The organism is Paractinoplanes ovalisporus, from assembly GCF_016834655.1.
Classification (GTDB): Bacteria; Actinomycetota; Actinomycetes; order Mycobacteriales; family Micromonosporaceae; genus Actinoplanes; species Actinoplanes ovalisporus.
Window position 1 is genome coordinate 166,493 of sequence record NZ_JAENHP010000018.1, and the last position, 55,636, is coordinate 222,128.

57 protein-coding genes and 1 pseudogene (1 of these 58 only partly in view) are annotated in these 55,636 nt (G+C 70.8%); 34 read left to right on the plus strand and 24 right to left on the minus strand.

The window, feature by feature from the left end:
* A protein-coding gene (gene rho, locus JIG36_RS37715; protein WP_203381228.1) for a transcription termination factor Rho crosses the window boundary here: on the plus strand, positions 1-1,398 show its 3' portion. The gene continues 609 nt to the left of window position 1, outside the view; only the last 1,398 of its 2,007 coding nucleotides appear in the window; the start codon falls outside the window, past its left edge; the stop codon is at positions 1,396-1,398.
* Positions 1,399-1,532: 134 nt separating this feature from the next.
* On the plus strand, positions 1,533-2,699 hold the full coding sequence (locus JIG36_RS37720; protein WP_203381229.1) for a nitric oxide synthase oxygenase: 1,167 nt from the start codon (positions 1,533-1,535) through the stop codon (positions 2,697-2,699).
* On the opposite strand, the gene JIG36_RS37725 is transcribed toward JIG36_RS37720, so the two are convergent.
* Entirely contained in the window at positions 2,683-3,300 is a 618-nt protein-coding gene (locus tag JIG36_RS37725) for an RNA ligase family protein (protein WP_203381230.1), read from the minus strand. The two genes, JIG36_RS37720 and JIG36_RS37725, sit on opposite strands and share 17 nt — an antisense overlap.
* Before the next feature lie 3 nt (positions 3,301-3,303).
* On the minus strand, positions 3,304-4,200 hold the full coding sequence (locus JIG36_RS37730) for a phosphatase domain-containing protein (RefSeq protein WP_203381231.1): 897 nt from the start codon (positions 4,198-4,200) through the stop codon (positions 3,304-3,306).
* Between the two features lie 196 nt (positions 4,201-4,396).
* Between JIG36_RS37730 and rpmE the strand changes: the two genes are divergently transcribed.
* Both rpmE and prfA read left to right on the plus strand, forming a co-directional pair.
* Positions 4,397-4,621, plus strand: coding sequence for a 50S ribosomal protein L31 (gene rpmE / locus JIG36_RS37735; protein WP_133874661.1), 225 nt, complete (start codon positions 4,397-4,399; stop codon positions 4,619-4,621).
* A gap of 82 nt (positions 4,622-4,703) precedes the next feature.
* Positions 4,704-5,795: a peptide chain release factor 1 gene (gene prfA / locus JIG36_RS37740; protein WP_203381232.1), complete on the plus strand. Its 1,092-nt coding sequence runs from the start codon at positions 4,704-4,706 to the stop codon at positions 5,793-5,795.
* Between the two features lie 10 nt (positions 5,796-5,805).
* On the opposite strand, the gene JIG36_RS37745 is transcribed toward prfA, so the two are convergent.
* Positions 5,806-7,143 (minus strand): outer membrane protein assembly factor BamB family protein, encoded by a 1,338-nt coding sequence (locus JIG36_RS37745; RefSeq protein ID WP_203381233.1) that lies wholly within the window; start codon positions 7,141-7,143, stop codon positions 5,806-5,808.
* A gap of 8 nt (positions 7,144-7,151) precedes the next feature.
* Positions 7,152-8,675: a GGDEF domain-containing protein gene (locus JIG36_RS37750; protein WP_203381234.1), complete on the minus strand. Its 1,524-nt coding sequence runs from the start codon at positions 8,673-8,675 to the stop codon at positions 7,152-7,154.
* 77 nt (positions 8,676-8,752) lie between these two features.
* Here JIG36_RS37750 and prmC point away from each other — a divergent pair, with 77 nt between their 5' ends.
* From prmC to JIG36_RS54410, 4 genes are read left to right on the plus strand one after another with little or no spacing between them, the layout of a single operon-like run.
* On the plus strand, positions 8,753-9,628 hold the full coding sequence (gene prmC, locus JIG36_RS37755) for a peptide chain release factor N(5)-glutamine methyltransferase (protein WP_203381235.1): 876 nt from the start codon (positions 8,753-8,755) through the stop codon (positions 9,626-9,628).
* A 37-nt stretch (positions 9,629-9,665) separates the two neighbouring features.
* The gene (locus tag JIG36_RS37760) at positions 9,666-10,310 is read left to right on the plus strand and encodes an L-threonylcarbamoyladenylate synthase (RefSeq protein ID WP_203381293.1); all 645 of its coding nucleotides are present in this window, start codon (positions 9,666-9,668) and stop codon (positions 10,308-10,310) included.
* A 1-nt stretch (position 10,311) separates the two neighbouring features.
* The gene (locus tag JIG36_RS37765) at positions 10,312-10,905 is read left to right on the plus strand and encodes an arsenate reductase/protein-tyrosine-phosphatase family protein (RefSeq protein WP_203381236.1); all 594 of its coding nucleotides are present in this window, start codon (positions 10,312-10,314) and stop codon (positions 10,903-10,905) included.
* Entirely contained in the window at positions 10,902-11,852 is a 951-nt protein-coding gene (locus JIG36_RS54410; RefSeq protein ID WP_203381237.1) for an L-threonylcarbamoyladenylate synthase, read from the plus strand. The genes JIG36_RS37765 and JIG36_RS54410 overlap by 4 nt, the downstream gene beginning before the upstream one ends.
* Here the strand turns inward: JIG36_RS54410 and JIG36_RS37775 are convergent.
* Positions 11,849-13,294 carry an SDR family oxidoreductase gene (locus JIG36_RS37775; protein WP_203381238.1) on the minus strand — a complete coding sequence of 482 codons (1,446 nt, stop codon included), beginning with the start codon at positions 13,292-13,294 and terminating at the stop codon, positions 11,849-11,851. The two genes, JIG36_RS54410 and JIG36_RS37775, sit on opposite strands and share 4 nt — an antisense overlap.
* Before the next feature lie 80 nt (positions 13,295-13,374).
* Between JIG36_RS37775 and glyA the strand changes: the two genes are divergently transcribed.
* The 14 genes from glyA (at position 13,375) to JIG36_RS37845 (ending at position 25,274) form a co-directional block, all read left to right on the plus strand.
* A complete protein-coding gene (glyA, locus tag JIG36_RS37780; RefSeq protein ID WP_203381239.1) occupies positions 13,375-14,664 on the plus strand; it encodes a serine hydroxymethyltransferase in 1,290 nt (429 codons plus the stop codon).
* Positions 14,661-15,170, plus strand: coding sequence for a hypothetical protein (locus JIG36_RS37785; protein WP_236049005.1), 510 nt, complete (start codon positions 14,661-14,663; stop codon positions 15,168-15,170). Before glyA ends, JIG36_RS37785 begins: the two co-directional genes overlap by 4 nt.
* Positions 15,171-15,379: 209 nt before the next feature.
* Positions 15,380-15,613 (plus strand): hypothetical protein, encoded by a 234-nt coding sequence (locus tag JIG36_RS37790; RefSeq protein WP_203381240.1) that lies wholly within the window; start codon positions 15,380-15,382, stop codon positions 15,611-15,613.
* Positions 15,614-15,628: 15 nt separating this feature from the next.
* The gene (gene atpB / locus JIG36_RS37795) at positions 15,629-16,423 is read left to right on the plus strand and encodes a F0F1 ATP synthase subunit A (RefSeq protein ID WP_203381241.1); all 795 of its coding nucleotides are present in this window, start codon (positions 15,629-15,631) and stop codon (positions 16,421-16,423) included.
* 77 nt (positions 16,424-16,500) lie between these two features.
* Positions 16,501-16,737, plus strand: a complete 237-nt coding sequence (locus JIG36_RS37800) for an ATP synthase F0 subunit C (RefSeq protein WP_133874671.1) — start codon at positions 16,501-16,503, stop codon at positions 16,735-16,737.
* A gap of 27 nt (positions 16,738-16,764) precedes the next feature.
* Positions 16,765-17,337 carry a F0F1 ATP synthase subunit B gene (locus JIG36_RS37805; RefSeq protein WP_133874672.1) on the plus strand — a complete coding sequence of 191 codons (573 nt, stop codon included), beginning with the start codon at positions 16,765-16,767 and terminating at the stop codon, positions 17,335-17,337.
* Entirely contained in the window at positions 17,337-18,158 is an 822-nt protein-coding gene (locus JIG36_RS37810) for a F0F1 ATP synthase subunit delta (RefSeq protein ID WP_203381242.1), read from the plus strand. The genes JIG36_RS37805 and JIG36_RS37810 overlap by 1 nt, the downstream gene beginning before the upstream one ends.
* A gap of 85 nt (positions 18,159-18,243) precedes the next feature.
* Entirely contained in the window at positions 18,244-19,893 is a 1,650-nt protein-coding gene (gene atpA / locus JIG36_RS37815) for a F0F1 ATP synthase subunit alpha (RefSeq protein ID WP_203381243.1), read from the plus strand.
* Between the two features lie 2 nt (positions 19,894-19,895).
* Positions 19,896-20,825 (plus strand): F0F1 ATP synthase subunit gamma, encoded by a 930-nt coding sequence (locus JIG36_RS37820; protein WP_203381244.1) that lies wholly within the window; start codon positions 19,896-19,898, stop codon positions 20,823-20,825.
* Positions 20,825-22,267, plus strand: coding sequence for a F0F1 ATP synthase subunit beta (atpD, locus tag JIG36_RS37825; protein ID WP_203381245.1), 1,443 nt, complete (start codon positions 20,825-20,827; stop codon positions 22,265-22,267). The genes JIG36_RS37820 and atpD overlap by 1 nt, the downstream gene beginning before the upstream one ends.
* Before the next feature lie 158 nt (positions 22,268-22,425).
* Positions 22,426-23,547, plus strand: coding sequence for an LCP family protein (locus JIG36_RS37830; RefSeq protein WP_438870786.1), 1,122 nt, complete (start codon positions 22,426-22,428; stop codon positions 23,545-23,547).
* Positions 23,548-23,655: 108 nt separating this feature from the next.
* Complete coding sequence (locus JIG36_RS37835; protein WP_203381246.1) at positions 23,656-23,937, plus strand: F0F1 ATP synthase subunit epsilon; 282 nt, start codon at positions 23,656-23,658, stop codon at positions 23,935-23,937.
* A gap of 8 nt (positions 23,938-23,945) precedes the next feature.
* Positions 23,946-24,413 carry a DUF2550 domain-containing protein gene (locus JIG36_RS37840; protein WP_203381247.1) on the plus strand — a complete coding sequence of 156 codons (468 nt, stop codon included), beginning with the start codon at positions 23,946-23,948 and terminating at the stop codon, positions 24,411-24,413.
* 60 nt (positions 24,414-24,473) lie between these two features.
* A complete protein-coding gene (locus tag JIG36_RS37845) occupies positions 24,474-25,274 on the plus strand; it encodes a PhzF family phenazine biosynthesis protein (RefSeq protein WP_203381248.1) in 801 nt (266 codons plus the stop codon).
* Here the strand turns inward: JIG36_RS37845 and srmL are convergent.
* From srmL to JIG36_RS37860, 3 genes are all read right to left on the minus strand, one after another.
* Entirely contained in the window at positions 25,206-26,306 is a 1,101-nt protein-coding gene (gene srmL, locus JIG36_RS37850) for a PheS-related mystery ligase SrmL (RefSeq protein ID WP_203381249.1), read from the minus strand. The genes JIG36_RS37845 and srmL overlap by 69 nt on opposite strands.
* 169 nt (positions 26,307-26,475) lie before the next feature.
* A complete protein-coding gene (locus JIG36_RS37855) occupies positions 26,476-26,871 on the minus strand; it encodes a VOC family protein (protein WP_203381250.1) in 396 nt (131 codons plus the stop codon).
* Complete coding sequence (locus tag JIG36_RS37860; RefSeq protein ID WP_203381251.1) at positions 26,871-27,446, minus strand: cob(I)yrinic acid a,c-diamide adenosyltransferase; 576 nt, start codon at positions 27,444-27,446, stop codon at positions 26,871-26,873. The genes JIG36_RS37855 and JIG36_RS37860 overlap by 1 nt, the downstream gene beginning before the upstream one ends.
* Before the next feature lie 42 nt (positions 27,447-27,488).
* Here JIG36_RS37860 and murA point away from each other — a divergent pair, with 42 nt between their 5' ends.
* Positions 27,489-28,775, plus strand: coding sequence for a UDP-N-acetylglucosamine 1-carboxyvinyltransferase (gene murA, locus JIG36_RS37865; protein WP_203381252.1), 1,287 nt, complete (start codon positions 27,489-27,491; stop codon positions 28,773-28,775).
* Positions 28,776-28,786: 11 nt separating this feature from the next.
* Here murA and JIG36_RS37870 read toward each other — a convergent pair whose 3' ends face one another.
* Positions 28,787-29,134: a hypothetical protein gene (locus JIG36_RS37870; protein WP_203381253.1), complete on the minus strand. Its 348-nt coding sequence runs from the start codon at positions 29,132-29,134 to the stop codon at positions 28,787-28,789.
* 188 nt (positions 29,135-29,322) lie between these two features.
* Between JIG36_RS37870 and JIG36_RS37875 the strand changes: the two genes are divergently transcribed.
* Positions 29,323-30,171, plus strand: a complete 849-nt coding sequence (locus JIG36_RS37875; protein WP_203381254.1) for a 3-hydroxyacyl-CoA dehydrogenase family protein — start codon at positions 29,323-29,325, stop codon at positions 30,169-30,171.
* An 18-nt stretch (positions 30,172-30,189) separates the two neighbouring features.
* Positions 30,190-30,510 (plus strand): hypothetical protein, encoded by a 321-nt coding sequence (locus JIG36_RS37880; protein ID WP_203381255.1) that lies wholly within the window; start codon positions 30,190-30,192, stop codon positions 30,508-30,510.
* A 4-nt stretch (positions 30,511-30,514) separates the two neighbouring features.
* On the opposite strand, the gene JIG36_RS37885 is transcribed toward JIG36_RS37880, so the two are convergent.
* Positions 30,515-31,804 (minus strand): hemolysin family protein, encoded by a 1,290-nt coding sequence (locus JIG36_RS37885; RefSeq protein WP_203381256.1) that lies wholly within the window; start codon positions 31,802-31,804, stop codon positions 30,515-30,517.
* Positions 31,805-32,093: 289 nt separating this feature from the next.
* Here JIG36_RS37885 and JIG36_RS37890 point away from each other — a divergent pair, with 289 nt between their 5' ends.
* Complete coding sequence (locus JIG36_RS37890; protein WP_203381257.1) at positions 32,094-32,288, plus strand: hypothetical protein; 195 nt, start codon at positions 32,094-32,096, stop codon at positions 32,286-32,288.
* On the plus strand, positions 32,285-32,779 hold the full coding sequence (locus JIG36_RS37895) for a recombinase family protein (protein ID WP_203381258.1): 495 nt from the start codon (positions 32,285-32,287) through the stop codon (positions 32,777-32,779). The genes JIG36_RS37890 and JIG36_RS37895 overlap by 4 nt, the downstream gene beginning before the upstream one ends.
* Positions 32,780-32,902: 123 nt before the next feature.
* Here JIG36_RS37895 and JIG36_RS37900 read toward each other — a convergent pair whose 3' ends face one another.
* The 4 genes from JIG36_RS37900 to JIG36_RS37915 are packed head-to-tail and all read right to left on the minus strand — an operon-like array spanning position 32,903 to position 38,279.
* Positions 32,903-33,664 (minus strand): hypothetical protein, encoded by a 762-nt coding sequence (locus JIG36_RS37900; RefSeq protein ID WP_203381259.1) that lies wholly within the window; start codon positions 33,662-33,664, stop codon positions 32,903-32,905.
* Positions 33,651-36,251: an FtsK/SpoIIIE domain-containing protein gene (locus JIG36_RS37905; protein ID WP_203381260.1), complete on the minus strand. Its 2,601-nt coding sequence runs from the start codon at positions 36,249-36,251 to the stop codon at positions 33,651-33,653. The genes JIG36_RS37900 and JIG36_RS37905 overlap by 14 nt, the downstream gene beginning before the upstream one ends.
* A gap of 57 nt (positions 36,252-36,308) precedes the next feature.
* Positions 36,309-37,655 carry a hypothetical protein gene (locus tag JIG36_RS37910; RefSeq protein WP_203381261.1) on the minus strand — a complete coding sequence of 449 codons (1,347 nt, stop codon included), beginning with the start codon at positions 37,653-37,655 and terminating at the stop codon, positions 36,309-36,311.
* Between the two features lie 9 nt (positions 37,656-37,664).
* A complete protein-coding gene (locus JIG36_RS37915) occupies positions 37,665-38,279 on the minus strand; it encodes a DUF4126 domain-containing protein (protein WP_203381262.1) in 615 nt (204 codons plus the stop codon).
* 68 nt (positions 38,280-38,347) lie between these two features.
* Between JIG36_RS37915 and nucS the strand changes: the two genes are divergently transcribed.
* Positions 38,348-39,007, plus strand: a complete 660-nt coding sequence (gene nucS / locus JIG36_RS37920) for an endonuclease NucS (RefSeq protein WP_203381263.1) — start codon at positions 38,348-38,350, stop codon at positions 39,005-39,007.
* Positions 39,008-39,052: 45 nt separating this feature from the next.
* Here nucS and JIG36_RS54695 read toward each other — a convergent pair.
* From JIG36_RS54695 to JIG36_RS37945, 5 genes and pseudogenes are all read right to left on the minus strand, one after another.
* Positions 39,053-39,220: pseudogene (locus JIG36_RS54695) on the minus strand (recombinase family protein); the annotation flags it as partial.
* Complete coding sequence (locus tag JIG36_RS37930) at positions 39,217-39,468, minus strand: hypothetical protein (protein ID WP_203381264.1); 252 nt, start codon at positions 39,466-39,468, stop codon at positions 39,217-39,219. The gene JIG36_RS37930 and the pseudogene JIG36_RS54695, both read right to left, overlap by 4 nt.
* 1,014 nt (positions 39,469-40,482) lie before the next feature.
* A complete protein-coding gene (locus tag JIG36_RS37935; protein WP_203381265.1) occupies positions 40,483-41,976 on the minus strand; it encodes a DUF6297 family protein in 1,494 nt (497 codons plus the stop codon).
* Positions 41,973-42,620, minus strand: coding sequence for an ABC transporter ATP-binding protein (locus JIG36_RS37940; protein ID WP_203381266.1), 648 nt, complete (start codon positions 42,618-42,620; stop codon positions 41,973-41,975). The genes JIG36_RS37935 and JIG36_RS37940 overlap by 4 nt, the downstream gene beginning before the upstream one ends.
* Positions 42,621-42,651: 31 nt before the next feature.
* Positions 42,652-44,142 carry an aldehyde dehydrogenase family protein gene (locus tag JIG36_RS37945; RefSeq protein ID WP_203381267.1) on the minus strand — a complete coding sequence of 497 codons (1,491 nt, stop codon included), beginning with the start codon at positions 44,140-44,142 and terminating at the stop codon, positions 42,652-42,654.
* 173 nt (positions 44,143-44,315) lie between these two features.
* On the opposite strand from JIG36_RS37945, the gene JIG36_RS37950 reads away from it, so the two are divergent.
* Entirely contained in the window at positions 44,316-44,612 is a 297-nt protein-coding gene (locus JIG36_RS37950) for an Rv1322 family protein (RefSeq protein WP_203381296.1), read from the plus strand.
* Positions 44,613-44,626: 14 nt separating this feature from the next.
* Positions 44,627-45,421 (plus strand): alpha/beta hydrolase, encoded by a 795-nt coding sequence (locus JIG36_RS37955; RefSeq protein WP_203381268.1) that lies wholly within the window; start codon positions 44,627-44,629, stop codon positions 45,419-45,421.
* Between the two features lie 11 nt (positions 45,422-45,432).
* On the opposite strand, the gene JIG36_RS37960 is transcribed toward JIG36_RS37955, so the two are convergent.
* The 4 genes from JIG36_RS37960 to mce all read right to left on the minus strand — a co-directional run bounded on the left by JIG36_RS37960 (position 45,433) and on the right by mce (position 50,444).
* Positions 45,433-46,554 (minus strand): AI-2E family transporter, encoded by a 1,122-nt coding sequence (locus JIG36_RS37960; protein WP_203381269.1) that lies wholly within the window; start codon positions 46,552-46,554, stop codon positions 45,433-45,435.
* Between the two features lie 123 nt (positions 46,555-46,677).
* Positions 46,678-48,159 (minus strand): Laminin subunit beta-1, encoded by a 1,482-nt coding sequence (locus tag JIG36_RS37965; protein WP_203381270.1) that lies wholly within the window; start codon positions 48,157-48,159, stop codon positions 46,678-46,680.
* Positions 48,160-48,394: 235 nt separating this feature from the next.
* Positions 48,395-49,696, minus strand: coding sequence for a DivIVA domain-containing protein (locus tag JIG36_RS37970; protein ID WP_203381271.1), 1,302 nt, complete (start codon positions 49,694-49,696; stop codon positions 48,395-48,397).
* Positions 49,697-49,961: 265 nt separating this feature from the next.
* Positions 49,962-50,444: a methylmalonyl-CoA epimerase gene (gene mce / locus JIG36_RS37975; RefSeq protein ID WP_203381272.1), complete on the minus strand. Its 483-nt coding sequence runs from the start codon at positions 50,442-50,444 to the stop codon at positions 49,962-49,964.
* A 79-nt stretch (positions 50,445-50,523) separates the two neighbouring features.
* On the opposite strand from mce, the gene JIG36_RS37980 reads away from it, so the two are divergent.
* Positions 50,524-51,708, plus strand: a complete 1,185-nt coding sequence (locus JIG36_RS37980; protein WP_203381273.1) for an acetyl-CoA C-acetyltransferase — start codon at positions 50,524-50,526, stop codon at positions 51,706-51,708.
* Positions 51,705-52,682, plus strand: coding sequence for a methylmalonyl Co-A mutase-associated GTPase MeaB (gene meaB, locus JIG36_RS37985; RefSeq protein WP_307873067.1), 978 nt, complete (start codon positions 51,705-51,707; stop codon positions 52,680-52,682). The genes JIG36_RS37980 and meaB overlap by 4 nt, the downstream gene beginning before the upstream one ends.
* 85 nt (positions 52,683-52,767) lie before the next feature.
* On the opposite strand, the gene JIG36_RS37990 is transcribed toward meaB, so the two are convergent.
* Positions 52,768-53,364, minus strand: a complete 597-nt coding sequence (locus JIG36_RS37990; RefSeq protein ID WP_307873068.1) for a PadR family transcriptional regulator — start codon at positions 53,362-53,364, stop codon at positions 52,768-52,770.
* 53 nt (positions 53,365-53,417) lie between these two features.
* Here JIG36_RS37990 and JIG36_RS37995 point away from each other — a divergent pair, with 53 nt between their 5' ends.
* Entirely contained in the window at positions 53,418-54,704 is a 1,287-nt protein-coding gene (locus JIG36_RS37995) for an FAD-dependent oxidoreductase (protein WP_203381274.1), read from the plus strand.
* Positions 54,705-54,839: 135 nt separating this feature from the next.
* Positions 54,840-55,307, plus strand: coding sequence for a hypothetical protein (locus JIG36_RS38000; RefSeq protein ID WP_203381275.1), 468 nt, complete (start codon positions 54,840-54,842; stop codon positions 55,305-55,307).
* Positions 55,308-55,636: the final 329 nt, after the last annotated feature.

Consider the following 55,636-nt stretch of genomic DNA (forward strand, 5'->3'; position numbering starts at 1 on the left):
AACGACCGGCAGCGCGACGACCGTCCCCGTGAGGACCGTCAGCGCGAGGACCGCTCGCGCAACGACGGCCGGAACGAGGGTCGCAACGACCAGGGCCGCAACAACAACGACGACGACGATGACAACGACGGCGGCGAGGGCGGCCGGCGGAGTCGTCGCAGCCGGTTCCGTGACCGTCGCCGTGGCCGCGGCGACCGTGACGGCAACGAGGGCGGTCAGCGCGACGGTGGCGGCCGCGAGCCGCACGTCAGCGAGGACGACGTTCTCGTCCCGGTGGCCGGCATCCTCGACGTGCTCGACAACTACGCGTTCGTCCGCACGACCGGTTACCTCTCCGGCCCGAACGACGTCTACGTGTCGATGTCGCAGGTCAAGAAGCACGGCCTGCGCCGCGGCGACGCGGTCACCGGCGCCGTGCGGGCCACGCCCCGCGAGGGCGGCGGCGACCAGCGCCGCGACAAGTACAACCCGCTGGTCCGGCTCGACACGATCAACGGGATGGAGCCCGAGGAAGCCCGGCGCCGTCCGGAGTTCTACAAGCTCACCCCGCTCTACCCGCAGGAGCGTCTGCGCCTCGAGACCGAGCCGCACATCCTGACCACCCGCGTCATCGACCTGGTCATGCCGATCGGCAAGGGCCAGCGCGCGCTCATCGTGTCGCCGCCCAAGGCCGGCAAGACGATGGTGTTGCAGGCGATCGCCAACGCGATCACCCACAACAACCCCGAGTGCCACCTGATGGTCGTGCTGGTCGACGAGCGGCCCGAAGAGGTCACCGACATGCAGCGCTCGGTCAAGGGCGAGGTCGTCGCGGCCACGTTCGACCGGCCGCCGCAGGACCACACCACGGTCGCCGAGCTGGCGATCGAGCGGGCCAAGCGCCTGGTCGAGCTCGGCCACGACGTGGTCGTCCTGCTCGACTCGGTGACGCGGCTCGGCCGGTCGTACAACCTGGCGGCGCCGGCCTCCGGCCGCATCATGTCGGGTGGTATCGATTCGACGGCGCTCTATCCGCCGAAGCGGTTCCTGGGCGCGGCGCGCAACATCGAGAACGGTGGCTCGCTCACCATCCTCGCGACCGCGCTGGTCGAGACCGGCTCGATGATGGACACGGTGATCTTCGAGGAGTTCAAGGGCACGGGTAACGCCGAGCTCAAGCTCGACCGCAAGATCGCCGACAAGCGGGTCTTCCCGGCCATCGACATCGACCCGTCCGGAACGCGTAAGGAAGAGATCCTGCTCGGCAAGGAAGAGCTGGCGATCATCCACAAGCTCCGGAAGGTGCTGCACTCGCTCGACTCGGGTGCCGCGCTCGACCTGCTGCTCGACCGGCTCAAGCAGACCCGCACGAACGTCGAGTTCCTGATGCAGATCGCGAAATCGACGCCCGGCGAGTAAAAGTCGCAATTGGGGCGCGGCCCTCCCTCGTACGGGAGAGGTCGCGCCCCTTTTGTCGCACAAGGAGTGTGTGCGACACCGGTCAGGGTCATGCGAACCTCCCATTCCAAATGTAAGAACGGTGGGAGGCGCCGATGAACGTGCCAGGCTACCGGGACGTACCGACGGAGCCGTGGGACCCGGCCGCGCCCGCCGACCCGGGCGAGGCCGAGGACTTTCTCCGGCAGTGCTACACCGAGAACCCCCGGCTCGGCCCGGTCGAACCGCGGCTGGCCATCGTCCGGGCCCAGATCGCCGCCACCGGCACCTATGTGCACACCACGGAGGAACTCGCGTACGGCGCGAAGCTGGCCTGGCGCAACGCGAGCCGGTGCATCGGGCGCCTCTACTGGCGCAGCCTCGTCGTGCTCGACCGGCGCCGGGCCCGTACCGCCGATGAGATCTTCTCGCTGCTGGTCAACCACCTGCAGACGGCGGGGGCCGGCCAGATCCGCCCGGTGATCAGCGTCTTCGCCGCCGCCCAGCCCGGCCAGCCCTTCGCACGGGTCTGGAACGAGCAGCTGATCCGGTACGCCGGATACCGCGGCTCCGACGGGTGCCCGGTCGGCGACGGGCGGCTGGAGGAGTTCACCGCCGCGATGCGGGGGTTCGGGTGGCGCGGCAAGAACGACCAGTTCGACGTGCTCCCCCTCGCGATCGAGACCCCGTCCGAGGGCGTCCGCCTCTACGAGCTGCCCGAACGTGCCATCCGGGAGGTTCCGCTGACCCACCCCGAGTACGGCTGGTTCGCCGAACTGGGCCTACGCTGGCACGCCGTCCCGGCCATCTCGAACATGCGCCTCACCATCGGCGGCGTGCACTACCCGCTGGCGCCGTTCAACGGCTGGTACCTCGGCACCGAGATCGGCGCCCGCAACCTGGCCGACACCGACCGCTACGACATGCTGCCGGTGGTCGCGGATCGGATGGGCCTGGACACCAGCCGCGAGTCGACCCTGTGGCGCGATCGGGCGCTGGTCGAGCTCAACCGGGCCGTGCTGCACTCGTTCGAGCTGGCCGGGGTGAAGATGAGCGACCACCACACCGAGTCCCAGCGGTTCCTCAAGCACATCGCCAACGAGGAGAAGGCCGGCCGCCGGGTGCCCGCCGACTGGACGTGGATCGTGCCGCCGATGTCGGGCGGGATCACCCCGGTCTTCCACCGCTACTACGACGAGGCGGACCTGCGGCCGGCGTTCTACCTCGACGAGGAGGCGTCCGAGCGGGCCCGTGGGGGGTGCCCGGTCAGGCGAACTCATTGACCGCGAAGTCGTCGCGGTGGCGCCAGCTGTCGGGGGTGCGTACGTGGTCGGACCGCACCCATTTGAGCACCCGGACCGCGAACTGGTCGGCCGGGATGCGCCCGGCCGCCCGTACGACGAAGCCCTCCGAGGTCTCCGGCTCGCGCTGGGCCGCCCACGCCGCCCGGGCCTCGGACAGGCTGCCGCCCCGGTAGAGCACCGGCACCACGGGCAGCTCCAGGCGCTGCGCCCAGTCGACCGTGTCGTCCCAGCCCAGCAGCGTGTCGGTCTCGTCCCAGATGCCGAAGACGATGAAGACGCCGGGCAGGTCGGAGTAGGGGATGCTGCGCCGGGCCCACATCGACTCGCCGCAGACCCGCCAGTCGTCCGGGATCCGGTACGACGTCATGGCCCACAGCGCCTTGGCCGGGCGGTCCCAGGGCTGGGTGCCGGAGTCGGGCGAACGCCCGTACATCGCGTCCCGGGTGAAGGTCAGATTGCCGCCGTCGAGTTTCTCGGTGACCACCAGTTCGCCGTCGAGCCAGGTCAGGTCGTGCTGCACCTTGTCGTCGTCCGTGGCCCCGGGCGAGTCGGGCAGGTGGAACGTACGCGGGTACTTCACCGTTCAGAAGTCCCCCTCCGCCACCTGGAACACGGTCAGCCCCAGCTCACGCCACATGCGCACCACCTGCTGCCGGTCGTCGAAGACCCCGGCGATGCGCCAGCGCTCACTGATCTCGTTCTCGAAGATCTCGCGTTTGACCACCGCGTCCTTGCGGTTGTCGCCCGCGGGCCGCATGAATAGTGCTTCGTACGGCACGTCCACGTAAAGGTCCAGCCACGCCTCGGTCTCCGAGCGGGCCGCCTCGTCGCGCCCCGAGCAGAAGACGATCGCGTTGCCGGCCGCGTGCATGGCCCGCACCGCGGCGATCACGGCCGGGTTGGGGGAGTCCTCACCGACCCGGTCCCAGTCGTACGGGCGGCGCCCGTTCATCAGCGCGACGGTGCCGTCGATGTCGACCAGGATCGCCGGAGGCAACTCCTCGGGCGGGTCGTAGATCACACCCGGGCCGCCCGTCTCGGCGTACGGAATGGGAAGGGGAAGGTTCTTGCCGGCCAGGTAGCGGTCGTACATGCGCCGGATGCCGTCCTCGCCGACCCGCTCCTCGGAATCGCGCCCGGCGTCACGCCGGATGCACTCCTCCAGCGGCACGTCGGTGAAGTCGTGCACCTCGAAGCTGGCCTGGTGCCGGGCGGCCATCTCGGCCCACCGCCGTACGGTCTCGGTGCGCAGGTTGGTGTCGTCGACGATCACACTGGCGCCCTTGCGCAGCAGCCCCTCGACCGTGGTCCGCTGGGCCAGGGTGACCTGAGCCTCGGCCCATTCGGTGTAGAGCAGGCTCCCGTGCAGCATGCGGCGCAGGTCGTCGCGGTTGACCCGGACGACGCGGGGCTGGAGCAGGCGGGCGAAGCTGGTCTTGCCGGACCCCGGCAGCCCCCGAGTGATCAGAAGTCGTGTCATCAACTCGCTCCGGACAAAGCAGGGCAAAAACGCCGGGAATAGCCCGCCCGCAGCTTATGTTGAAGCCCAGGTCACGCCGATTTCGCCAAGACGCGGCGACATGGCAGACTAGTACATCGGCCAGTAAAGGTTCCGGTTCACGCCTCAGCACAGTCGGCGACCCGGCGACCGATTCCATTGAGGGAGACCGAGTTACATGAAGAGCGGCATCCACCCGGAGTACACGACCACCGAGGTCATCTGCTCCTGCGGCAGCACCTTCACCACCCGTAGCACCGCCAAGGGCGGCGAGATCCGCGTCGAGACCTGCAGCGCCTGCCACCCGTTCTACACCGGCAAGCAGCGCGTCCTCGACACCGCGGGCCGGGTCGCGAAGTTCCAGGCCAAGTACGCCAAGGTCAACGCCGCGAAGAAGAAGTAACTGCTTCAACGGCGCCCGTTCCCGGTTCCCCGGGGCGGGCGCCGTTCGCATGTCAGCTTTTTTCACCAGCCGGGAGACGAAGATGAGCACGGATCGGCTGACCACCCTTCTCGCCGAGTACGCCGAGCTCGAGAAGCGGATGGAGGACCCCTCCATCCACTCGGACCAGGCCCTCGTGCGCCGGGTCGGCCGACGCTTCGCCGAGCTGGCCCCGCTCTATGCCGCCAACGCCGAGCTCGAGGCGGCCCGGGCCGACCTGGCCGCGGCCAAGGAGCTCGCGGCCGAGGACCCGGGCTTCGCGGCCGAGGTCGACGCGGTCGCGGCCACGCTCCCGCCGCTCGAGGAGAAGCTCGGCGAGATGCTGATCCCGCGCGACCCCAACGACGCCAAAGACGTGATCATCGAGATCAAGGCGGGCGAGGGCGGCCAGGAGTCGGCGCTGTTCGCGGGCGATCTGCTGCGCATGTACACCCGCTACGCGGAGCGCCACGGCTGGGTCGTCGAGGTGATCGACTCGCAGGAGTCGGACCTGGGCGGGGTCAAGGACATCTCGGTCGGCGTACGGACCAAGGGTGTGCCCGACGGTGGCCACGGTGTCTGGTCCCGCATGAAGTGGGAGGGCGGCGTGCACCGGGTGCAGCGCGTCCCGGTCACCGAGTCGCAGGGCCGCATCCACACCTCGGCCGCCGGCGTGCTCGTGCTGCCCGAGGCCGAAGAGGTCGACGTCGAGATCGCGCCGAACGACCTGCGCATCGACGTGTTCCGCTCGTCCGGGCCGGGCGGTCAGTCGGTCAACACCACCGACTCGGCCGTGCGCATCACCCACATCCCCACCGGCACCGTGGTGAGCTGCCAGAACGAGAAGAGCCAGCTGCAGAACAAGGAGTCGGCGCTGCGCATCCTGCGGTCCCGGCTGCTGGCCATCGCCCAGGAGGAGGCCGACGCGGCCGCCTCCGACTCGCGCAAGGCCCAGGTGCGCACGGTCGACCGTTCGGAGCGGATCCGCACCTACAACTTCCCGCAGAACCGCATCACCGACCACCGGATCGGCTACACCGCCTACAACCTCGACCTGGTGCTCGGCGGGGAGCTCGACGCCGTGCTCGACGCGCTGGCCGAGGCCGACCGGGCGGCGCGGCTGGCCGGCGAGTCCGAAATCGGCCGGCGGCCGTGAGCGGCCGGCCTCACATCACGGCGATGATCTCGTAGCGGTCGCCGATCGTGCAGGCCAGATAGCCGGGCACGGTCGAGCACGGGCGGCCCGCCATGGCGCCGAGCGTGCCGATCGTGGTCTGCTCGCCCGTCCCGAGGTCCCAGCGGACCACCGCCGTACGGTCGGGGGGCGAGACGGTCGAGCGCAGCAGCAGCACCGACCGCTCCCGCGGGTCGTTCCAGGCCAGGGTGCCGTTCACCGGACCGCCCACCGGACGGCCCGACTCGGCGTCGACCAGCAGGTTGCGGCCGTCGTCGAGACCCTCGCCGAGCACCAGCCGGTCGGGGCTCACCTGGAACGCGTTGACCGCGCCGTCGAGCCGCCAGCGGCGGGCGCCGGTCATCGGGTCGTGCGCCACGAGACCGCCCCCGTCGTTGAGGCAGAGCGCCGAGCCGCACGGGAACGCGTAACCGTTGGTGTCGCGCGAGCGCCACAACTCGGTCATCGTGTCGGTGCGGTAGACGCTCATCTCGAACACCTCGCGGCGTGACCGGTTGACCACCAGCACCTCGCCGTTGCCGCTGAGGTCGTTGAAATAACCCTCGTCGGGGCTGCCCTTGACCCAGGGCACGCGGGCCGAGCTGACCAGCATTCCGGTGCCGTACGCATAGACCCTGATCTGCCCGGCGTCGGTGGCCGTGACGATCTTGTCGGGGCGTTCGTACGGAATGACGGTGTGATTGCTGACCCCGGGGGTGTCGTGGCTCCAGACCGTGCTGTGGTCGCGCAGCCGGATCAGCCGCATGCGGGCGAGATCGGCCCGATCCGTGTACTCGGTGAGCAGCGCGGTCTCGCCGCCGACGGTGTACGGCTCGCCGGCCGTGCGCCACAGCTCGGCGCCGGTCGCGGTCGAGATCGCGATCGTCTGCCGGTGGAACTCGGCCTGGAAGGCCGACCCGTCGTTGACCGAGGGCAGCTGGACGACGTGCCCCTCGGTGGGCACCAGCAGCATGCCCGCGGACTCGGCGGCCTGCAGATAGCCGATCGTGCCGTCGAAGCCGCGCCGCCAGCGCACCGCGCCGGTGGACAGGTCGTAGGCCGTGACCGTGGTCGAGCCGCCATAGGAACTGTGCACGAACAGCCCGTCGCGGGTCAGCGTCGTGCCCTGCGCCTGCTCGATCGAGACGCTCCACACCGGACGAACACCACGCGGCTCGGGCACCTCGGAACCGGCGAGCCCGGCCACGGCGAGAACCGCGACGAGCCCGAAGCTCACCTTCCGGACGAGCCGGCGGTCGAACCCCGGCGAGCCGGCGGGCTCCGGGCCGTCACGGGCCGAGGAGATCTCGCCGAGCTCGATCGTGCTCATGACCGTGGCTACGTCATCTCGGAAAGGGGCCTGGTGGGAAGCCTGTTCGCCGCGGCCGCGGCGAGCGCCGCACTCAGCGTACGCCCGTTGGTGCCCACCTCGGACCATCCCGCGGCCAGGCTGATCGGCGTTCCCGGAACCAGGATCTGCCAGTTCTCGGCGTTGGTGGCCGCGGTGATGCGGCGCGACACCTCGGCCGCCTGGGCCGTGCCCGCGCCCGGCAGCACCACCACGAACTCGTCGCCGGCGAACCGGGCCACGAAGTCGCCCCGGCGCATCACGCGGTTGAGCACCCCGGCGATGCGCTGCAGAACCAGGTCGCCGCAGTGCCGGCCGTGCCGGGCGTTGACCTCGGTGAAGCCGATCAGGTCGCAGACCCCGATCGCCGCGCGCTCGCCGCGGGTCAGCATGGTGGCGACGTAACGCTCCAGCTGGCGCCGGTTGGGCAGGCCGGTCAGCGGGTCGGTGAGGGTCTCGTCGCCGTAGCGGCTGGGGTCGCGCTGGGTCTCCTGGGCGTCGAGGCGGGCCGCGACGCCGTCGAGATAACCGTCGCGGAGCCGGTCGATGCGCTGGGCGGCGAGGCGGAACGCGTAACGGTCGGCGGCGTGCGCGGCCGCGTGGTCGCCGGCCGCGGCGTGGCAGATGCTGCGCAGCCGGGCCGGTTCGGCCGCGCCCAGGATCTCGGCCGAGACCGGCACCGAGTCGAGCATGGACAGTGCCTGCTGGGGGCGGCCGGCGGCCATGGTCAGGCAGACGTGGCCCAGATGTTGCAGGTCGCGGGTGCGGACACTGTCACCGCCGCCGGTCAGCCACTGGGCCGCGTCGGCCTCGGTCTCCTCGCCCAGGGCGGCCCGGCGGGCCAGCGAATAGCCGTAGGCCGCGCGGCTTCCGGGGCGCATCTGGTCGGCGCCGATCGCCACGTAGCGGGTCAGCTCGGCGTCGATGTCGCGCAGCACCCGCAGGCAGCCGTCGGTGTCGCCCTGGTGGTCGAGCGAGACCGCGTTGCGCAGCCGGATGCCGGGCGCCGCGAAGATCTCGGAGGCCAGCCCGGCCGCGGCGCCGACCTGACGGGCCTGCTCGATCGCGGTCAGCGCGTGGCCGTGGAACCCGAGATAGGAATAGGCCATCGCGAGGTCGTGCCAGCCCCACGCGGTCTCGGAGTCTTTCTCCTGCACCGCCGCCAGCGATCGGGACGCCTGCACGAGGTGGGTCACGCCGCGGTCCAGGTTGCGTTCGAGGTGCGCGCCGAGCGCCGCGAAGGCGTGCATCTGGCCGCGCAGGAAGGCGTCGGGGATCTCGCGGACGGCGTTGTCGGCGATCGTCATGGCGGTCGCGAGCTCGGCTATCCGGCCCAGGTTGATGAGCGCGCCGAACCGCTGCACCAGCGCGTACGCCCGCGTGGTCGGATCGGTGGCGACGGCGAGCACCCCGTCGAGGATCGGTAACGCCTCGGCCGAGCGCCCGTTCTGCTGGAGCCGGCCGGCACGGCGCAGCTCGTCGACATTTTCCGCGAGCTGGTCCAACCAACTCACCAGGCGCCTCCCACCGGTGCCGCGCTCCGCACCGACCCGGCCGGTCGGCGTCGCACGTGACGTCCGATGATTATGCCGTGGACCCGGACCTCGAAGACACCTCCCGGCCTTCCGTACGGACGTCGCTCAGCGCGGCGCTCGCAACGGCGGTCGCCGATCTCTCGGCGTCCGGGGTGGAGTCGCCCCGGGTCGACGCCGAGCTGCTCGCCGCGCACGTCCTGGGCATCTCACGTGGACGACTGCTGCTGGTCGACGCTCTGCGCCCGGAGGAGCTGAGCCGGTTCAGCGCGCTCGTGGCCGAGCGGGCCCGGCGCATCCCGCTGCAGCACCTGCTCGGCACGGCCGCGTTCCGGCACCTCGAACTTTCCGTCGGCGACGGCGTCTTCGTCCCACGACCCGAGACGGAGCTGCTCGCCGGCTGGGGGATCGAGCACACCGCGCCGGGCGCGACGGTCGTCGATCTGTGCAGCGGGAGCGGCGCGATCGCCCTGTCGGTGGCGGACGAGGCCGAGCCGGGCCGCGTCGTGGCGGTCGAACGGTCGGCGGCGGCGCTGCCCTGGCTGCGCCGCAACGCGGCCGGCGTCGACGCGGTCGAGGTGGTCGAGGGGGACGTGACCGACCCCGGTCTGCTGCCCGGGCTGCGGGGCGCGGTGGACGTGCTGCTCTGCAACCCGCCGTACGTCCCGGTCGGCACGCCCGTCCCGCCCGAGGTGGCCGATCACGACCCGGACGAGGCGGTGTTCGGCGGCGCCGACGGGCTCACCGTGATCCGGCCGGTGGTCGCGCTGGCCGCGGCCCTGCTGCGGTCCGGGGGCGTGGTCGGCATCGAGCACGACGACGTGCACGGCGAGGCGGTCCCGGCCTTGCTGCGCGCCGACGGCCGGTTCACCGAGGTGACCGCCCATGACGACCTGACCGGGCGGCCGCGGTACGCGACGGCGAGGCGGGCCTGATCGATATCCCGGATCGCATGGCAGACTGCACGGTGTGATGCTCTACGACTGCCGTACCACCGCGGACCGGGATCGCGGCATCGCCGCTGCCGTCGAGGCGGTCAAGAGCGGTGAGCTGGTGGTCATGCCGACCGACACGGTCTATGGCGTCGGCGCCGACGCGTTCACCCCGCACGCGATCACCTCGCTGCACCATGCGCGCAGCGTCACCAACCAGGTCCCGCCGCCGGTGCTGGTCGGTTCCCGCCACACACTCGACGGCCTGGTCTATTCGCTGCCCAAGGCGGCGCGCGAGCTGGCCGACGCGTTCTGGCCGGGCGCGCTGACCCTCTATGTCGAGCATTCGCCGAGCCTGCAGTGGGACCTCGGCGAGACCGGCGGGCGGGTCGCGGTCCGCATGCCGCTGCACCCGGTCGCGCTCGAGGTGCTGCGCGCGGTCGGCCCGATGGCGGTCACCACCGCCAACAAGGTCGGCCAGCCCGCCCCGGGCACCGCCGAGGCGGCCCGCGATCAGCTGGAATACGCGGTCCGGGTCTACCTCGAAGCGGGCGAGGCGCACGACCCGGCCCCGAGCACGATCGTCGACGTGACCGGCGAGGTGCCGCAGGTGCTGCGCGCGGGCGCGATCCCGATCGGCAAGCTGCGGGACGTCGTCCCCGACATCGTCGCGGCGGAGGACTGAGGTGGCGCCCTTCACCGTCCTGCACGTCTGCATGGGAAACATCTGCCGGTCCCCGATGGCCGAGCGCCTGCTGGCCCGGGCCGTCCGTGACCGCGTCGGCGAGCAGGGCGACCAGCTGGTCCGCAGCGTCAGCGCCGGCACCGGCGGCTGGCACGAGGGCGAGGAGATGAACCCGCCCGCCGCCCGCCAGGTGCGCGCCCGCCGCGGGTCCGACGCCGGCTTCGAGGCCCGCAAGCTGCGCGGCGACTTCATCGACGAGGCCGACCTGATCCTCACGGCCACCGCCGACCAGTACGACTACGTGGTCGCGCTGCGCCCCGCCGCGGCCGGCCGCACGTTCGTCACCGGCGAGTTCGGCCGGCTGCTGGGCGCGGTCGACGCGGCCGCGCTGCCGGCCGGAGAGCCCAAGCCCGACGCCGTGCACGCCCGCGGGGTCGCCATCGTCGAGGCCGTGCACGTGCTGCGCGGCGACGACGGCCCGCGGCCGGCCGACGACCTCGACGACCCGTGGGGCCGCGGCGACCAGACGTTCCAGCGCATCGGCGACGAGATCGAGGACACCACCGTCCCGTTCGCCACGCTTCTGCTGCCGTGACGATCGTCCGTCCCGACGCCGACGGTCTGCGCCGGGCCGTCGAGGTGCTGCGCGCCGAATCGGTCGTCGCGTTCCCCACCGAGACCGTCTACGGCCTGGGCGCGAACGCGTTCTCCGAGAAGGCGGTCGGCGAGATCTACCGCCTCAAGCGGCGGCCGTCCTGGAACCCGCTGATCGTGCACGTGGCGAACATCGAGGCCGCCCGCGGCCTGGCCGAAGACTGGCCCGACCTGGCTCACGAGATGGCCGCCCGGTTCTGGCCCGGGCCGCTGACCCTGGTCGTGCCGCGGGCCCGCCACCTGGACGGGGTGGGCGCGAGCAACGACACCATCGCGATCCGGATCCCGGCCCACGAGGTCGCGCTGAGCCTGCTCGAGGCCTCCGGGCTGCCGCTGGCCGCGCCCAGCGCCAACCGCTCCGAGAGCATCTCGCCGACCACGGCCGAGCACGTGCTGCGCAGCCTGCCCGACGTGCCGCTGGTGCTCGACGGCGGCCCGGCCTCGTGGGGCATCGAGTCGACCGTGCTCGACGTGACCGGCGAGACCCCGCGGCTGCTGCGGCCAGGTGCGCTGCCGCTGCGCACGCTGCGCGATGTGGCCGGCTCGATCCTGCTCCCGTCCGACGGCCCGGAGGACGGCGCGGTGCGCTCCTCGCCGGGCATGAGCCGCCGCCACTATGCCCCGCGGGCCAAGGTGCTGCTGGTCAAGGACGTCGCCGATGTTGACCAGACCGGTCTGTCCGGTCCGGTCGGGGTGCTCACCTACGAGACCGCCGACGTGCCGGGCGCCGAGATTTTGTCCGGTGACCCGCGCGAATACGCCGCCGACCTCTACGCCGCCCTGCACCGGCTGGACGACGCCGGGGTGGCGACGATCCTGGTGCAGGAGCCGCCGCAGACCGAGGACTGGCTGGCCGTCCGCGACCGCCTCGGCCGGGCGGCGGCTTAGCGCTCGGCGCCCTTGGCGATGTTGTTCACCATGCCCTGGAAGATGAAGCCGTGGAAGGGCAGGACGGCCGCCCAGTAGGCGTGCCCGGCCAGTCCGCGGGGCAGGAAGACGGCCCGCTGGCGATAGACGCTGCCGCCGTTGCCGTCGGGGGCGGCGCGCATCTCCAGCCAGGCCCGGCCCGGCACCCGCATCTCGGCCCGCAACCGCAGCAGCTTGCCCGGCTCGATCTCCTCGACCCGCCACCAGTCCAGCGCCTCGCCCACCCACAGGCGTTCCCGGTCGCGGCGGCCCCGGCGCAGGCCGACCCCGCCCACCATCCGGTCCATCCAGCCGCGCACCGCCCACGCCAACGGGAACGAGTACCAGCCGTTCTCGCCGCCGACGCCCTCGATGACCCGCCACAGCGCCTCGGCCGGGGCCTTCACCTCGCGGCAGCGCTCGTCGACATAGATGCTGCCGCCGGACCAGTCCGGGTCGGTGGGCAGCGGCTCGGCCGCCCAGTCCCGGCCGGCCGCGTTCGACCAGCGGGTCTCCACGTTCGCGTCCCGGATCTTGCCGAGCGCCACCCGGACGGCCTGCTCGAAGCCGAGCGGTTCCCCCGGGGCGTACGCGCGGATGTCGTTCTCGTGGGCCACCGCCTCGTGCACCAGGCTGGCCACGAGCGGGCGCGCGATCGCGTTGGGAACCGGAGTGACCACCCCGACCCAGTGGGCCGACAACCACGGGCTGAGCGGGCGCAACGGCACGATCACGCGGCGGCGCAGGCCGGCCACATGGGCGTAGCCCTGCATCATCTGGCCGTACGTGAGGACGTCCTGGCCCCCGACGTCGAAGCCGCGGTTGACCTCGGGCGGCATGGTCGCCGCGGCGATCAGGTAGCGCAGCACGTCGCGGACGGCGATCGGCTGGATCCGGTTCCGGACCCAGCGCGGGGTGACCATCACGGGCAGCCGTTCGGTCAGGTAGCGCAGCATCTCGAACGACGCCGAACCGGAGCCGATGATCACGGGAGCGCGCAGCACCGTGGTCGGCACCCCGGATGCCAGCAGGATCTTCGCGACCTCGGCCCGCGAGCGCAGGTGCGGGGAGGGCTTGTCGCCGGGCGGGGGCTCGGGGCCGCCCAGATAGACGATCCGCGAGACGCCGGCCGCCTTGGCCGCGACCGCGAAGTTCTTCGCCGCCTCCCGGTCCAGCCGCTCGAAGTCGGAGTGACCCAGCGAATGGACCAGGAAGTACGCCACGTCGACGCCCTCCAGCGCCGCCGGCAGCGTCTCGGCCTGGTTCAGATCGCCCTCGACCACCTCGGTCCGGCCGGCCCACGGCACGTCCCGCAGCCGGCGCGCGCCCCGGGTCAGGCACCGCACCTCGTGGCCCGCCTCGAGCAGCCGGGGCGCGAGCCGTCCGCCGATGTATCCCGTCGCACCCGTCACCAAGCACCGCATAAAGCCAGACTGTGCCCTCGAAAGGCCCGGCTGAAGCCATATGCTCAAACCCGGCAGCGTTGCCTACTCGGGGAGGGCACGTGGACACCTTCTGGGGGCCGGATTTCGCCGCGCTCGAGCGTGCCGATCCGGAGATCGCGCGTGTCCTGCTGGCCGAGGTCGACCGGCAGGGCAGCGGGCTCCAGCTGATCGCCAGCGAGAACTTCACCTCCTCGGCGGTGCTGGCCGCGCTGGGCTCGACGCTCGCCAACAAATACGCCGAGGGCTACCCGGGGGAGCGCTACTACGGCGGCTGCCTCGAGGCCGATCGCGCCGAGACGCTCGCCGTCGAGCGGGCCAAGGCCCTGTTCGGCGCCGAGCACGCCAACGTGCAGCCGCATTCGGGGGCGGCGGCCAACCTCGCGGCGTACGCGGCTCTGGCCGAACCCGGCGACCCGGTGCTGGCCATGGAGCTGCCGCACGGCGGGCACCTGACGCACGGCAGCCGGGTCAACTTCAGCGGCAAGTGGTTCCACCCCATCGGCTACCGGGTCTGCCCCGACACCGAGGAGATCGACTACGACGAGGTCCGCGACCTGGCGCTCGCCCACCGCCCGAAAATGATCATCTGTGGGGCCACCGCGTACCCCCGCCTGATCGACTTCGCCCGGTTCCGCGAGATCGCCGACGAGGTCGGCGCCTACCTGATGGTCGACGCGGCCCACTTCATCGGCCTGGTCGCCGGTCAGGCCGTGCCGTCGCCGGTGCCGCACGCCGACGTCGTCACCTGCACCACCCACAAGGTGCTGCGCGGCCCGCGCGGCGGCATGATCCTGTGCCGGGCCGAGCTGGCCCAGCGCGTCGACAAGGCGGTCTTCCCGTTCAGCCAGGGCGGCCCGATGATGCACGCCATCGCGGCCAAGGCGGTGGCATTCCGCGAGGCGTCACAGCCGGAATTCCGTACGTACGCCCGGCAGGTCGTCACCAACGCGCAGGCTCTGGCCGCGGGTCTGGAGGCGGAGGGCATGCGGCCGGTGGCTGGAGGCACCGACACCCACCTGGCGCTGGCCGACCTGCGCGGGCTCGGCATCAGCGGGCGTGACGCCGAGACCCGGTGCGATCTCGCCCGCATCACCTTGAACAAAAATGCGATCCCGTACGATCCGGAGCGACCCGCGGTGGCTTCGGGCATCCGGGTGGGCTCGCCGAGCGTCACCACCCAGGGGATGCGCGAGGCCGAGATGCGGCAGATCGCCGCGCTGATCGGCGTGGCCGTGCGCAGCGATCCGGACTCCGCGGGCGGGGCGTCCCGTCTGGCCGACGCCGCGGACGAAGTGGCCGCCCTGGTACGACGGTTCCCGGCGTACGGGCGGCAGGAGGTGATGGCATGAGCGGCACCGAAGTCGACGAGTTCGAGCTCGAGCGTCAGCGGGCGCTGGAGTTCCAGAAGCAGCGCGCGGTCGAGGACGAGGACGACGACCGGCCGCTGCCCGACCTGCCGCCGTTGCCGGCCGACCCGCGCTGGCGGGTGGCGCACCTGCCGTTCCTCACCATCGTCTCGTTCGCCCTGATCCTCTGCGCCGCCTCGGCCGGGTTCTTCGCGGGCGGCACCACCTCGGCCCTGGGCGCGGCGCTGGGGGTGGTGATCGTGACGATCAGCTACACCATGTCGACGCTGATCATCGCGTGGGCCGACACGGTGCGCCCGGCCCTGCTGATGCCGCTGGCCCTCTTCACGTACGTGCTGAAGTACAGCGTGCTCGGTGTGGTGCTGGCCTACGGCGTCGAAAGCGAGTGGCAGGGCAAGGACGCGCTCGGCTGGGGCATCGTCGCCGGCGTGATCGTCTGGACCGCGGTCCAGGCTTGGTGGTTCCACAAGCTGAGTCGCCCGAAGTGATCGTTCAGAGGCCGTTTCGCCTCGTCAAAGCCCCATTCGTGGTTTGTTGACCTCGAAACGGTGACGTGAACGGTTGTGGCTTGTCCGGTTATGGCGAAGGGGGAGTACCGTGTCCTTCCAGTTGCGAGACCCCTGACGCCTGGACAACTGCGGTTGTGCGGGGGGTCCCGCTTAGCCTCGTGTTTCCTGCTGATATCGTTCGGGCCGTCATGACCGGTCAAGAACCTCCCACCAAACCCAGCGGTGACGACGACCAGCCCCCGCCCGACACGGGCATGGGAATGACGGCGGTCGCTTATCTCATCTCGGGCATGTTGGTGTGGGGAGCGATCGGTTTGCTGGTCGACCACTGGGTCGGGACCAAGGGCATATTCGCCGGTATCGGTGCTGTCGTTGGAATCGGCGGCGGTGTCTACCTCATCGTGCGCCGTCTCGGCGCCTGACAGGAAAGGGCTACGGTGATCGGTCAGTCGATCGTCCTCGCAGCGGAAGTTCCGTTCCCGCCGAGTGTCGAGGACTTCTACCTGCCCAGCATCCTGCCTTGGGGAGAGCACAACTCCTACTGGTTCACCAAGATCACGGCGCTGCTGTGGATCACGGTGGCCGCGATCATCATCTTCTTCCTGGCCACGTACCGGAAGCCGCAGCTCGTACCGACCAAGAAGCAGTGGATCGCCGAGAGCATCTACGGCTTCGTGCGGAACAACATCGCGGTCGACATGCTGGGCAAGCGCGGCATCAACTTCGCGCCTTACCTGACGACGCTGTTCGTCTTCATCCTGCTGATGAACTTCTGGGCGATCGTGCCGTTCGCTCAGATCTCGCCGAACTCGCACATCGCGTTCCCGGCGATTCTCGCGGTCATCAGTTACGTGATGTTCATCTACATCGGCATGAAGCACCACGGCGGCCTGAAGTACTTCAAGCACGCGCTCATTCCGCCGGCGCCGTGGTTCATCCTGCCGTTGCTGATTCCGATCGAGTTCTTCTCGACGTTCCTCGTTCGGCCGTTCTCGCTCGCCGTCCGTCTGTTCGCCAACATGTTCGCCGGCCACATGCTGCTGCTGGTGTTCACGCTCGGCGGCTTCGCGATGCTGAACGCCAACGTCTGGTTCGCGCCGTTCTCGGTCGTCTCCTGGGTGATGACCATCGCCCTGACCTTCCTGGAGTTCCTGGTCATCTGCCTCCAGGCCTACGTCTTCACGGTGCTGACCGCGAGCTACGTCCAGGGCGCGCTCGCCGACGAGCACTGAGTCAGACCCAGCAACACCCCGTAACACCCCGTTGTCGTCCCGCGTGACAGTCACGCGAGATACCAGGAGGAATTGCAATGGTTGACGTTATTGCCGCCGTCGGTGGTAGCACCGCCGCCATCGGCTACGGCCTCGCCGCCATCGGCCCCGGCATCGGTGTTGGTCTCGTCTTCTCGGCCTACATCCAGTCGACCGCCCGTCAGCCGGAGTCGTCGCGCCTGACCCTGCCGTACGTCTGGATCGGCTTCGCCGTCATCGAGGCGCTCGCCCTGCTGGGTATCGCGTTCGGCTTCATCTGGGCCGGCGAGTTCTAAGCCCCTTCCCGCGCAGCGGAGGTCTTTATGATCACCAAACTAGCGACTGACGTCACCACGCTGGCTGCTGAGGGCGCTACTGAGCACAACCCGATCATCCCGCTCTGGCAGGAGGTCGTCCTCGGCCTCATCGCCTTCTCGATCCTCTGCTTCGTGCTGATGAAGTTCGTCTTCCCCATGATGGAGAAGACCTTCGCGGCGCGGGTCGACGCGATCGAGGGTGGCATCAAGCGGGCCGAGGCCGCTCAGGCCGAGGCCAACCAGCTTCTCGAGCAGTACAAGGCCCAGCTGGCCGAGGCTCGCACCGAGGCCGCGCGCATCCGCGACGAGGCCCGGGCCGACGCCGAGGGCATCCGCCAGGACATCCTGGCCAAGGCCCGCGAGGAGTCGGACCGCATCATCGGGGCCGGCCAGGAGCAGCTCGCCGTGCAGCGCGAAAGCATCGTGCGTGAGCTTCGCTCCGAGGTCGGATCGCTCGCGGTCGACCTGGCCAGCAAGATCGTCGGCGAGAGCCTTGCCGACGAGGCGCGCAGCCGGGGCACCGTGGAGCGGTTCATCAACGAGCTCGGCACGGCCGGCTCGGCGGGCGGGCGGCGCTGATGGCGTCGACCGTCAGCCAGCAGGCCACGGCCGAGGCGAGCGCGAAGTTCGCCGCCGGCACCGCCACGGCCACGGCCGCGCAGGTCGCCTCGGCCGCCGACGAGATCCTGTCGGTGGCCGGCCTGCTGCGGGCGCAGCCCCGGCTCCGCCGGGCGCTGACCGACCCGTCGCGCTCCGGCGACGACCGGGCCGGGCTGGTCCGTTCGCTGCTGTCGGGCAAGGTCGCCGAGGTCGTTCTCGACACCTTGGCGACCCTGGTGTCCGGCCGGTTCTCCCGTCCGACCGAGCTGCTCGACTCCGTCGAGCGGCTGGGTGCCGACGCCGTGCTCGACTCGGCGCAGAAGGACGGCAAGCTGGCCGACATCGAGGACGAGCTGTTCCGCTTCGGGCAGATCGTCTCGGGCAACCCGCAGCTCGCGGTCACGCTCAGTGATGCCGGTGCTCCCACCGGGCTCCGGGTTAAGCTGGTGGAGGACTTGCTGAAGGGCAAGGCCCAGCCGGCCACGGTGCGGCTCGCCGAGATCGCTCTCGAGGGCTTCGGGGGTCGTGGCTTCGAGTCGTCGTTGACCCGGTTGGTGGAGCTGACCGCCGCGAAGCGTGACCGCGAGGTCGCGTACGTGACGGTCGCCAAGCCGCTTTCCGACGCCGACGAGCAGGCGATGGCTGCCAAGTTGTCCGACATCTACGGTCGCTCGGTCTCGCTGAAGGTCGACGTCGATCCCGAGATCATCGGTGGCGTCAGTGTCCGGGTCGGCTCCGACCTCTACGACGGCACGATCCTGCGTCGGCTCAACGCCGCCAAGCAGGCATTCGCGAAGTAGATTTTTCCCTCGGTCCGGCGGCGACGCGGATCGAGCAGGCCCCTCGGTGGCGGGAACGTCCCGAGCTAGACAGAGAAGGCAGAGGATGGCCGAGCTGACCATCTCCTCGGACGAGATCCGGGGGGCGCTAGAGCGCTACGTCTCGTCCGCTACCAATACGGTGACCCGCGAAGAGGTCGGCATCGTCTCCGATGCGGGCGACGGCATCGCGCACGTCGAGGGTCTGCCCTCGGTGATGGCGAACGAACTGCTCGAGTTCGAGGACGGCACGCTGGGTGTCGCGCAGAACCTCGACGTCCGCGAGATCGGCGTCGTGGTCCTGGGTGACTTCGCCGGCATCGAGGAGGGCCAGCAGGTCAAGCGGACCGGCCGCGTCCTCTCGGTTCCGGTCGGCGACGCCTTCCTCGGTCGCGTGGTCGACCCGCTGGGCCGGCCGATCGACGACCGCGGCGAGATCGTCAGTGAGGGCGACCGGGAGCTCGAGCTCCAGGCCCCCAACGTGATGGCCCGCCAGCCGGTGAAGCAGCCGCTGCAGACCGGCATCAAGGCGATCGACGCCATGACGCCGATCGGCCGCGGCCAGCGCCAGCTGATCATCGGCGACCGCAAGACCGGTAAGACCACGGTCGCGATCGACACGATCATCAACCAGCGCGCGAACTGGGAGTCCGGCGACCCGGAGAAGCAGGTCCGCTGCATCTACGTCGCGATCGGTCAGAAGGCGACCACCATCGCCTCGATCCGCGGGACGCTGGAGGAGCAGGGCGCGCTCGAGTACACGACGATCGTCGCCGCCCCGGCCTCCGACCCGGCCGGCTTCAAGTACATCGCGCCGTACACCGGCTCGGCCATCGGCCAGCACTGGATGTACGCCGGCAAGCACGTCCTGATCGTCTTCGACGACCTGACGAAGCAGGCCGAGGCCTACCGCGCGGTGTCGCTGCTGCTGCGCCGCCCGCCGGGCCGCGAGGCGTACCCGGGTGACGTCTTCTACCTGCACTCCCGGTTGCTCGAGCGTTGCGCCAAGCTCTCCAACGAGCTCGGTGGCGGTTCGATGACCGGTCTGCCGATCATCGAGACCAAGGCCAACGACATCTCGGCCTACATCCCGACCAACGTCATCTCGATCACCGACGGCCAGATCTTCCTGGAGACCGACCTGTTCGCCTCGGGTGTCCGCCCGGCGATCAACGTCGGCACCTCGGTGTCCCGGGTGGGTGGCTCGGCGCAGGTCAAGGCGATGCGCTCGGTCTCCGGCCGTCTGCGCCTCGACCTGGCCCAGTTCCGTGAGCTGGAGGCCTTCTCGGCCTTCGCCTCCGACCTGGACCGTGCGTCGCGGGCCCAGCTCGAGAAGGGCGTACGCCTGGTCGAGCTGCTCAAGCAGCCGCAGTACTCGCCGTACTCGGTGGTCGAAGAGGTCATCGTGATCTGGGCCGGCACCACCGGCCAGCTCGACGACATCGCGGTCGGCGACGTGCGCCGCTTCGAGCAGGACTTCCTGGGCTGGGTCAAGCGGCACCGCAGCGACACCTACACCGCGATCGACTCGACCGGCCTGCTGTCGGACGACGACGTCGAGAACCTGAAGAGCGGCGTGACCGAGTTCAAGGAGCTCTTCAAGCGCGGCGAGACCGGTTCCGCGGTCAACGAGAACCCGGCCGAGCCGCTCGAAGAGGGCCGCCAGACGCGCGAGACGGTGACCCGCGAGGTTCCCCGTCCGACCGAAGGCCAGTAGTCATGGCCGGTCAGGTACAGGCACTTCGGCGGCGCATCCGCACCGTCAAGTCGACCAAGAAGATCGCGAAGGCGCAGGAGCTGGTGGCCACCAGCCGCATCGCCAAGGCTCAGGAGCGCGTTCAGGCCTCCAAGCCGTACGCGGAGGCGATCACCCAGGTCCTGACCGCCTTGGCGTCCAACGCGACGATCGACAACCCCCTGCTGGTCCCGCGTGAGCGGGTCCGGCGGGCGGGTGTCCTGCTCATCACCAGCGACCGCGGCCTGGCCGGCGCCTACAACGCCAACGCCATCCGCACCGCCGAGCAGCTGATCGAGCGGCTCAAGGCGGACGGCAAGGAGCCGGTCCTGTACGTCGTCGGCCGCAAGGGCGTCGGCTACTACCGGTTCCGCAACCGGCCGATCGAGGCCAGCTGGACGGGCTTCTCCGAGCGGCCGTCGTTCTCCGACGCCAAGGCGATCGGTGACGCTCTGCTCGACGCGTTCGTCGCGGGTGCGGACGACACCGACACCACCTACGGCCCCGACGGGATCCAGGGCGTCGACGAGCTGCACATCGTCAGCACGCAGTTCAAGTCGCTGATGACGCAGAGCGCCGAGGCGCACTTCCTGGCTCCGATGCAGGTCGAGGAGCGCGAGGTCGAGCCCGGGCTGCGCCCGGCCTACGAGTTCGAGCCGGACGCCGACGAGCTGCTCGACGCGCTGCTGCCGAAGTACCTCAACACGCGGATCTACGCGGCGTTGCTGGACTCGGCGGCCAGCGAGTCGGCCTCGCGCCGGCGGGCGATGAAGAGCGCGTCGGACAACGCGGACGACCTGCTCAAGCGGTACACGCGCGAGATGAACTCCGCGCGGCAGGCCGCGATCACCCAGGAAATCAGTGAGATCGTTGGCGGCGTCGAGGCGCTGTCCTCGGCAGGAAGTGATACGTGATGACTGCTGTAGCTGAGCCCACCAAGGCGGAGACCGGTGTCGGCCGCGTCGTCCGGGTCATCGGCCCGGTCGTCGACGCCGAGTTCCCCCGTGACGCCATGCCGGACATCTTCAACGCGCTGCACGTCGAGGTGACCCTCTCCGAGGGCACCAAGAAGCTGACGCTCGAGGTCGCCCAGCACCTGGGTGACAACATCGTCCGCGCCATCTCGATGCAGCCGACCGACGGCCTGGTCCGTGGCGCCGAGGTCTCCGACACCGGCGCGCCGATCTCGGTGCCCGTCGGTGACGTGACCAAGGGCCACGTGTTCAACGCCCTCGGCGAGGTGCTCAACGTCGACCCGTCGACCCTGGACATCCAGGAGCGCTGGGCGATCCACCGCAAGCCCCCGGCGTTCGCCGACCTCGAGCCGAAGACCGAGATGCTGGAGACCGGCATCAAGGTGCTCGACCTGCTCGCGCCGTACGTGCGCGGTGGCAAGATCGGCCTGTTCGGCGGCGCGGGCGTGGGCAAGACGGTGCTCATCCAGGAGATGATCATCCGGGTTGCCCGCAACTTCGGTGGTACGTCGGTGTTCGCCGGCGTGGGTGAGCGCACCCGTGAGGGCAACGACCTCATCCTGGAGATGGAGGAGGGTGGCGTTCTCGACAAGACCGCCCTCGTCTTCGGCCAGATGGACGAGCCGCCGGGCACCCGCCTGCGGGTCGCCCTGTCCGCGCTGACCATGGCGGAGTACTTCCGGGACGTCCAGAACCAGGAGGTGCTGCTCTTCATCGACAACATCTTCCGGTTCACCCAGGCCGGTTCCGAGGTCTCCACCCTGCTCGGCCGCATGCCCTCTGCCGTGGGTTACCAGCCCACGCTGGCCGACGAGATGGGCGAGCTCCAGGAGCGCATCACCTCGGTCCGGGGCAAGGCCATCACCTCGCTCCAGGCGATCTACGTGCCCGCCGACGACTACACCGACCCGGCGCCGGCCACCACGTTCGCGCACCTCGACGCGACCACGAACCTCGAGCGGTCGATCTCCGACAAGGGCATCTACCCCGCCGTGGACCCGCTGGCCTCCAGCTCGCGGATCCTGGCGCCCGAGTTCGTCGGCGCCGAGCACTACGCGGTCGCCCGTGAGGTGCAGCGGATCCTGCAGAAGTACAAGGACCTGCAGGACATCATCGCCATCCTCGGTATGGACGAGCTCTCGGAAGAGGACAAGGTCACGGTGCAGCGGGCCCGCCGCATCGAGCGTTTCCTCTCGCAGAACACGTACGCCGCCGAGCAGTTCACCGGCGTCCCCGGCTCGACGGTCCCGCTGAAGGAGACCATCGAGGCGTTCAAGAAGATCAGCGAGGGCGAGTACGACAACTTCCCCGAGCAGGCCTTCTTCATGTGCGGTGGCCTCGAGGACCTCGAGAAGAACGCGCACGAGCTGATGAAGGGCTGACGCCCACTCAGTGTCAACGGAGCCGCGCCGACTGTAACAGTGGGCGCGGCTTCGTCGTACCCGGGAAAAGTCGTGTCCGTTTTGTGGCTAAGTGATGCGATTTGGAGAGCGCCCACTCGTTAGTGTTGTCGGCGTCCGTTCGGAGCATTGGGGAGCAAGTGGCGAAGTCCGGGAAACGACGCGCGCCTCTCTGGGCGCGGCTCAGCGCGATCTTCGGTTGCGTCCTCATGGTCGTCGCCGGCGGTGCCATCGTCGCCCAGCAGGTGCTGGTGTCGAGGTATGCCGGGGCGATCGAGACCCAGAACCTGCTGGGCGCTCCCGCCGCCAACGCCGCCAAGGCCTCCGACATCAAGGGGCCGCTCAACATCCTGCTGGTCGGCATCGACCCGCGCAGCGACGAGCAGACCCCGCTGAGCGACTCGATCATCGTGGCCCACATCCCGAAGGACATGAAGCAGGCCTACCTGTTCTCGGTCCCGCGTGACCTGGTGGTCGACATCCCGCCGTTCGAGAAGACCGGCTTCAAGGGCGGCCGCTCCAAGATCAACGCCGCGATGGGCTACGGCAGTGCGGTCGGCAACGGCAAGCACGACGTCGTGCAGGGCTTCGAGCTGCTGGCCAAGACGGTCGGTCAGCTCACCGGCATCCCCAAGTTCGACGCCGGCGCGATCATCAACTTCAACGGTTTCAAGGCGATCGTCGAGGCCATGGGCGGCGTCACGATGACGATCGACCAGAACGTGAAGTCGGAGCACCTGCAGCCCAACGGCAAGCCGCGTCCGCGTCTGTCCCGCTGCGCCGACAACTCGTGCGCCCACCCCTACTACGGCCCTCAGGCCGAGTACAAGAAGGGCACCTACCACCTGCAGGCCTGGCAGGCCCTCGACTACGTGCGTCAGCGCTACGGCCTTCCCCGGGGCGACTACGACCGTCAGCGCCACCAGCAGCAGTTCATCAAGGCGATGGCGAAGCAGGCCCTCGGCAAAGACGTCGTGACCAACCCGGCCAAGCTCGACAAGGTGCTCAAGGCGGCCGGCAAGGCGCTGATCTTCGACGGCGGCGGCCACGACGTGGTCGACTGGGCGTTCTCGATGAAGAACATCCGCTCCGACGACATGACGCTGATCAAGCTCCCGGGCAGCTCGATCATCGACAACGGGCGCTACCGCGGCGAGGAGCTCGACGCCACCGCGAAAGACTTCTTCGCCTCGGTCCGGCAGGACACGGTGCAGGACTTCGTCTTCCGTAACCCGGAGTACATCAACAACAACGCCGCCTGACGCGTGTGGTGGTTGCCACCCCGTACCACGCCTGATCGCGGCGCCGTTTAGACTTCACCCATTCGGCTGTGCCGCCGGAGACCGAAGCAGGCCCAACAGGAGGACAGCGTGGCCAACCAGCTGCCCGTCAAGGTAGTCGCCGTCGAGGAACGCGTGTGGTCCGGCGAAGCGGAAATGCTCGTCGCCCGCACTACCGAGGGTGAGATCGGTGTGCTGCCCGGCCACTCGCCGCTTCTCGGCCTGCTGAAGGAGCCGTCCCAGGTGCGGGTCAAGCTCGCCGGCGGCGAACAGCTCACCTACGACGTGTCCGGCGGGTTCCTCTCGATCGACGCCGACGGTGTGACCGTCCTGGCCGAGAGCGCCACGCCCGCCACCCCCGAGTCCCACTGACTCCGGCGATGCGGGTTCTGGAAGTCTTCGGAATCTGCGTCGTCGCGCTGCTCGCGCTTCTCTTCGCGGTCTTCTTCCGCCGCCGGCTGCTTATGTTCGGCGGCGGGACGATCCGCCTCCAGATCCGGGTCACCGCGCTCGTGCCCGGCCGTGGCTGGTCCACGGCGATCGGCCAGTTCGCGGGGGGCACGCTGCGGATCCACCGCTTGTTCAGTTTCGCGTTCCGCCCCAAACGCATCCTCGACCGTGGCACGACCACGGTCGAGGGCCGCCGTCCCCCCGAGGGTCCCGAGCGCCTCACGATGCCCGCCCACTGGGTGATCCTGCGCCTCGCCACCACCCTCGACGAGATCGAGATCGCCATGGCCGAGTCCACGGTCACCGGCTTCCTCTCCTGGCTCGAGGCCGCGCCGCCGGGCCCGCCGGGCAGTGTCGCGCCCCGCCCGGCGATCCGCCCCGGCCCGGTCGAGCAGTAACGGCCGCGCCTTTCCGATTGGCTGTCGCCCCGCCCCGGATCGCTCTCTAGCGTCGAAGCCATGCGGATCAGAATCGTCGACGCCTTCACCGACCGCCCGTTCGCCGGCAACCCGGCCGGGGTGGTCGTGCTCGACCGCACCGAGTTCCCCTCCGACGAGTGGATGAGCCGGGTCGCGGCCGAGGTCAACCTCTCCGAGACGGCGTTCGTGCACCCGGTCGCGGGCGACGCCGACTACGCGCTGCGCTGGTTCACGCCCGCGGTCGAGGTGGCGCTGTGCGGCCACGCCACGCTGGCCACCGCGCACGTTTTAGGCGGTTCCTCGGTCGTACGCTTCGACACCCGCAGCGGCATCCTGACCGCCACCCCCGGCGACGACGGCTGGATCACGCTCGACTTCCCGACCGCGCCCCTGACTCCCGTCGAGCCCGACCCCCGCCTGCTCGACATGCTGGGCGCCACCCCGATCTCGGTGCACCACACCGGCCCCAACACCGACGATCTGATGCTGGAGCTCGTCGACGAGGCCGCCGTACGGGACCTGACCCCCGACCTGTCCGCGCTGGCCGGCTACGAGCGGCGCGGCGTGGTCGTGACCGCCCGCGCCGACAAGCCCGACGCCGGCTACGACTTCGTGTCGCGCTTCTTCGGCGCCGCCGCCGGGGTGGGCGAAGACCCGGTGACCGGGAGCGCCCACACCGCGCTGGCGCCGTTCTGGTCGGGCCGGTTGGGCGGTCGCACCGAGCTGGTCGGGTATCAGGCGTCGGCCCGGGGCGGGTTTGTGCGGGTGTCGCTACGCGGCGACCGGACCCGGCTGACCGGCAAGGCTGTCACCGTCATCGACGGCGAGCTGCTGGCCTGACCAGGCTCGGTCGCCCATCAGGCCGGCGTAGAGGCGGTCGCGCAGGGCGTTCGCGGTCTGCTTGGGCAGCGCCCGGCGCAGGTCACGCAGCACGACCCGCAGCAGCACGTTCACCTCGCCCTCGCGGATGCCCAGGCGCTCACGCGACGCCAGAGGCAGCGCGGACGGCAGGGTGACCGACTCGATCGCCACCTCCTCGACCAAGTGCGCGTCCGGGCCCAGCAGCTCGCGCACCCGATCGCCCAGATCCTCGGCCGTCACCCCCGCGGGCAGGGCCACCGAGAGGTCACGGCGGGCGGCCGGCTGCGCTGAGACGGGCCGGTAGGGAGCCAGGTCGAGCATCTGGCCACTCACCCGCGGGTCGTCCGAGCGCAGCAACCGGATGTCGTCGATGCCCTTACGCAGCATCAGCAGCCGGTCGAGGCCCAAGCCGAGAGCCAACCCGTGCCGGTCCGGGCCGATGACGTGCGCCGCGGCCAGACCACACTCGCCGATCTCGACCCAGGCATCGCCCACCCGGGCCTCGATCTCCAGACCGCTTTCCGTGTACGGATGGACGGCCGGATTCGTGCGCCACTCCGCACCCGGCAGGGCCGCCGCCATCACGGCCCCGACCAAGGTGATCAGAGAGCCCGGCGAGGAACCCACCCACCACAGGTCGAGCTGATGGGGTGTGCCGGTGTGCAGCCGGTCGATGGAGTCGCGGCGATAGACGATCCCGGGGCACACAATCAGCGCCTCGGGCACGGACAGTTCCCGCAACGCGCCGGGAATGAGGGCGGATGTCTGAGAGCGCAGCATGCGCCGCTCGTCGACATACCGGCTGTAGCGGCCGTCGCGAGCGGCCGCGGCCGGGCTGTATCCCAGGCGGTCGTAGTTGTCGGCTATGTCGACGATCCGTTCGCCGCGGTGCACGACCACGGTGGCGTCCGGGTGCTGGGCGTGCGCGGCCCGGACCACGGTGTCGACGATGGTCTGCATGGCGTGCGGGCCTGCGGCGGGATCGGTGAGGTCGCGGACGGTCAGGGACATCGGCTTCTCCTGTTCGTGAAGGGAACGGGGAGGCCGGAACGAGAAGATGGCCGCCCCGGTGGGACGGCCATGAAGGGAACGCGCAGGTCAGCCGGCCGCCGGAAGGGGCCGGGCAAAGACAGCAGCGCGGGACGTCATGTTCCGATGGTGACACCCGTCGCCGACGCTGTCACGCGGGTTCCGGCGGGCCGGACTGCAGCTCCACCTCGAAACCCCAGGCGTCCTCCAGATAAGCGGCGTACGAGTCGGGGCCGCCCGCGCGAGGATGCCGGTCGGGGAAGAGCAGCGCCCAGCCGTGCTCGGTGGCCGAGGCGGTCAACCGGTCGACCTCGGCCCGGCTGCCCGCGTCGAACGCCAGGTGGTTGAGCCCGGGCGCGAGCCGGTCGTGCACCTCGCCGGAGAGGGCGGGCGACTGCTCAAGCACCAGATAGACACCGCCGCACAGCCACGAGCGGCCGCCGGGCCAGTCCTGGTACTGCTTCCAGCCCAGCTCGCCCAGCAGCCAGCCCCACGGGCCGAGCGCGCCGGGCAGGTCGGGCACCCAGAGCTCGACGTGGTGCAGCATCAGGCCGCGCCCCCACCGGGCACCCACTTCACGTCGCCGCCCGGGTTTGCGATGCGGGACAGGATGAAGAGCAGGTCGGAGAGGCGGTTCAGGTATTTGGCGGGCAGCTCACCCGTACGGGACGGGTCGGTCTGCAGCAGGGCCCAGGTGGAGCGCTCGGCCCGGCGCGCGACCGTGCGGGCCACGTGCAGCAGCGCGGCGCCGGGGGTGCCACCCGGCAGGACGAAACTGTCGAGGGCGGGCAGCCGTTCGTTGAACTCGTCGCACCAGCCCTCGAGGCGGGTCACGTATTCCTCGGTGATCCGCAGCGGCGGGTACGGCGGGTTCTCCGTCTCGGGGTTGCAGAGATCGGCCCCGACGTCGAAGAGATCGTTCTGGATGGCGGTGAGCACCTTACGGACGTCGCCGGGCAGGTCACCGAGGGCCAGCGCGACCCCGATGGCGGCGTTGCACTCGTCGGTGTCGGCGTACGCCACGATGCGCGGATCGGTCTTTCCGGCGACCTCGTTGTTGCCGAGACGGGTCTGCCCGCCGTCGCCGGCGCGGGTGTAGATGCGGGTGAGGTGAACGGCCATAGTGACACCCTACGGAGGCGCGGTTGTGCCCCAGCCCATACCATGGCCCGCGTGGATGTGATCAGGGTGAAGGGCGGCACGCCGCTGACCGGTGAGGTCACTGTGGGTGGCGCGAAGAACTCGGCGCTCAAGCTGATGGCGGTCGCGCTGCTGGCGCCGGGCCGCAGCGTCGTCGAGAACGTTCCGCGGATCACCGACATCGCCATCATGGCCGAGGTGCTGCGCCGGCTGGGCTGCCAGGTCTCCCTGGACGGTGGTCAGGCGACGATCGACGTGCCCGACAACCCGGGCAGCGAGGCCGACTACGACCTGGTCCGCCGTCTGCGCGCGTCGATCTGTGTGCTCGGCCCGCTTCTCGCCCGTACGGGCTATGTCCGCGTCGCGCTCCCCGGCGGCGACATGATCGGCTCCCGCGGTCTCGACATGCACGTCTCGGGCCTGGCCCGGATGGGCGCGCAGATCTCCGGTGAGCACGGCTTCGTGATCGCCTCGGCGCCGGGCGGTCTGCGCGGCGGCAAGATCTGGCTCGACTTCCCGAGCGTCGGCGCCACCGAGAACCTGCTGATGGCGGCCGTTCTGGCCAAGGGCGTCACCGAGATCGACAACGCCGCTCGCGAGCCCGAGATCGTCGACATCTGCGAGATGCTGACCGCGATGGGCGCCAAGATCGAGGGCGCCGGCTCGTCGACGCTGACCATCGAGGGCGTACAGGAGCTTTCCCCCGTACGGCATCGGACCGTGGGCGACCGCATCGTCGGCGGCACCTGGGCCTTCGCGTCGGCGATGACCCGGGGCGACGTGACCGTGCAGGGCGTGCGGCCCGAGTTCCTCGACGTGGCGCTCGACAAACTCGTCACGGCGGGCGCGACGGTCGAGCCCGGTGACAACCAGTTCCGGGTACGGATGACCGACCGTCCCCAGGCCGTCGACATCGTGACGCTGCCCTATCCCGGCTTCGCGACCGACCTGCTGCCCATGGCGATCGGCCTGGCCGCCGTGGCCGAGGGCTCCTCGCTGATCACCGAGAACATCTTCGACGGCCGGTTCATGTTCGTGAACGAGATGGTGCGGCTCGGCGCCGACATCCGTACCGACGGGCATCACGCCGTGGTCAACGGGCGGGAAAGGCTCTCGGGGGCGCCGGTGCGGGCGACCGACATCCGGGCCGGGGCCGGGCTGGTCATCGCCGGTCTGTGCGCCGAGGGCGTGACCGAGGTCGGCGAGGTGCACCACATTGACCGCGGCTATCCCGACTTCGTGGCCGACCTGGCCAAGCTGGGCGTCGAGGTGGAACGGGCCGACGTGCCCGAGCCGACGTTCGACTTCTGAGCGCCGGCGTCTCAGAGGGCGGGGCTGTCGCCGACCAGGCGCCGCGCCGCCTCCACCTCTTCCGCGAACACCAGCACGACCGTACGGCCGTCCCGGTCGTACGTCTGGGTGGCTCGGATGCCCGCGTCGCCGAGCAGTTGCTTGATCTCGTCGGCGACGTCGGCGTCGGTGGTGACCGCGGCCGGGCAGAGCAGGCCGTAGTCGTCGATGTCGCCGAAGATGGTCAGTCCGGGGCCCGGGTCGGGTTCCGACGCGAGCGTCCACTGCAGGCCCATCCGCCAGAAGACCGCTCCGAGAAGGCCGACCAGACCGACGGCGATGAGTGGCCCGATGAGGTACCAGCCGTTGCCTGAGGCCATGGGCATAGTCTCGCACCGGTTCGCGGCTGATTTCCGAGGAATTGCCCCGATCGAGCTAGGGCTTATCTGGTGGATCACGCGGGCCGCAGCCCCTCGTGATCCACCGGATAAGCCTAGGACCCTGGGCTGAGTTCCCGTTAAGGAGCCCCGTTAATGTGAGCCTGTCGTTTCGGGTAGAGGGAGGCAACATGGCGGGTCGACTCGCGGTCATCGGCTCCGGGCTGATGGGTTCCGGCATCGCGCAGGTCTCGGCGCAGGCCGGCTGGCAGGTCACGATGCGGGACGTCGACGACGCCGCGACCGGTCGCGGCATGGCGGCCATCCGTGACTCGCTGAGCCGGTTCGCGGCCAAGGGCAAGATCACCGAGGAGGAGGCCGAGGCCACGCTGGCCCGGATCACTCCGACCACCGACCTCGAGGCCGCCGCCGACGCCGACGTGGTGGTCGAGGCCATCTACGAGAAGGTCGAGGCCAAGCACGAGGTCTTCCGCACGCTCGACAAGATCTGCAAGGCCGACGTGGTGCTCGGCACCAACACCTCGGCCATCCCGATCACCCAGATCGCCACGGTCACCGAGCGGCCCGAGTCGGTCGTCGGCATCCACTTCTTCTCGCCGGTGCCGATGATGAAGCTGGTCGAGCTCGTCCGGGGCTACCAGACCTCCGACGAGACGCTGGCCGCCGCCCGGTCGTACGCGGAAGAGGTCGGCAAGACCTGCGTCGAGGTCAAGCGGGACGTGGCCGGCTTCGTCTCCAACCGGCTGTTCAGCGCGATCCTGGTCGAGGCGATCCAGCTGGTCGAGTCGGGCGTGGTCAGCGCGGCCGACCTCGACACCGTGATGAAGCTGGGCTTCGGTCACTCCATGGGCCCGCTGGCCACGGTCGACCTCACCGGCCTCGACGTCATGCTCAACGCGGCGACCAACATCTACCGCGACACCGCCGACGAGAAGTTCTTCCCGCCCGAGCTGCTGCAGCGCATGGTTCAGGCGGGCGACCTGGGCCGGAAGACCGGCAAGGGCTTCTACACGTACTAAAAGTCTTATTATTCCCTTATGACGCGTACGGGACCGGCTCCGGAAGACATGCAATGGGCGCTCGCCGAGGCGAGCCGGGAAGCCCTGGCCGTCGCTCCGGGCTGGTTCCGCGCATGGCCGCCGGGGTCGGACGAGCGGTGGTCGGCCGTGAACGTCCGGGCGGCCACCCAGGTCGTCGTCAACCACAGCCGTGAGGACGACCGGCATCCGAACAGCTGGACCGTGCGGGCCCTGTTCGGTGGGCACGCGGTCGAGCTGCGCGTCGGCCCGTACGACTCGAAGGACGAGGCGATCCTGGTCGCCCACGCCGTCCTGTCGATCGCCTACAAAGAGAGCTAGATCCCTAGCTGGTCTGTTCCTCGCGCTCGCGTGGGGCCACGCGCAGCCGGATCCGGGTGATCGCGCGGCCGGTCACCTCGACCACCTCGGCCGTGTGCCCGTCGACCTGCACGATCTCGCCCGGCTCGGTCGGGATGTGGCCGAGGTGGGCCAGCACCAGACCGGCCACCGTCGTGTAGTCGCCCTCGTCCAGATGCTCGACGTCGACGCCGATGTCGGGCAGGTCGTGGATCGGGAACGTGCCCGGCAGCAGCATCGAACCGTCCGGCTCGCGCACGACCGACTGCACGTCGCGGTCGGTCTCGTCGTAGATCTCGCCGACGACTTCCTCGACCAGGTCCTCCATGGTCACGATGCCGTCGATGGCGCCGCGCTCGTCGACGATCAGCGCGAGTTGCTGGCGCTGCATCCGCATCTGCTTCATCGCGTCCGACACCTTCAGCGTCTCGGGCAGGAACAGAGGCGCGAACATGTGATCCCGTACGGGACCCTGGGCGTCGACGAGATCACGCAGGTGCACCACGCCGAGCACGTCGTCGAGGCCCATCGGCCCGGTGACCGGCGCCCGTGAGTGCCCGGCGGCGATCAGCTGAGCCAGGGCCTCGTGCGAGGGAGCCTCGGCCGAGACCACCAGCACGTCCCGCCGGGGCACCAGGATCTCGCGCAGGATCCGGTCGGCGATCTCGAACGCCCCGCTGATGATCGTGCGCTGCTCCGGGGTGAACTCCTGCTGCTGCGTCACCAGATCGCGGATCTCCTCGGTGGTGACCTCCTCGCGGGCGGCGTTCGGGTCGGCCCCGGTGAGCCGGACGACCATGTCGGTCGACTTGCCGAGCAGCCAGATGATCGGCCGGGACAGCGAGGAGAGCATGTCGAGCGGCCGCGCGACCAGCAGCGCCCAGCCCTCGGCCCGCTGCATGGCGATGCGCTTGGGGGCGAGCTCGCCGACGACCAGGGTGAAGAACGTCAGGATGATCGTGACGATGACGATCGAGACCGGTTCGGCGGCGGTGCCGAGGAAGTCGAGGGGGCCGTTGAGCGGCGCCGCCAGCGACACGGCGGCCGAGGCGGAGGCCAGGAAGCCGGCCAGCGTGATCCCGATCTGGATCGTGGCCAGGAACCGGTTGGGGTCGCGGGCCAGCTTGGCCAGCGTACGGCCGGTGCGGGTCTGCCGCTCCAGCCGCTGGAGCTGACTGTCCCGCAGCGAGATCAGCGCCATCTCGCTGCCGGAGAACGCCGCGTTGAGCAGCACCAGCACGACGACGAGCACGATCTGCCAGCCATAACTACCCATGGCGGCGATCAACCCCTTCGATTTTGTGGTCCCGCCGCTTTACCCGCGGGGCGCAGAGATCAAGCCTGTCAGAATCGGCGGCCGCGTTGGGCCCGACACGGTGACCCTTTACCGGAAATGGCCGCGGCGGGTTTACCTTCGAGAAACGGAGGCGGCAACTTCCGTCCGCCGTAGTCGAAGCAGACCCCCCGTTTTGGTTGTGCTGGACCGTGGGGCCTGCCTGGCTACGGCACTCGGGACGCAGGGGCCGTAGTCGGCGTCCCCTGGCTGGAGCCGGGAGGTAGCCGTCGTGTTCTCTCTCCTCGAGACCCTGAGCCCGGCGATGGGCTGGGTCGCTGTCGTCATCGCCTGTCTGGTGGGCGCCTTCGTCGTCTACGTCGGCGCGACCCTGGGCGTCACGCTCTTCCACCCGCGGGCCGAGGTGCGCCGCCACGCGGCCCGCGTGTTGCGGCAGTTGCTGGCCTTCCTGCGGAGCTCGCGATGAGGCCGCGACCGTTGCCCCATCAGCGCCGGGCGGCGACGGCGGACGGACAGAGTCCGGTCGCCCCGGTCGAGGGGCAGCGTCTGGTTGCGCCGGTCGAGGGGCAGCGTCTGGTTGCGCCGGTCGAGGGGCAGCGTCTGGTTGCGCCGGTCGAGGGGCAGCGTCTGGTTGCGCCGGCCGACGAGTTGCGGCGCCGGGTCATTGCCGAACGCACCACCGAGGCGCTGGCGTCGCTGCGGCGGCAGGGCGTACGGCTGGGTCGTCCTCGTCGATGTCCCGACGAGGTGTTGCTGCGGGTGCTGGCCGAGCGCGAGGCCGGTCGCCGGTTGGGCGAGATCTGCGCGGCCCTGAACGCTGACGGCGTGCCCACCCCGGCCGGCGGCGAGCGCTGGTACCCGTCTCACCTATCACGCCTGCTACGCACTCAGGACGCCAGGATTGTGGGACGTTCCTCACTTGTGGACAACCCGATTCGGCCGCCCTCGCCGCAGTAGCGTTACCCCACGTTTTTCCCTGGGCGGGCGGGGGAGGCGGTGGCTGCTCCCCGAAGATCAACCATCCGAAGATCAACCATCCGAAGATCAGCACCCCCCACCGGACGACCCCGAGGAAGATGATCAGTGGGTGGAGGCGAACGCCAGCGACATCAGCGTTGCCGCCACCATGCCGCCCAGCAGCGTCAGGCCGATGCCGCCGATGTCGAGGCGCGCCTGCAACCGGCGATGCGCGATGAACGCCGCCACCGGCACCCCGGCCGACGGCGCCACCAGGAAAGCCAGCCACCCCAGGCCCCGGATCACCGCGCCGCCCCAGATCCCGGTGTCGCCGAAAGTCACCAGGCCTGACCCGACCAGCCCGGCCATCGCCGCGATCAGGGCGCCGAGCAACGGGAGCAGCGGCAACGACCAGCGCGGCAGCGAACGCCGGCCGGCCGGGCGGATCGTGTGGTCGATGCGTTCGGCGGCCCGGGCCAGCAGCGCCCGCGGGGACTGTCGCGGTGCCGGCGGGGTGTCCGAACCGGAGCCGGAGTCGGGGTTTCGGGGGAGCGCCACCCGCGGCAGCGCGTCCACGGGAGCCGGCTCGGGCATTTCGCCCAGGGCCCGTACGCGCACCCCGCGCGCCTGGCGCAACTGGTCCCACAACCGGGCCGCCTCGCGATCCACGTCGAGCACCTGGGCGGCCGCCGCGCCGGCCCAGCGGTCGGCCGACAGCGCGTCCCCCTCGGCCCGGGCCAGTTCGCCCGCGGCCTGGGCGGCGTTCTCCTGATAGGCGTTGTCGGCGTTGCCCAGCTCGTGGTCGCGGCGGCGGGTGGCCTCGGCCAGGGCGCTCACCATCAACTGGTAGTCCCGGCCGATCGGCTGGCGGTCACGTGTGGTCACTGTTCACCTCGTACGGGACGATGACTTCGGGTGTGCGGTGCACCGAGCGGTCGAAGAACAGGGCCCGCCGCGTGCGGGGATACCAGGCCGGGCCGCCGGGCTGGGGATAGAGCGGGGCCAGGTCGGCGCCCTGCACGTCGAGCGCGACCCATGCGCCGACCGGGTCGAGACGGGCCGCGGGGCCGCCCAGCGAGTCGCGCAGCCGGGCCACCGAGCGCCACCAGCCCAGCACGTGGGTGCGCTGCTCGGGGCCCTCGGTCAGCAGTTTGCGCAGCCGGGCCTGGTCGGCGCCGGCGTCCAGGGCGTAGCCGATCACGTAGTGCGGCACGTCGGAGCGGGCCGCTTCGGGTAGCGCGTCGCACCAGTCGGCCGACGGCAGTTCCGCGATCAGGCGGGCCGCGGGCCGGGCGGCGTCGGGGTCCAGGCAGACGATGCTGAAGTGGGCGGGACCCTGCGCGGCCAGCGAGAGCGCGGCCGCCGCGAGCACGTCACAGGCTTCGTCCGTACGGGTCCCGAGCACCGCCAGATTGCGGCCCGGCATGCGTCCGAGGCGGAGCCGGGCCGGTCGGGCCGCCACGTCGATGCGCTCGCCGAGCACCGCTCCGGGGGACGAACCGACGGGGGCGGCGGCGTCGGGGACGGGACCGGAGGGCCGGCAGCTCTCGGGCAGCAGCGGCACCGCGTCGCCGTCGAACAGGCGGGGCTCCTCGCAACCGTCGGGCCGGTCCCGCCACAGGCGTCGTTGCAGGCTGCGCCAGACCAGGCGGTCGCCGGCGTCGGGCAGTCGCACGATCTGGTTGGCGCCGGACGTGCCGGACTGGGCGTTCACGACGGCGTGGAAGCGGGGGATCACCGCGGCCGCCAGGTTGTCGTCGGCCAGGATGCGGCGGGCCTTGGGCAGGGCGATCCGCAGCGTGAACTGTCCGATCAGGCCGGAGCGGCCCCACAGCGCCTCGATGCCGCTGACGTCCTGGCTGGCCAGGATCAGGTGGATGCCCTGCGACCGGCCGCGCCGGGCCAGGTCCTCGAGCAGGGTCACGGCCTCGTCGGCGACCGCGTCCCGGCCGGCCAGCAGCACCTGGAACTCGTCGATCACGGCCACGATGCGGGGCCAGTGCCCGCCCGGGTCCTCTGCGCGCAGCTCGGCCAGTTTGGACGCGTCGACGCGTTTGGCCGCCTGCGCCCGCGTACGCAATTCCTCGCTGAGATGTCGAAGCATGGCCAGCCCGAACTCGCGGTCGCCGTTGACGTTGATGCCGGCCAGGCGCACCTGGGGCAGCCAGCCGGGGTCGCGCGGCCCGGGCACGAACCGGGCGAACGACACGCCCTCCTTGAAGTCGAGCAGGTAGAACGCGAGTTCCTCGGGGCCGTAGCGGGTCGACAGCGCGGCCAGCCAGGCGTACAGGAGGTTGGTCTTGCCCGAACCGGAGGGCCCGCCGATCAGCGCGTGCGGCGGGTCGTCGCCGAGCGGCACGTCGATCAGCGATCCGTCGGTGCTGTCGCCGATCGGGGCGACCAGCCCGTGCGCCGACGACTCGGCCCAGAACTCGCGCGGCTCCAGATCGGACAACCGGGCCGGAGGGGGGCCGGCCCGCAGCCGCTCTGCGGTGCTGCGGCAGAACGCGGCCACCCGGTCGGCGGGCGGCGGCGGATCGAGGCGGATCTCCAGGTCGCCGGTGATGTCGGCGGTGGCGGTCTGGTCGTGCACCTCCAGGCGGCGCACGGTCGGGTGCTCGGCCAGCTCGAGCCCGCGGACCAGCAGATGGACGCCGCACGCGACGCCGGTGCGCACGATCCGGTCGAGCTGGGCGCGCTGGGCGTTGGTCAGTTCCTCGGCGGTGGCCGCGTCGGCCAGCAGCACGATCACCCGCCACGGCTCGGCCCGCGCGCCGGGGGTGGCCGCGGTCAGCTCGGCCAGCGACTGGTATTCGCCGGCCAGCACCGTCTCGTTGACCCGGCAGATGTGCTCGACCAGCTCGTCCAGGGCCGGGCCGAGCGCGCCCGGACCCACGAACGAGATGCCGAGCGGGGCGAACGACGCCAGTGTGCCGCCGAGGTATTCGGGGTCGTAGACGGTGAGCTGGATGTCCCCCGGCCGGGTGGTGCCGAGCGCCCGCAGCAGCAGGCCGGTGATCACGCCGTCGGCGGTGGCGGCCGGCCCGTCGAGGTTGATGTGGGCCGCGTCCAGGAACGGCACCAGGGCCGGCAGCGCGGCCGTGTCGTCGAGGGTCAGCGTGCCGATCCGCAGCAGGCCGGGCCGGGTGCCGGGTTCGGGCTCGCTGGGGGCCCACATGCGCCAGGGCAGACCGGCCGCCCCGGTGGCGCTGCGTGCGGCGAGCTGGCGCACGTTGCCGGCCAGGCGGGACGACTCGAACTGGAAGCGGCGCTGGATGTCGCGGCGAGCGGCGTCGCGGGCCTCGGCGAGCTGGTTGAGACACGTCGAATACGCGTCCCGGACGAGCTGCTTGCGGTTCTGCGCCTCGCCCCGGGCCGACTCGGCCTCGGCCAGCACCGCACGGGCGGCCCCGCGCGCCTCGGCAAGTTCCTGCCGGACGGCGGCGACCAGCGCGTTGCGGTGGTTACCCACACGACCCCCCGAAATTCACGTTGGGGGATTTTACCCATTTTCGCCCAAAGCGCCGGATTATGTGCTGCGTGTCGGCGCGGTCCGGTGGCCGCGTTGCCGGGCCAGCAGGCGGGGGTCGGTGGCGATCAGCTCGTCCCACAGCCGGGCCGCCACCAGCGCGGCCGCCTCGTTGTGCCAGCGCCGCAGGGTGCCGCGCGGCACATAGCGGCGCATCCAGTCGACGGCCCGCCGGGTGTCTCGCTCCAGGCCGTCCGTGCGGAGCTTGCGCCCGTACGGGTTGAGCCCGAGCACGGTGCAGAAGAACAGCGCGTTGTAGTGCCGCCACTCGTCGGTCGTCTCGAACGGCCCCGACGGGCGCAGCCGTTCCACCTTGTCCTTGAGCAGCGCCCGCAACTCGACCGCGCGCTCCAGCGGCTGGTCGAGCGCCCGCCCGCTCAGCCGGCGGTCGACGGCGGGCAGGTCGGTCAGCGGGCTGCGCATCAGCCGGCCGAGGTCGCCGTAGTTGTCGAGCGCCTGCCGTGCGTACCGCAGAAAGTCGTCCTCGCCGGTGGACAGCAGATCGTGTCGTTCCCGGTGGCGGGGCAGCGCCTCGGCCAGCAGCAGCAGCGCCGACCGATCGCGTCGCAGCCGCTCGTCACCGCGGAACGCGAGCACGTCGAGCCCCCGGCTCACCGGCCCGATCAGCCCGGACACCGTCATCACGACCGCGACCACCAGGAACAGCAGGACCGTGACGGCCGTCCGGTCGACCGCGAGCAGGGTGACCGCGACCGGCCCGCCGACCAGCACGGTCATCACGACGGCGGCGGTCGCCGAGCGCAGCAGGTCGGGGCGCAGCCGTTCGCCGACGTCGAGCGCGTCCGACACCGCGATCAGGAACCCGAGCACGAGCAGGTCGAGGCCGATCGCGGCCAGCACCAGGCCGGGCGAGCCCAGGTCGACCGGCAGCAGCAGGGCGGCCAGGGCCAGTGCATAGAGGGCGGCGGCGACCGTGAGCGCGCCGGTGAGCCGGGGCGGTCGCACCTGGTCACGGAACCGCCAGAGCAGCACCAGCCCGCCGGCCAGCGGCGCGATCGCGACCAGCCGGACCACCGGGGGCAGCAGCACCAGCATCACCAGGAAGACGCCGGCCAGGATCATCCAGCCGAGGTCGATCTGGCGCCGCTCGGGCACCGACGAGGGCAGCAGCGCGACGGTCGCCCCCGCCCAGAGCAGGGCCGGAAGGCAGAGCAGCACCTGAGCCGCCGTGCCGTCCGGGTCGATCGTCCACAGTGCCACCCCGGCCGCGTACGTGAGCAGCGCGCCGGCCGCCCGCAGCGCCGCCGGCCGCATCGGGTCACGGCCGGCCAGATAGCAGGCAGCCCACCAGGTGAGGGCGAAGGCGGGTACGGCGAGCGCTGGCACGGCGAAGAGTCAACCACCCAGCCCGGGGGCGCCGGAAGCCGCGAGGATTTTCTTCCGGCGGCGCCGGCGCACCACCCAGACCCCCGCGAGGACCATCAGCAACAGTCCGAGCAGGACCAATACCGGCAGGAGGATGGCCAGAACGGACATCACGACGCTGCCGATGTCTTCCGCCGTGCTCGCCACGGGCGCGCCGAACCCGGCCGTAGTGGCGTTCACCACCGGACGGGAGGAGGCCTTCACCCCGTGCACGACCAGGGCGATGACCACGCCGGCGGCGATCGGCACCCACTGATGCGAGCCGAAGAACGACCCGGGGTCGCTGACCGTCACCGTCTCGGAGGACGAGCCGGCGCCGAACGCGAGGCCGCCCGCGGTCGGCCGCACCACCGTCTGCACCACGTCGTTCACGTGGTCGACCACCGGCACCTTGTCGGCCACCATCTCGATGACCAGCAACACCGCCAGGATCAGCAGGGTCCAGCCGTTGGACAGCCAGTCCCATCCGGTGGGCAGGTCGATCGTGTCGGTCCAGCGGGCCAGCAGGCCCATGATCATCAGGGGGATGTAGGCATTGAGACCGGCGGATGCGGCCAGGCCGGTGCCGGTCAGAGCTTCGAGCACGGATCCAGGATGACAAACGCACGCGAGCGGCGCCTGGTGAGCGCGGGGCGGTCCGGTACTGTCGTGCGGTGCGTCTGGTCATCGCGAAGTGCTCCGTCGACTACGTCGGCCGGTTGTCCGCCCACCTGCCCACGGCCACCCGGCTGCTGATGGTCAAGGCCGACGGCTCGGTCTCGATCCACGCCGACGACCGTGCCTACAAGCCTCTGAACTGGATGAGCCCACCCTGCAAGCTGCAGGAGGCGCCGGGCGTCTGGAAGGTCGTCAACAAGGCGGGCGAGGAGCTGCGGATCACCCTCGAGGAGATCTTCCAAGACACCTCGTACGAGTTGGGGGTCGATCCCGGCCTGGTCAAGGACGGTGTCGAGGCCCACCTCCAGGAGCTGCTGGCCGCCCTGCCCGAGACGTTCGGCGAGGGCTGGACGCTGGTGCGCCGCGAGTTCATGACCGCGATCGGCCCGGTCGACCTGCTCTGCAAGGACGCAAACGGCGGCTCGGTGGCGGTCGAGATCAAGCGTCGAGGCGAGATCGACGGCGTCGAGCAGCTGACGCGTTACCTCGAACTGATGAACCGCGACCCGCTGTTGGCCCCGGTGCAGGGCGTCTTCGCCGCCCAGGAGATCAAGCCGCAGGCCCGGGTGCTCGCCACCGACCGAGGCATCCGTTGCGTGGTCGTCGACTACGACAAGCTGCGCGGCATGGAACGCGACGAGCTCACCCTCTTTTGACGCCGGCGGCGGATCCGCGGAGGTCTCGCGCAGGTACCAGCAAGTGCGGACGAGCCGGGACAGATGCGACGGATACCAGCGGGGAGACCCGGCCGGCGTCGGAATCTGATCCTCGTTGAGAATCGCGCAGACCGTCCGGTAACTCGTTCCGACCTTCAAAAGAGCGGCGATTCGGCGCGCGATGCTTGCTGGGCATCGCGTCGGCCGGCTCATCGCTCACCCTCAGCGGTGTCCGAGCGGTCCGGCTGCCGTCCGGTCAGGCAGGTGAGCACTGCGAGGATCAGCTGAATGAGCTGGCGCTGTTGCGAACGGGCATGCCGGCCACGCTTACCGTCGCCGAGCCCGACAAGGGTCACCACAAGAAACGCGGCGCCGATGACGACGAGCAGAAAGGCGGCCGCCCAGATCAGCGGCGCCCACGACGATGTCTCAGCCGCCGCCGGTAGGGACAGAATGCGCACGGTTGACTCCCGAGGTGATGAGCGGGAGACCCAGTGCGCACCCGGGAACCCGCAGGCCGGCAACGTCGAGGTGTTGCCGGGCCGCACTCGGACCACGGGGGATGACAGGGGTGTGCGTTATCCGTCGGCGAGGTGCGACGGTCTCGGCTCGGCCCCGACGCGCCAGTCGGCGCTGGGCGCGTAACGAAAGAAGCCGGGCCAGAACACGGACAGCCAGGCAGAACACAACGGCGACCAGCGATCTGTGACCGGCGTGCCAAGGCTCGTCCGGAACGCCCGTGCTTTCACCGCTCAGGAGATGAGGGTCGGACGGCAAGCCGGACAGGACGATGGCTCCGAGGTCACAGTCCGCACAGATCAACGACGCCGGCAGAGATGGGTATGAACGTTTTGCGTTCGGGCCGGGCCGCACGACTGGTCGGAGCGATTCATGGTCGAGCTTGTTCTGCGGCTTCGGTGCGCAGGTAGACGGCGTTCTGACCGGACCGGCCTGGGTCTGCTCGGGACGGTGCCGCCACGTGCGATCGACCGGGTCCGGGCGCGCCAGGTCGGCACAGCAAGGCTGGGGCGGAGTCCAGTCCCACGTCGCGAGGTCTTCAGTCGATTGCCATTCGGGAACAGGGCGCTCGCCGTTACGTTTCTCGGGAAGCGCAAGCTTGATCTTGATCCGCGAGGCGCTCGAATACGCGATCAAGACAACGGGAGTCGCATCGTGCCGCTTCCAGCGGCGGACCTCGCGAGAGGACCACTCGCTCAGCAGCCGGTCCAGCATGGCGCGGGTCTTAGTGGGGGCGGACTCGTATGACTTGGCGGCCATGATCCATTCCCCCCGCCGCGGCCACAGGTCGTCCGGGTCACCGGGGGCGCAGGCGCTCGTGACGAGCCACTGGCAGCAGGTTTCACTGCTTTCGGGGCTCGGCCGCCATACGTCTGTTCCGGGCATGAGGGCACGTTAGCGCCTGCCGCACGGTGTTCCGGTAATCGAAATTTCGGCGGCGGTGGCGGCGGAAAAGCCTAGTTCGAGAGTTCCGTACGGTCGTCGCCCGTTGTGCCGGAGAGGTAGATGCGGGCGCCGGCCACGGCGATCACGGCCTGGACCAGCAGCATTGTCGGGGTCAGCTCGCCCCGGGCGATCGCTATCCAGGCCGGGATGCCCAGCAGCAGCAGGTCGGGGCCCATCACCGCGTTGACCAGCGGGCCGGTGGAGAGCGTGCCCATCGGGGTGTCCAGCGGCAGCAGTTCGTTGCGCACGAAGCCGACCCGGGCCCGGTGCACCGCCGCGGCCGCGCCGACCGGGCCGAGCGCGACGCCCAGCGCCCACCACGGGCCGGACGACAGGTCGCCCAGCAGGTCGAGCGCGGTCAGCGCCAGCGCCGCCCACAGGCCGGCCAGCACGCCGGGCACCCACAAGCGCTGCAGCACGGCGTCGCGCGACGACAGGCCGAGCATGCGCAGCAGCACCGGGTTGCCGGCGTCGGTCTTCACGTTGCCGGTGGCGGTCATCCCGGCGATCAGCAGGCCGAGCAGCACGGCCGCGCCCAGCACCCAGCCCGGCGCGCTGCCCAGCAGCAGCGGCAGCGCGGCCGCCAGCACCAGCCACAGCAGCCGGCTCCGGCGCCTCAGGGCCAGCAGCAGGTCCTGCGCGACCAGCACCGGGAGCCTCGGGAACAGGCGGGTCGACCGCAGGCGCCGCCGGGCCCAGTAGCGCCGCTCGATCATGTCGGTGAGGAAGGACGGCTCGATGCCGAACGCCGTGTCGAACAGCGTGCCGGCGGTGCGTGACGCCTCCAGGATGCGGTCACTCGGCGTGGCCGCCAGCCCCCGGACCACCAGGGCGAACGCGATCACGACGACCAGCGCGACCGCGCCCACGACCGGCAGCAGGGTCGACACCGGGGGCCACCGGTCGACGGCGGGCGCCCGGTCCAGCGTGGTCGCGGTGACCAGCCCGGCCAGCCCGGCCGCGAAGATCAGGCCGGCCAGCCGGTCGAGCATGTCGCCCCAGCCGCGGCCGGCCTGCGCGGCCGTCGCGATCAGCAGCAGCACCAGCCCGACCAGCGCGCCACCGGTGATTAGCAGCGCGACCTCGTCGCCGGCCTCGGCCCGCGGGGCGGCGTGACCGACGACGGCCAGGGTGGCGAGCCCGCCGATCACCGCGGCGACCAGGCCGGTCAGCCGCAGCGAGGGCAGCAGCAGGCGGCGCCGGCTCACCGGGGCCGGCAGCAGCCACGACGCGGCCGGACGGCTCAGCGCGAGCGGCCCGAACCGGCGCAGCGCGAGATAGAGCAACCCGTAACAGACCGCGGTCAGCGACCCGGCGGCGAGCGCCGAGGTGTCCGGCGCGGACGGCCAGAAGATCGCGGCGACCTGCCGGTGCAGCATCCCACCGATGATCGCGATGGTCAGGACGCCGATGTAGAGGCTGCTCAGCGTGGCCCCGCGTTCGCGGTGGGACGACTGGGTGCGGCTGATCCAGCGCCGGACGGGAGCGAGCGGGACGACCGTCATGGCGTGACCGAACTGATCGACTCCATGGTGGTGACGGCCGCGCCCGAGGCGGCCGCGAAGGCGTCGTCGTGGCTGGCCATCAGCAGCGAGCCGCCGCCGGCGACGTAATCGGCGAGCAGCCTCGCCACGTCGGCCCGGCCCTCCCGGTCGAGGCGCTGCTCGGGTTCGTCGAGGATCAGCAGCGAACTGGGCCGCAACAGCGCCACGGCGAGCACCAGCCGCTGCTTCTGACCCGAGGAGAGCTGCGGCGGGATCGCGTCGGCGTGCCCGCCCAGGCCGAACCGTTCGAGCGCCTCGTCGACGCCGGCCTCCTCCGGGTCCTGGCCGTGGGCGCGGCAGACCAGCTCGGCGTGCTCGCGCGCGGTCAGGCCGGGGTACCAGGTCGGGGGCTCGACCGTGGTGACCACGGCCCGCCAGAACTCGGGGGTGGCGCCCGGGTCGCCGCCGAACACCCGGATCGTGCCCTCGTCGGGCTGCTGCAGGCCGCTCACACAGCGCAGCAGGGTCGACTTGCCGATGCCGTTCTCGCCGGTGACGCAGATGCCACCGCCGACCGGCACGGTCAGCGAGACCCCCACCAGCACCGGTGTGGAGCCGTAACCGACATGCAGGCCGTCCACCTCGACCGCGGGATGATCCACCACTTCACGGACGCTAGCAGCCGGGGCCGAGGGCCTACTTCCGGCCGTACAGAATCCGCAGGGCCTTGACGATGGTGGCGACCTGGGCCGGCGTGCGTTCGAAGGTCATCGCGGGCAGCACCGAGGGGGCCCGGCGGACGGTGATGGATTTCGCCCGGGCGAACTCGCGGAGGCCGTCCTCGCCGTGGATGCGCCCGAAACCGGACTCGCCCACGCCGCCGAACGGCAGGTTGCCCATGCCGACGAAGGTGAGCGTGGAGTTGACCGCGACCATCCCGGAGCGCAGCCGGCGGGCGATGCGCAGCGCGTTCTTCTTGCCGAAAACGGCGCCACCCAGCCCGTACGGGGTGTCGTTGGCCTGCCGCACGGCCTCGTTCGCGTCGGCCACCTTGGTGATCGTCAGCGTGGGCCCGAAGGTCTCGTCGCGGATCTCGCTCGAGTCGGCCGGCACGTCGACCAGCACGGTGGGGGAGACGTACGGGGGTTGCACCGCCCCGGCCCCGCCCAGCACCGCCTGACCGCCCTTGGCGAGCGCGTCGTCGATGTGCTCGCGGATGATGTCGATCTGCCGGGGCATGGTGATCGGGCCGATCTCCTCGCCCGTGCGCAGCTGGCCCGCCTTCTCGACCACCGCGTCGACGAAGGCGTCGTAGATCGGGGCGACCGCGTAGACCCGTTCGATGCCGATGCAGGTCTGCCCGGCGTTGGTCATCGAGCCCCAGACCGCCGCCTCGGCCGCGGCCGCGATGTCGGCGTCGGCGTCGACGATCAACGCGTCCTTGCCACCGGCTTCGATCACCGCCGGTACGAGATTTTCCGCGCACGCGGCCAGCACCTTCTTGGCGGTGGTGGTCGAGCCGGTGAACGACATCTTGCCCACGCCCGAGCGGCAGAGCGCGGCGCCGACCTCGCCCAGGCCGTGCACCGCCTGCAGCACCGGCTGCTCGGGCACCACCTCGGCGAACGTGTCGACCAGCCACTGGCCGACGATCGGGGTGTATTCGCTCGGCTTGAAGACCACGGCGTTGCCCGCGGCCAGGGCGCCGCTGATCGGCCCGACCGGCGTGACGATGGGGTAGTTCCACGGGCCGATGACACCCACGACCCCGTACGGCTGATATTCCACGTGACCCGAGTGCTCGGCCAGCAGCAACCGGGTGCGCATTTTGCGTGGCCCGAGCACCCGCCGGGCGTTGCGGGCGGCCCAGTCCACGTGTTCGACCGCGGCCGTGGCCTCGACGATCGCGTCCGCGTTCGGCTTGCCGGTCTCGAGGCTGGTCAGTTCGGCCAGTTCTTCGACCCGCCGCACGATCAACGACCGCCAGCGCAGCAGCCGTTCCCGTCGGCCGTCGTAGCCGAGCGCCTGCCACCACCGCGCGGCCTCGGCGGCCCGCCGGACGGTCTCGTTCACGGCCTCGGCGTCGGCGACCGGAACCCGGCCGGCCTCCGCGCCCGAGGCGGGGTTGGTGGAGATCAGCACGCCGTCCTCGACGACCGGGATGCCGGGCACACGGGTAGCGGTCATGAACGCGAGTCTAATTCGCTTGTTACTGGCGAGTCATCAACTGATTTCGGGTCCGGGCCCTGATTTCGGTCCGGCCCCTTCACGTCCGGCTCCGCCGCGCCGGTGATCGGCCTCACCCGTACGCTTGTTATGTGAGCCCTCGCCGTAACCATCCCCGCCGCCGTGAGAGCGGGGTGACCCCGCCCGAACTGACCGACGAGCGGGTGCGTAAGGGTGTTGAGGGCGTCCAGCAGTGGCAGGACGGCGAGTGGATGGTCCGGTCGATCTTCGGCGGCGCGGCCGTGAAGACGTACCGGTGCCCCGGCTGCGTGCAGGAGATCCGCCCCGGCGTCGCCCACGTGGTGGCGTGGCCGGTCGACGGCAGCGGCGACCTGACCGACCGCCGCCACTGGCACACCGGCTGCTGGCGGGCCCGCGACCGGCGCGGCCCGGGTGTCGAGCGCTCACGCAACGCGCCGCGCTACGGATGACGGGATCCTGAACCATGAGCAACCCCATTCGCGCCAACTCGATCCTGCCCGCCCACCGGGAGGACATCGAGCTGGAGACCGCCGACGGCCTCACCCTGGTCGGTGAGCTGGCCCGTCCGCTCGACCGTGACCCGGTGGCCACGCTGGTCTGCCTGCACCCGCTGCCCACCCACGGCGGCATGATGGACAGCCACGTCTTCCGCAAGGCCGCGTGGCGGCTGCCCGCCCTGGCCGGCATCGCGGTGCTGCGCTTCAACTCGCGCGGCACGTCCAGCGTGCGCGGCACCAGCGAGGGCACCTTCTCGGCCGGGGTCGACGAGAAGTACGACGTGGCCGCCGCGATCGAGTACGCCGAGTTCGCCGACCTGCCGAACATCTGGCTGCTGGGCTGGTCGTTCGGCACCGACCTGACGCTCATGCACGGGCTCGACCCGGCCGTGACCGGCGCGGTCCTGCTCTCGCCGCCGCTGCGCTATTCGCAGCCCGAGCACCTGAAGGCGTGGGCGGCCGACGGCAAGCCGCTGACCGCGATCATCCCCGAGTTCGACGACTATCTGCGCCCGGCCGAGGCCGCCGAGCGGTTCGCGGCCGTGCCGCACGCCGAGGTGCTGCCGATCCCGGGCGGCAAGCACCTCTGGGTCGGCGACGCCGAGAAGGTGCTCGACGAGGTCGTGAAGCGGGTCGCCCCGGGCGTCGAGGTTCCGCTGCCCCGCACGTGGGACGGTCCGATGGAGACGGGCGACATGAACGCGTACGCCGACCGGACGACCTCGGCCTTCGCCGACGTGCCGATGCCCAAGGCCAACTAGGGCCTATCTGGTCAGCGGGCTTCCTGGCTCGGGATGACCACCTCGCGCATGATCAGCTGGATGGCGGCCACCATCGGGATCGCCACCAGCGCGCCCACCACGCCGAAGAGCGCAACCCCGAGCAGGGCGGCGACCACGGCCGCGACGTCGCTGACCTTCACCGAGCGGCGCATCACGTTCGGATAGATCAGGTAGTTCTCGACCTGCTGGTAGATGACGAAGAAGACGACGCAGACGATGCCGTCGGTCAGTGACGACGCGAACCCGACCAGGCTCACGACGATCGCGCCGAGCGTGGCGCCGATCTGCGGGATCAGGTCGGTGATGGCCACGACCACGGCCAGCGCGAACGGGTAGGCCAGGCCGAGGATCACGGCCAGCAGCCAGGTGCTGGCGCCGGCCAGGACGGCGATCGAGATCGCGCCGACCATGTAGGCGCCGACCTTGGTCAGGATCTCGTCGGTCAGGAGCCGTACGCGGACCCGCCGTGATGCCGGCACGAGGGAGTAGCCCGTCTCGCGGATGCGGTCGAACGAGGCCATGAAATAGATCGTCAGCACCAGCACGGTGAGCAGGTTGAAGATCGTCCCCGCGAGCATGCGGCCGACGCCCACCACACCGCCGACGGCGTTGCCGACCGTGCCCGCGTTGAGCGCGCTGGTCACCCGGTTGACGATGTCGTAACGCTGGACCAGCTCGTTGATCGTCTCGTTGCGCTGCAGGCTCTGGATGTATTCCGGCACGTTCTCGATCAGCTGGGTGGTCTGGCTGACCAGCGGCGGGATCAGCGCGACGATGCCGCCCGCGAGCAGCGCCACCACCGAGAGCGCCACGATCGCCACCGCGAACCCGCGGGGAACGCCCCAGCTGCGCAGGCGGACCACCGCGGGGTTGAGCCCGATCGCCAGGAACAGCGCGATGAAGATCAGCACGAGAATGCCGGCGGCGTTGCGCAGACCCAGGAAGATCCCGTACGCCAGCAGGATGCCCAGCCCGCCCAACAGGCCGATCATGAACGGGTTGCGGCGGTCGAGCGGCGGCCCGGGGCGGCCGAACCGACCGGCCAGGTGGTCTTCGGCGACCGGGTCGAGGCTCTCGTCGTCGGCCGGTTTGTCGTCGTCTTCGCTGGACACCCGGATCCTCCACACTGGTGGGAGAGCCGGAGTTCGCTCGCGCCGGCCGCACAGTTCCCGGCGGCGACGTTATCGCTGTGTGGCAAGGGGCGCCACCCACCGCCCCCGGCGGGTGGCGGGCCGCTACTCGGCGTCGACCCCGACGCGGGACGACGGTGGCACGGTGACCTTGGCCGAGGCGGTGACCTTGGCGGGCGTGGCGTGCTGACCGGTGGGCTTGTCGGCGGCGTGCTGACCGGCGGGCTTCTCGGCCGCGTGCTGACCCGTGGCCTTCTCGGCCGCGTGCTGACCGGTGGGCTTGTCGGCCGCGTGCGCCCCGACGGACTTTTCCTCCTCGGCGGCCGGGGCCTCCTCCTGCTCGTCGGAGGAGCCGGCGGCGGCGAGCACGGCGGCGGCGGCCAGCTCGGCCACCCGCTTCGCCTCTTTCTGCACCTGGCGGCGGACGTCGGCGGCGTGCCGCTCGGCGGCCTCCCCGGCCTGCTTGGCCTCGGACACCCGCTTCTGCTCGGACTCGAGCTCCTTGCGGACCTCGGCGAGCCGCTTGTGCACCTGGTCGGCCTCGTCGGACCCGGCCCGGGCCCGTTCCTGAGCCGTGGCCAGGTCACGCTCGGCGTCGGCGACCTTGGCCCGGGCGGTCTCGAGCTCGCGGCCGGCCTCGGCGATCTTCTCCTGCTGGGAGGCGATCTCGTTGCGGACCGCGGTGGCCTGGTCGTCGGAGCGGCGCAGGACCTCTTCGGCGTACTTGTCGGCCTCGCTGCGCAGGTCGGCGCACTGCTTCTCGGCGGCCGAACGCGTCTGGGCCAGTTCCTGGGTCAGGGTCTGGCGCTTCTGGGCCATCTCCTGCTCGAACGCCTGGCGCTGCTCGGCCGCGTCGCGGTCGGCGGTGCTGCGGTTGGCGGCGATCTCCTGCTGGGCCTTGTCGCGCAGCGCCTTGATCTCCTGCTCGGCCTGCATGCGCGTGGACTTCGCATAGCCGTCGGCCTCGGCCCGGGTGCGGTGGGCGGCCTGCGCCGCCTGGTCGGTGTGCTGCTGGGCCTCGGCCCGGGCCCGGGTCAGCACGTTTTCGGCCTCGCTGCGCATCTGCTCGGCGGACTGACGGGCGGCGGCCAGAGCCTTCTCGGAGGCGGCGCGCTTGGCCGCGTCGGCCCGCTCCTCCTCGGCCCGGCGGGCGGCCAGCGCGATCTCGAAGTCGCGGATGCCGTTGTGGGCGTGCGCCTCGGCCTCGGCCCGCACCCGCTCGGCCTCGGCCAGCCGGGCCGCGATGTCGTCGGTGGCCGACGCCTTGATCGCCTCGCCCTGCTCCTCGGCCAGCGTGAGGATCTGCTCGACGCGCGGGCCCAGGTGGCGGAAGGAGATCTCGGGGCCGATGCCGTTCTGCTTGCGGGCCTGAACGATCTCCTGCTGGAGGCGCTCGATCTGCGCGTTCATGGCCTGCATCTGCGAGTACGCCTGCTCGCGCTCGGCAGCCAGCGCGGCGATCTCGTTCTCGGCCCGGGTGACGTAGCGCTCGACCTGCTTCTTCTCATAGCCCCGCAGAGCGATGTCGAAGCTGGGTTCGGTGGCCGCGTCTCCGCCGAGACCAAGAATTTCTCCGCCGTGCGACATGCTTCCCATCCTCACACACGCAACGTCCGCCCTCGGGGGGATACACACCGTCCCGGGGGGAGTATGCGTCTAGTTGTGATTTGTCTGACCCGATGTGCCAAAGCGCAAACGATCGAGGCCGTACCGGAGAAACTCCGATACGGCCCGCATCGATGTGTCGAAGATGACTACCGGGCGCCCCATACGGTTGCGCACCCCGAGGGGTCTTGCAACCGGAGAGCTTCCGGGAGACGAATCAGGAGTTCGTCTTCGCGCCCACCGGCTTCTCGGGCTCGGCCGCGGGCTTCGGGGCCTCGTTGGCCCGCTGAGCAGGCGCGGCCTCGGCCGCCTTGGCGACCACCTCGGCGGCCTTGGCCGGACCGACTCCGGGAACCAGACCGGACAGGCCGGAGAGCATCTGGCCCAGCTGGTTGGTGACCGCGTCCTTCTGGCGGGTCAGGTCTTCCACCTCGCGCTTGGCGGCCTGGGTGGTGAGCTCGGCCTCGGTGCGGGCCTCGCTGAGCAGGCGCTGCGCCTCGGAACGGGCCTCGCTGACGTTCTTCTCGGCTAGGGCGCGCGCCTTGTCGGTGGTCTCGGCGGCGTTGCGCTCCGACTCGATGCGGCGCTGCTCGGCGCGCTGCGAGATCTCCTTGGAACGGTCTTCGGCGGCGCGGGCGCGCTCCTCGGCCTCGGCCACCATCTTCTGGGTGGCGCTGACCTGGGCGGCGTGGCGCTGCGATTCCTCGCGCTCGGCCTTCTCGCGACGCTCGGCGATCTCGAGCGCGAGCGACTGGAGGTCTTTGTCGCGCTTGTCACGCGCGTCGGTCAGCAGCTTGGTCGCCTCGGCCCGCTTCTCCTCGGCCTCGCGCGACGCCTTGGCCCGCTGCTGGGTGATCTCACGCTCGGCGGTGGCGCGCAGCGACGCCACCTCGCGCTCGACCGTCGACTTGAGCTCGGCCACCTCGTGCGCGGTGACCGTGCGCAGCTGCTTGGTCTCGCGGTCGGCGTCGGAGCGCAGCGTGTCGGCCTCGCGGCGGGCCTGCACCCGGGCCTCGGCCGCCTCGCGCTCGGCGTGGGTGCGCACCTGGCCGGCCTCGCGCTCGGCGGTGGCCTTCATCGCGGCCGCCTCGGCGCGCGCCTTGTCGGTGATCTCCCGTGCCTCGAGGCGGGCGGCGGAGAGGATGCCCTCGGACTCTCGCTTCGCCTCGCTCCGGTGGTCGTTCGCCTGTTCCTCGGCCAGCCGCAGGATCTGCTCGACCCGGGTGCCCAGCCCGGAGAGCGTCGGCCGGTTGTTCTCCTCCAGCAGCTTGTTGCTGTCGGCGAGCTTCTGCTCCACCGCGTTGAGCCGCTGCTCGGCCTGGCGCAGCCGGCGCTGCGCGTCGTTCATCCGCTGCTCGGCCTCACCGCGGGCCTGCTCGGACTGGTTGAGCGCGGCGACCAGGCGCCCGAGGTGGGCGTCGACCTGCCCGCGGTCATATCCACGCAGTACAACAGTGAAGTCGTGCTGGGAGTTCGCGGTGTCGAAGAATGCCAGATTCTGATCCTGCTGCTGGGGCATTGGGCCATCCTGGCGAAGACGCACGAGCCACGCAAGAGCGGAACGGCTACGGAAAAGACACGTAGATCAGCTTTGAGCTGGCCCGCAACCCGCGGCTCCGCCGTTCGGCCGGTGGACGTCACCCGGGCGGTTGCCCGGGTTCGCCACGGTGTCACCTGCTGTATCCGGGGTTCCGGTGATGATCGTCTCGGCGGAGCCGGACTCGCCGCCCGCTATGTCCCGAGATCCTGCCAGGCCTCCGACTCCACGTCAGGATGATTCATCCTTAAGGCGTACGAACTCCGGCAGGCTCCACCAACTCCACCAGAACGCCCCCGGCGTCCTTGGGGTGCACGAAGTTGATCCGTGAGCCGGCCGTGCCGCGGCGCGGGGTGTCGTAGAGCAGGCGCAGCCCACGGGCGCGCAGTGCGGCCGAGGCGGCCTCGACGTCGGGCACCGTGTAGGCCAGCTGCTGCAGGCCGGGGCCGCTGCGGTCGAGGAACTTGGCGATCGCCGAGTCGGGCCGGGCCGGGGCGAGCAACTGGAGGCGGGGGCCGTCGCCGTCGCCGACCGCGAGCATCGCTTCCCGGACGCCTTGCTCCTCGTTGGTCTCTTCGTGCACACAGTGCATGCCGAACGTCTCGGCGTAGAACCGCACGGCGTCGTCCAGGTCGGGCACGGCGATGCCGACGTGATCAATCCGCAGGAGCGTCACCTCGCCAAATGTGACATTCTCGGGTCCGGCGGCACTAGGTCGGGTCTCGGTCATACTTATAGTCTTACCTAAACGGCCGTTAAGGCCACGGAGGAGTCCCCCCTTCGTCCCGGCGGCAGATCGGAAAGAAGACGTGACCAGCTCGGTGATTGTGAGCGGCGCCCGGACCCCGATGGGCCGCCTGCTCGGCAACCTGAAGAACGTGCAGGCCACGACCCTGGGCGGCTATGCCATCGAGGCTGCTCTCTCCCGGGGCGGGGTGCGGCCCGACCAGGTGCAGTACGTCATCATGGGCCAGGTGCTGCAGGCCGGTGCGGGTCAGATCACGGCCCGCCAGGCCGCCGTCGCCGCGGGCATTCCGATGAGCACACCTGCCCTCACGGTCAACAAGGTGTGCCTCTCCGGCCTCGACGCGATCGCCCTGGCCGACCAGCTCATCCGGGCCGGTGAGTTCGACATCGTGGTGGCCGGCGGCATGGAGTCGATGACCAACGCGCCCCACCTGCTGATGACCCAGCGGCAGGGCGTCAAGTTCGGCGACGTGCTGGTGCGTGACCACACCGCGTACGACGGTCTGATCGACCCGTGGGACGGCACCTCGATGGGCGAGTCCACCGAGCGCAGCGGCGTGGCCCTGGGCATCACCCGCGCCGAACAGGACTCGTTCGCCGCGTCCAGCCACCGGCGGGCCGCCGCCGCCCAGCGGGAGGGCCGTTTCGCCGAAGAGATCGTGCCGGTCCGGGCGGGACAGCGGGAGGACGACCCGATCGTCGACACCGACGAGGGCGTGCGCCCCGACGCCAGCCAGGAATCGCTGTCCAAGCTGCGGCCGGCCTTCACCCCCGGCGGCACGATCACCGCCGGCAGCTCGTCGCCGATCTCGGACGGCGCGGCCGCGGTCGTGGTGATGAACAAGGCCAAGGCCGAGGCGCTGGGGCTGCGCTGGCTGGCCGAGATCACCGCCCACGGCAACGTCGCCGGGCCCGACAACTCGCTGCAGTCGCAGCCGGCCAACGCCATCAAGCACGCGCTCGACAAGTGCGGGCTGACCGTCGACGACCTCGATCTGATCGAGATGAACGAGGCGTTCGCCCAGGTCGTGATCCAGTCGACGCGCGAGCTCAAGGTCGACGAGGACATCGTCAACGTGAACGGCGGGGCGATCGCGCTGGGCCACCCGATCGGCATGTCCGGGGCGCGGCTGGTGCTGACGCTGGCGCTCGAGCTGCGGCGCCGGGGCGGTGTCTATGGCGCGGCGGGCCTGTGCGGTGGCGGCGGCCAGGGCGACGCGCTGATCATCAAGGCCGCCCAGGCGTGAGCAGTCGCACCGGGCGCGGTGTGCGACCCCGGCCCGACGTCGCGGCGCTGGTTGCGAAGGCGCGGGACGGTGACGTGCGGTCGGTGGCCCGGCTGATCAGCCTGGTCGAGAACGGCGACCCGGCGCTGCCCGAGGTGGCCGCGGCCCTCGCCCCGTACGCGGGAACCGCTCTGGTCATCGGTCTCACCGGCTCACCCGGCGTGGGCAAGTCGACCACCACCAACGAGATCGTGCGGGTGCTGCGGGCCCAGGGCAAGCGGGTCGGTGTGCTCGCGGTCGACCCGTCGAGCCCGTTCTCGGGCGGGGCGATCCTCGGCGACCGCATCCGCATGCAGGACCACACCACCGACCCCGGCGTCTACATCCGTTCGATGTCGAGCCGCGGACAGCTGGGCGGGCTGGCGGCGGCGACACCCCAGGCCGTACGCGTTCTGGAGGGCGCCGGCTGCGAGGTGATCCTGGTCGAGACCGTCGGGGTGGGCCAGGCCGAGGTCGAGATCGCCTCGCTCGCCGACACGACGCTGGTGCTGCTCGCGCCGGGCATGGGCGACGCGATCCAGGCGGTCAAGGCGGGCGTGCTCGAGGTGGCCGACGTCTTCGTGATCAACAAGGCCGACCGGCCCGGCGCCGACGCCACCTACCGCGACATCCAGGGCATGCTCGGGCTCGGCGAGCGCGCTCCCGGCGAGTGGCGTCCGCTGGTCGTGCGGGCCACGGCGGTCAAGGCCGAGGGCATCGACGACGTGGTGGCGGCGGTCGGCAAACACCAGGAGTGGCTTTCCCGTACGGGCAATCTGGTGACGAGCCGTGAGCGCCGGGCCGCCGTCGAGGTCGAGGCGATCGCGCTCGGCGTGCTGCGGGCCCGCATCGGCGACCTGCGTCAGGGCACCGCGCTGGGCACACTCGCGGCCGCGGTGGCGGGCGGGGAGATCGATCCTTATGCGGCCGCCGACGAGTTGATCAAAGGCCTCTAGCTCTTCTCGCTTTTCTCGTCGCTTTCTTGCCCCGCCTCTGCTTTTTCTCGCCCTGCCTCGCCGCCTTTGCTCGCCCCTGCCTCGTTCAGCCGAACTCCTCCAGCGTGGTCGCGATCAGCTCGCGGTCCCAGGTCAGCGTGCCCGCGTCGAGGTCGGCCACCACGCCCCGCAGCCAGGCGATCTCGGCCGTGAGCATGGCCGCCCGGTATTCGTCCTCGATCAGGAACAGGCGGGGCAGGCCGGGCGGTGCGGCCTCGCGGATCGCGGCCACCCTCGTCGCCTGGGCCTCGGCGCGCTGCGCGAGCAGATCCCGTACGAGGGAAGGGGTCATCGCGGCGATGAAGGCGAGCGCGGCCGGGAACTCGGGGAACTCCCGGGCCGGGGTGGGCAACGCGGCCGCGAGCCAGCGCTTCATCGTGGCGTCGCCCTCGTCGGTGATCTCGTAGACCGTGCGTTCGGGGCGGCCGGCCTCGCGGGTCGTGCTCGCCGCCCGGGCCAGTCCGTCGCGCACCAGACGGTCGAGGGCCTGGTAGACGCTGTTGCGCTGGGCCACGTTGACCAGCTGGTCCTGGCCCCGCTCCTTGATCATCTGCTGCATCCGGTACGGGTGCATGGGCGCCTCCATGAGCAGCGCCAGCAGCAGCATGCCCAGCGTCGAGCGCCGCGGTTCGGAGGTTGCCACCGATCAAGCCTAAGGGGTTGACGGCTCTTAGTCATGAGATGGATAGTCATCCTATGACTAAGCCACGCGTGATCATCGCCGGCGGAGGCATCGCCGGAACCGTCGCCGCGCTCGCCCTCGACCGGGCCGGCTGGGCACCCCGCGTCTACGAGGCCCGAGCGGCCGCGGCCGACGAACGGGGTGCGTTCCTCACCGTCGCCGTCAACGGGCTGGCCGCCCTGCGCGCGCTCGACCTCGACCCGGCCGTCGTGCTGGCGGCCGGGTTCGCCACACCGACGCTGACCATGACCAACGGCGCCGGCCGCAAGCTCGGGGTGCTGCCGCTGGGCGGGCCCACCGCCGACGGCACGACAACCACGACCATCCGGCGGGCCGACCTCTACTCGGCGTTGCGGCAGGCCGCCGCGGCGAGAGGCATTCCCATCGCGTACGGGAAAGGGCTGCGCGACTTCACCGAGGGGCCGGACGGGGTGTCGGTGACGTTCGCCGACGGGACGGTCTCGGAGGGCGAGCTGCTGGTCGGGGCGGACGGGATCAGATCGCGTACGCGGGAACTGCTCGACCCCGGCGGCCCGGCCCCCTCCTACCTGGGGTTGCTGAACGCGGGCGGGTTCACGCCAGGCCCCGTCGAAGGGGTCGACGCGTCGGTGCCCGGCATGGTTCACATGGCGTTCGGGCGGCGGGCGTTCTTCGGTTGGACCTCGGCGCCCGACGGCTCGGTGTGGTGGTTCGCCAACCCGCCTCGCAAGCAGCCCGTACGGCCCGGTGACTACACGCCCGAGTCCTGGCGGGCGCATCTGGTCGAGCTCTTCTCGGGCGACGCATTCCCGGCGGCGGCCATCATCCGGGCCACGCCCGAGGTGCTGGGTCCGTGGAACACCGACGACCTCCGGCGCGTACGGGTGTGGCGCACGCGGCGGGCCGTGCTGATCGGCGACGCGGCTCATGCGGTGGCGCCTTCGTCGGGTCAGGGGGCGTCAATGGCTCTCGAGGACGCTGTGACGTTGGGGCTCTGCCTGCCCGCTTCCGCCGCCACCTCTGGTTCCTCGGGTTTCTCCGCCGCCGCCTCCTCTGGGCCCTCCGCCGCTTCTGGTTTCGCCGCCTCCTCCCTCTCCCTCTCTTACCCGGCTTTGTCCGTCGCGGACGGGCTCGCGGAGTACGAGCGGCGCCGGCGTCGGCGGGTGGAGCGGGTAGTGGCGGTCGGCCGGCGCAACGGCAGCGGGAAGACGGCCGGCCCGGTCGGGGCGGTCATCCGGGACGCGATGTTCCCGCTCGTGATGAAGCTCGTCCATCGCAAGGGCGACCCGCAGGCGTGGATCTACGACCACCGCGTGGCTTGAGTGTTTTTCGGTCACACTTAGTGAGACTTCGGATGACCGCCCACACCCTCCGTTGACCCGATCGGCAACCCCTTGGCAACGCCCTAAGCTGGGACTACGCCAGTTTTGTGAATCGTCGCGAGAGGAGGGGGCGTCATGGTCAACCCGGTCACGTTCCCCCGGGCGGTCGGTACGACGGCCACCTATCTTCACCCTCTGTTGCAGTCGACGGTGCTGCAGTCAACGGTCCTCGCCTCCGCGGCGAAGCCCACCGAGAGCGTCACGCCGGTGCCCCAGCCCGCCGTGCCCGCCGTCGCCCCGGTGCAGCCGACCGCCGCCTACGCCGAGAGCCTGGCCCGCGACGCCGCCACCGCAGTGCGCACGGCCACGATGACCGCCAAGACCTCCCGGCGCAGCAACGAGGAGACGGCGGTCGACGACCCGTTCGCCGAGCTGGCCCGCCAGGCCACCCTCGACCGCGCGTCGACCCAGGTCGGCATGCTGCTGACCCGTGCCGCAGCCGAGCGCCGGGTCGCCGTCACGTCGGGTCTGCCGGCCGCGCGGCTGGCCCAGATCGACACCACTACTTCGCGCCTGTACCACGCCCTGGACGTCCTCGTCTGAGGTCGTTCCGCCGCGCCTGACGCCCACGCCGTGTCCTGTCACGGCGTGGGCGTCTTCTGTTGAGGGCTGGCCTTCCTTCGTGCAGGGCGTAGTTCTACGGAGGCGGTATCCGAAGTCGAGTTCGCTGCGCGAGGTGTGATGGCGGCGGTCTGCCAGGCGTGGGGCGTCGTGGTTGCGGGTGGCTGCCGCCCTGGCTGCTGGGTGGGTGGTTGCGCGGCTTGCCAGGCGCGCGGCGTCGTGGCTGGGCTGGGTGCCGCCGCTTGCGGTGGGGTGGTGGCTGGGCGGCTTGCCAGGCGTGGGGCGTCGTGGTTGCGGTGGCTGCCGCTCTG

Excerpts from the sequence above, each read along its gene's own strand:
- JIG36_RS37955 (WP_203381268.1), top strand. The coding sequence starts at position 44,627 with ATGAGCAACCCCATTCGCGCCAACTCGATCCTGCCCGCCCACCGGGAG.
- JIG36_RS37790 (WP_203381240.1), top strand. The coding sequence starts at position 15,380 with ATGACCGGTCAAGAACCTCCCACCAAACCCAGCGGTGACGACGACCAG.
- JIG36_RS37855 (WP_203381250.1), bottom strand. The coding sequence starts at position 26,871 with ATGCTGCACCACGTCGAGCTCTGGGTGCCCGACCTGCCCGGCGCGCTC.
- JIG36_RS37965 (WP_203381270.1), bottom strand. The coding sequence starts at position 48,159 with ATGTCGCACGGCGGAGAAATTCTTGGTCTCGGCGGAGACGCGGCCACC.
- JIG36_RS37945 (WP_203381267.1), bottom strand. The coding sequence starts at position 44,142 with ATGACCGCTACCCGTGTGCCCGGCATCCCGGTCGTCGAGGACGGCGTG.
- prfA (WP_203381232.1), top strand. The coding sequence starts at position 4,704 with ATGAGCACGGATCGGCTGACCACCCTTCTCGCCGAGTACGCCGAGCTC.
- JIG36_RS37785 (WP_236049005.1), top strand. The coding sequence starts at position 14,661 with ATGAGCGGCACCGAAGTCGACGAGTTCGAGCTCGAGCGTCAGCGGGCG.
- JIG36_RS37775 (WP_203381238.1), bottom strand. The coding sequence starts at position 13,294 with ATGCGGTGCTTGGTGACGGGTGCGACGGGATACATCGGCGGACGGCTC.
- JIG36_RS37935 (WP_203381265.1), bottom strand. The coding sequence starts at position 41,976 with ATGACGGTCGTCCCGCTCGCTCCCGTCCGGCGCTGGATCAGCCGCACC.
- JIG36_RS37760 (WP_203381293.1), top strand. The coding sequence starts at position 9,666 with ATGCTCTACGACTGCCGTACCACCGCGGACCGGGATCGCGGCATCGCC.
- JIG36_RS37800 (WP_133874671.1), top strand. The coding sequence starts at position 16,501 with ATGGTTGACGTTATTGCCGCCGTCGGTGGTAGCACCGCCGCCATCGGC.
- JIG36_RS37845 (WP_203381248.1), top strand. The coding sequence starts at position 24,474 with ATGCGGATCAGAATCGTCGACGCCTTCACCGACCGCCCGTTCGCCGGC.
- JIG36_RS37875 (WP_203381254.1), top strand. The coding sequence starts at position 29,323 with ATGGCGGGTCGACTCGCGGTCATCGGCTCCGGGCTGATGGGTTCCGGC.
- JIG36_RS37745 (WP_203381233.1), bottom strand. The coding sequence starts at position 7,143 with ATGAGCACGATCGAGCTCGGCGAGATCTCCTCGGCCCGTGACGGCCCG.
- srmL (WP_203381249.1), bottom strand. The coding sequence starts at position 26,306 with ATGTCCCTGACCGTCCGCGACCTCACCGATCCCGCCGCAGGCCCGCAC.
- JIG36_RS37720 (WP_203381229.1), top strand. The coding sequence starts at position 1,533 with ATGAACGTGCCAGGCTACCGGGACGTACCGACGGAGCCGTGGGACCCG.
- JIG36_RS37805 (WP_133874672.1), top strand. The coding sequence starts at position 16,765 with ATGATCACCAAACTAGCGACTGACGTCACCACGCTGGCTGCTGAGGGC.
- mce (WP_203381272.1), bottom strand. The coding sequence starts at position 50,444 with ATGACCGAGACCCGACCTAGTGCCGCCGGACCCGAGAATGTCACATTT.
- JIG36_RS38000 (WP_203381275.1), top strand. The coding sequence starts at position 54,840 with ATGGTCAACCCGGTCACGTTCCCCCGGGCGGTCGGTACGACGGCCACC.
- JIG36_RS37810 (WP_203381242.1), top strand. The coding sequence starts at position 17,337 with ATGGCGTCGACCGTCAGCCAGCAGGCCACGGCCGAGGCGAGCGCGAAG.
- JIG36_RS37870 (WP_203381253.1), bottom strand. The coding sequence starts at position 29,134 with ATGGCCTCAGGCAACGGCTGGTACCTCATCGGGCCACTCATCGCCGTC.
- rpmE (WP_133874661.1), top strand. The coding sequence starts at position 4,397 with ATGAAGAGCGGCATCCACCCGGAGTACACGACCACCGAGGTCATCTGC.
- murA (WP_203381252.1), top strand. The coding sequence starts at position 27,489 with ATGGCCCGCGTGGATGTGATCAGGGTGAAGGGCGGCACGCCGCTGACC.
- atpD (WP_203381245.1), top strand. The coding sequence starts at position 20,825 with ATGACTGCTGTAGCTGAGCCCACCAAGGCGGAGACCGGTGTCGGCCGC.
- JIG36_RS37895 (WP_203381258.1), top strand. The coding sequence starts at position 32,285 with ATGAGGCCGCGACCGTTGCCCCATCAGCGCCGGGCGGCGACGGCGGAC.
- JIG36_RS37995 (WP_203381274.1), top strand. The coding sequence starts at position 53,418 with ATGACTAAGCCACGCGTGATCATCGCCGGCGGAGGCATCGCCGGAACC.
- JIG36_RS37840 (WP_203381247.1), top strand. The coding sequence starts at position 23,946 with ATGCGGGTTCTGGAAGTCTTCGGAATCTGCGTCGTCGCGCTGCTCGCG.
- JIG36_RS37880 (WP_203381255.1), top strand. The coding sequence starts at position 30,190 with ATGACGCGTACGGGACCGGCTCCGGAAGACATGCAATGGGCGCTCGCC.
- atpA (WP_203381243.1), top strand. The coding sequence starts at position 18,244 with ATGGCCGAGCTGACCATCTCCTCGGACGAGATCCGGGGGGCGCTAGAG.
- JIG36_RS37860 (WP_203381251.1), bottom strand. The coding sequence starts at position 27,446 with ATGGCCGTTCACCTCACCCGCATCTACACCCGCGCCGGCGACGGCGGG.
- JIG36_RS37970 (WP_203381271.1), bottom strand. The coding sequence starts at position 49,696 with ATGCCCCAGCAGCAGGATCAGAATCTGGCATTCTTCGACACCGCGAAC.
- JIG36_RS37730 (WP_203381231.1), bottom strand. The coding sequence starts at position 4,200 with ATGACACGACTTCTGATCACTCGGGGGCTGCCGGGGTCCGGCAAGACC.
- JIG36_RS37885 (WP_203381256.1), bottom strand. The coding sequence starts at position 31,804 with ATGGGTAGTTATGGCTGGCAGATCGTGCTCGTCGTCGTGCTGGTGCTG.
- JIG36_RS37820 (WP_203381244.1), top strand. The coding sequence starts at position 19,896 with ATGGCCGGTCAGGTACAGGCACTTCGGCGGCGCATCCGCACCGTCAAG.